The sequence below is a fragment of the Streptomyces tanashiensis genome, assembly GCF_014648895.1.
In the GTDB taxonomy this organism is placed as follows: Bacteria; Actinomycetota; Actinomycetes; order Streptomycetales; family Streptomycetaceae; genus Streptomyces; species Streptomyces tanashiensis.
Map to the genome: position 1 here is coordinate 226,843 of NZ_BMRZ01000011.1, position 49,190 is coordinate 276,032.

A 49,190-nucleotide genomic window follows, 5' to 3' on the forward strand; every position below is an offset into this window, starting at 1 on the left:
CATGGCGTAGCGCAGGGAGATGGGGCCGTAGCTGGCGTCCTCGTCATTGCTCTGACGCCACTCGTCCCCCTTCTCGTCCTCCCAGACCGTCCCGTCGTAGCGGCGGATCGTCAGGTCGTCCTTGCCGTTGTAGAGGCTCTTGTCCGGGTCCAGGATCGTGCGCTCCGACGCGTCCTGGACCGGACCGCCGTCCTTGTCCCGGACACCGTCCCTCATCGCGGCGGCGAGCACGAAGGGCTTGAACGTCGAACCGACCTGGGCACCGGTGCTGTCGGCGTTGCTCCGGAAGTGCTTGGTGGCGTCGACGCCACCGTAGAGAGCGACGATCTTCCCGGTCGCCGTGTCGACGGAAGCGCCACCGAACTGGACGTGCGTGTCCTCCTTCGGGCGCTTCTCCGGGTCGATCTTCTCCTTGATCAGGTTCTTGATGACGGATTCCATCTTGTCCACCTTCGGCTTCTCGAAGGTGGTGTAGATCTCGTAGCCGCCGCGCTCCAGCTCCTGCTCGGTGATGTCGAACTGGTTCTGCATGTTCACGTTGGCGGTGGAGACCAGGTAGCCGATCTGACCGCTGAGGTTCGCGCCCTTCTTGGGCTTCTCCACCTTGGGGAAGGTGGTGTACTTCGCCCGCTCCGCGGCCGAGAGACGCCCGTCCTTCTGCATCTCGTCGAGAATCCACTTCCACCGCTTGGTGGCCCGCTCGGTGTTCGCCTCGCGCGTGGCCCGGGGGTCGATCTCGGGGTAGCCGGCGGGGTCGTAGTACGTCGCGCCCTTCAGCACCGAGGCCAGCAGCGCCGACTGGCTGGGGTCGAGCTTCTCGGCGTCCTTGTTGAAGTAGGCACGAGCCGCCGCCTGAATGCCGTACGCACCACGTCCGTAGTACGAGGTGTTCAGGTAGCCGGCCATGATGTCGTCCTTCTCGACCTCGTTGCCGACCTTCATGGAGATGAAGAGTTCCTTCACCTTCCGGGTGACGGTCTGCGACTGGTCGTCGAGACGGTTGTTCTTCACGTACTGCTGGGTGATGGTCGAACCACCCTGGGTCTCGCCGCCCTTGGCCATGTTCCACACGGCGCGGGCGATACCCATCGGGTCGATGCCGGAGTCGTCCTTGAAGGTCTTGTTCTCCGCCGAGATGACCGCGTTCTGCATGGACAGCGGGATCCGCTCGATCCCCACGATCTGGCGGTTGGTGCCACTGCCCGTCGCGACCATCCGGGTCCCGTCGGCCCAGTAGTAGATGTTGTTCTGCGAGGTCGCCGTCTTGGCCGGGTCGGGGATCTCCACCTGCGCGTACCCGATGTAGGCAGCGCCCATCAGACTCGCCGCGAAGAACAGGAACGTGCCCGACACGAGCTTCCAGGACGGCATCCAGCGACGCCAGCCGTACTTGTTGTGGCGCGGGTAGTCGATCAGCCGCTTCTTGCCCGGCTGACCACCGCCGGAGCCCCGCCCCGGACCACTGCCGCGACCGCCGCCACCGCCGCCGCGTCGTCCCCCACCGGGACCGCCGGGGCCACCGGGGCCGGAGTCGGCCCCCTTGCGGCGACTGCCGCGCTGTGCGGCCCGTCGGGCCTCCGCGCGGCCGCCGTAGGGACGCGACTCCTCTCCATGGGAGGAGGGAGGCCCGTAGGAGGCCGAAGGGGCCCCCGTACCGACGTCATGGGCCGGGGCCGACCTGCGGCCCACCGGCTGCTGGGCAGCGCGCCGTGCCGCCGCGCGACCGCCCGTCGGCGGCTGCTGCGGCGGCATTTTGCGACGATGCTCGCTCATCGAACGACTACTCCTCGGGCAGGCGCGTACGCCTGGAAGCGGCAGTTGAGTTCCGGTCCCCCCGAAATGCGCACGGCTGGGACCCATCGGAAGTCCCTCCGTACCGCAGCCGATCACCCGGAGCACTGACGCCCCAGGGCATCGCTCGGTTCCCGGTGGTCTGCATGCCGCACAGACTACGCACGGCCAAAACCCACCTAGGGCCGGACTTCACCCCAAATCAGGCAAGTCGATCGCTGTGAATTGACGATGTGACGCCGGTCACGGTGGTCCCGCTTGTCGAGACAGAGCGGCCGTTCTATCGTGCTGATGTATCGAGTCGATACATCAGCACGGCATAAGGGTCCCGAAGGCGGAGGAGGAGGCGACGGATGAGCAGACGCTCCGGCATCCTCGAGTTCGCCGTTCTCGGCCTGCTGCGCGAGGCCCCCATGCACGGGTACGAGCTGCGGAAACGCCTCAACACCTCGCTGGGCGTCTTCCGGGCCTTCAGCTACGGGACGCTGTATCCCTGCCTCAAGACGCTGGTCGCCAACGGCTGGTTGATCGAGGAACCGGGCAGCGCCCCCGAGGAAGCGCTCGCCGCTTCACTCGCAGGACGCCGGGCCAAGATCGTCTACCGGTTGACCCCGGCAGGTAAGGAGCACTTCGAGGAGCTCCTCTCCCACACCGGCCCGGACGCCTGGGAGGACGAGCACTTCGCGGCGCGCTTCGCCTTCTTCGGACAGACCGAGCGCGAGGTGCGGATGCGCGTGCTGGAGGGTCGCCGCAGCCGGCTGGAGGAGCGCCTGGAGAAGATGCGCGCCTCCCTGGCCCGGACCCGCGAGCGCCTCGACGACTACACGCTTGAGCTGCAGCGCCACGGTATGGAGTCCGTGGAGCGCGAAGTGCGCTGGCTGAACGAGCTCATCGAGAGCGAGCGGGCAGGGCGGGATCAGCGATCCGGCCCCGACGCCCCCGCTCTGCACGACAACGATTCTGGAGAGACGGGCGGCCTGCCCCGGCACGGGGGCAGTACCCGGCCGGATCCGTCCGACGACACCGCCAAGTGAAACCCTGCGCACAGCAGGGCTTCCACGATCACACAGGGAGCAACCGGAATGGGTTCGGTTCGCGTAGCCATCGTCGGCGTGGGCAACTGCGCCGCCTCGCTGGTGCAGGGCGTCGAGTACTACAAGGACGCCGACCCGGCGGCCAAGGTGCCCGGCCTGATGCACGTCCAGTTCGGCGACTACCACGTCGGTGACGTCGAGTTCGTCGCCGCCTTCGACGTCGACGCGAAGAAGGTCGGCCTCGACCTCTCCGACGCCATCGGCGCCAGCGAGAACAACACCATCAAGATCTGCGACGTCCCGAACGCGGGCGTCACGGTCCAGCGCGGTCACACGCTCGACGGTCTCGGCAAGTACTACCGCCAGACCATCGAGGAGTCCGCCGAGGAGCCGGTGGACGTCGTCCAGGTCCTCAAGGACCGCCAGGTCGACGTTCTCGTCTGCTACCTGCCCGTCGGTTCCGAGGCCGCCGCGAAGTTCTACGCACAGTGCGCCATCGACGCCAAGGTCGCGTTCGTCAACGCTCTCCCGGTCTTCATCGCCGGCACCAAGGAGTGGGCGGACAAGTTCACCGAGGCGGGCGTCCCGATCGTCGGCGACGACATCAAGTCCCAGGTCGGCGCGACCATCACGCACCGCGTGATGGCGAAGCTGTTCGAGGACCGCGGTGTCCGTCTTGAGCGCACCATGCAGCTCAACGTCGGCGGCAACATGGACTTCAAGAACATGCTCGAGCGCGAGCGCCTGGAGTCCAAGAAGATCTCGAAGACGCAGGCCGTCACCTCGCAGATCCCCGACCGTGAGCTGGGCGAGAAGAACGTCCACATCGGCCCGTCGGACTACGTGGCCTGGCTGGACGACCGCAAGTGGGCGTACGTGCGCCTCGAGGGCCGCGCCTTCGGCGACGTCCCGCTGAACCTCGAGTACAAGCTCGAGGTGTGGGACTCCCCGAACTCGGCGGGTGTCATCATCGACGCCCTGCGCGCCGCGAAGATCGCCAAGGACCGGGGCATCGGCGGCCCGATCCTCTCCGCGTCCTCGTACTTCATGAAGTCCCCGCCGGTGCAGTACTTCGACGACGAGGCCCTGGCCAACGTCGAGAAGTTCATCAAGGGTGAGGTCGAGCGCTAAAGCGCCGCACGCTTGTCGATCGAGGGTCCCCGAGGCACTGCCCGGGGGCCCTCTTCGTATGTGAGTCTTGCTGCCATGTCCGTCGTACGTGATCTGCGCGTACTCCTGCGCCTGACGAACTTCCGCCGCCTGCTCGCCGTCCGGCTGCTCTCCCAGTGCGCCGACGGCGTCTACCAGGTGGCCCTGGCCACGTACGTCGTCTTCTCCCCCGAGAAACAGACCTCGCCCGCCGCGATCGCCTCCGCGATGGCGGTGCTCCTGCTCCCGTACTCGCTCGTCGGACCCTTCGCCGGAGTGCTCCTCGACCGCTGGCAGCGCCGCCAGGTCTTCCTGTACGGGAACCTCCTGCGCGCCCTCCTCGCCTGCGGGACCGCCCTTCTCGTCCTCGCCTCCGTACCGGACTGGCTCTTCTACGCCTCCGCCCTCTCCGTCACCGCCGTCAACCGGTTCGTCCTGGCGGGGCTCTCGGCCTCCCTCCCCCGTGTCGTCGACGAGGAGCGGCTCGTCATGGCGAACTCGCTCTCGCCCACCGCGGGCACCCTCGCCGCGACCCTCGGCGGCGGTCTCGCCTTCGGCGTCAGGCTCCTCGCCGACGACTCCGACGCGGCCGTCGTGGCCTTCGGTGCCGCCCTCTACCTCTGTGCCGCTCTCGCCTCCCTGCGGATGCCCCGGGAGCTCCTCGGGCCCGATCCCGACCTCACGCCGCGGTCCCTCGCCTCGGCGCTGAAGTCGACGGCCCACGGGCTGGCCGCCGGCCTGCGGCACCTCTCCGAGCGACGCCCCGCCGCCCGGGCGCTCATCGCGGTCGCCCTCATGCGCTTCTGCTACGGGGCCCTGCTCGTCACCGTACTCATGCTCTCCCGGTACTCCTGGAGCTCCACGGAGTCCGATGGGCTCGGCATCCTGGGACTCGCCGTCGCCGCGTCGGGCGCCGGCTTCTTCGCCGCCGCGGTGCTCTCCCCCTGGGCGGTGGGACGGTTCGGGCCCTTCGGCTGGATGACCGTGTGCACGGGCGCGGCCGCCGTCCTCGAACCGGCGCTCGCCCTGACCTTCGCCCCGGCCCCGTTCCTCGTCGCCGCCTTCCTCCTCGGGCTCATCACCCAGGGAGCCAAGATCGCGACGGACACCGTGGTCCAGACGACCGTGGACGACTCCTATCGAGGCCGGGTCTTCTCGCTCTACGACGTGCTGTTCAACGTCGCCTTCGTGAGCGCGGCCGGTATCGCCGCGCTGATGCTGCCGCCCGACGGCCGGTCGCCCCTCCTGGTCGTGCTGGTGGCCGTGATCTACGCGGCACTCGCCGTGGCGCTGCACCGGGAACGCCGGAAGGGGTGACGTTTCACGTGAAACATCACCCCTTCCGAACGTCGATCGGGTCGGTGTTTCACGTGAAACATCGACCCGATCGGGCGCTGACTCGACTCAGTCGCGCGCTGCCCACCACTCCTTGAGGGCGGCGACGGCCTGGTCGTGCTCCATCGGCCCGTTCTCCAGTCGGAGCTCCAGTAGGAACTTGTACGCCTGACCGATGGCCGGCCCGGGCCCGATGCCCAGGATCGCCTGGATCTCGTTGCCGTCCAGGTCGGGGCGGATGGCGTCCAGCTCCTCCTGCTCCTGGAGCTGGGCGATGCGGTCCTCAAGGCCGTCGTAGGCGCGGGAGAGCGCACCCGCCTTCCGCTTGTTCCGCGTGGTGCAGTCCGAGCGGGTCAGCTTGTGCAGCCGCGAGAGCAGCGGTCCGGCGTCACGCACGTAGCGCCGCACGGCCGAGTCGGTCCACTCGCCGGTCCCGTAGCCGTGGAAGCGGAGGTGCAGCTCCACCAGGCGTGAGACGTCCTTGATCATCTCGTTGGAGTACTTGAGCGCGGTCATGCGCTTCTTGGTCATCTTCGCGCCGACCACCTCGTGGTGGTGGAAGGAGACGCGGCCGTCCTTCTCGAAGCGGCGGGTGCGGGGCTTGCCGATGTCGTGGAGCAGGGCAGCCAGCCGCAGCACCAGGTCGGGCCCTTCCTCCTCCAGGTCGATCGCCTGGTCGAGCACGGTCAGCGAGTGCTCGTAGACGTCCTTGTGCCGGTGGTGCTCATCGCTCTCCAGGCGCAGCGACGGCAGCTCGGGCAGCACATGCTCGGCGAGGCCCGTGTCCACGAGGAGACCGAGGCCCTTCCGGGGGTGCGCCGAGAGCAGCAGCTTGTTGAGTTCCTCACGGACGCGCTCGGCGGAGACGATCTCGATCCGGCCGGACATCTCCTTCATGGCCGTGACGACCTCGGGGGCGACCTCGAAGTCCAGCTGTGCGGCGAACCGCGCGGCCCGCATCATGCGCAGGGGGTCGTCGGAGAAGGACTCCTCCGGCGTACCCGGCGTGTGCAGGACCCGGGCGGAGAGGTCCTCGAGACCGCCGTACGGGTCGATGAACTCCTTCTCGGGGAGCGCCACGGCCATGGCGTTGACGGTGAAGTCACGCCGGACGAGGTCCTCGTCGATGGAGTCGCCGTAGGAGACCTCGGGCTTCCGGGAGGTCCGGTCGTACGCCTCCGAGCGGTACGTGGTGACCTCGATCTGGTAGCCGTCCTTCTGGGAACCGACGGTCCCGAAGGCGATGCCGACCTCCCACACGGCGTCGGCCCACGGACGGACGATCTTCAGTACGTCCTCGGGGCGGGCGTCGGTGGTGAAGTCCAGGTCGTTGCCGAGCCGGCCGAGCAACGCGTCCCGCACCGAACCGCCGACCAGCGCGAGGCTGAACCCGGCCTCCTGGAATCGGCGGGCGAGGTCGTCGGCGACAGGGGACACACGCAGCAGTTCACTGACCGCGCGGCGTTGCACCTGGCTCAGTGCAGTCGGGGTGTCTTCGTTGGCGTTCGGCACAACAGAAAAGGGTACGTGCCCCGGCTCGCCGTGACGTCCCCGTTTTCACCGGGCGGGGGCGCCCGGCGGCGCCGGCCCAGGCCTGGCCGAAGATCGCCTGGAGCAGTCCCCGGCACTTGCCCCCAGCGTGCCTCGTTACCATGCCTGGACACAGCAACCGGGAACCACCGAAACCACTGGCACCACAGACAACGACGAGGACGGGCGAACGCGTGGCCGAGGCGGCAGACATCCAGGGAACCGGTCCCTCACCTGCCCGCCGATGGCTGCGGCGCACGATCACCCTCGCCGTCGGGGCGCCGCTCCTGGCCGGCCTGCTCCAGGCACCTCTCGTCGCCTCCCCGGCGGCCGCCGCCGAGGACGGCACCGGGTCGAGGACCGTCGATGTGTCGCTCGACACGCTGGCCCCGAGCACACCCGTCGAGGGGGACACCGTCACCGTCACGGGCACGGTGACCAACAAGGGCAAGAAGGCCGTCACCGACGCGACCGTGAACCTGCGCGTCGGACCGAGGATGACGAGCCGCAGCGAGATCGAGCAGGTCACGGGACGCACCGGTTTCCGGGACGACAGCGACCCCGCTCCCCTCGCGGACGCCCCCACCGTCAAGATCCCCCGCCTCGGCGCCGGTCTCAGCACCGACTTCTCCCTGTCCGTCCCCGTCTCCGAGCTCGGGCTCGACGAGGAGGGCGTCTACCAGCTGGGCGTCTCCCTCACCGGGCAGACCTCGGACCGCCAGTACGACCGGGTGCTCGGCATCGAGCGGACCTTCCTGCCGTACCAGCCCGAGGCCACCGAGAAGAAGACCCAGGTCACCTACCTCTGGCCGCTGATCGCCTCGGCGCACGTCTCGGCGCAGACGGCGACGGACGACCAGCAGACCCCGGTCTTCGAGGACGACGCCCTGGCGGCCGAGCTGCGCCCGGGCGGGCGCCTGGACCAGATGGTCTCGCTGGGCAAGGACCTGCCGGTCACCTGGGTCGTCGACCCGGACCTGCTGGCCTCCGTCGACGCCATGGCGAACGGCTACCGCGTCAAGGACGGGGACCGGGACGTCCCCGGCAGGAACCAGGCCGTCGCCGAGCGGTGGCTGGACGCGCTGGAGAAGGCGGTCCAGGGACACAAGGTCGTCGCCCTCCCCTTCGCCGACCCCGACCTGGCCTCCCTGGCACATCGGGGCAAGGACGTTCCCGGCTCCCTCGGACACCTCCAGTCCGCGACCGCCCTGGCGGGCATGACGGTCGAGACCGTCCTCCACGTACCGGCGTCCACCGACTTCTCCTGGCCCGCCGACGGAGCCGTGGACCCGTCCATCGTGGCGGTCGCGACCTCGGCCGGCGCCGACAAGGTCATCGCCCGCAGCGACAGCGTCCGCGACGACCTCCCGTACACGGCCACGGCCGCCCGCCCGCTCGGCAACGGCAGCACCACGGCCGTCGTGAGCGACGCGCTCCTGTCCACCGCCTTCGAGGGGGACATGGTCCGCGCGGAGAACTCCACGCTCGCGGTCCAGGAGTTCCTCGCCCAGTCCCTGGCGATCACCCTGGAGCAGCCGGAGGACCAGCGCAGCATCGTGGTCGCCCCGCAGCGGATGCCGAGCGTGGCCCAGGCGCAGTCCATGGCGACCGCCCTGGAGGGCCTCTCCGGCCGCCGCTGGACCCAGCCCAGCGACCTCCTCGCGGCCGCCGCGGCCAAGCCGGACCCGGACGCCTCCACGGCGGTGCCGAGCAGCTCCCGCTACCCGAAGAAGCTGCGCGACCGGGAGCTTCCGGTCCAGGCCTTCCGTGACATGAAGACCACGCGGGACGAGCTGGACGACTTCAAGGTCATCCTGACCCAGCCGGAACGCGTCGTGACGCCGTTCGGCAACGCGATCAACCGCGAGATGTCGACCTCCTGGCGCGGTGAGGCCCGGGCCGCCGCGATCTACCGGAACAACGTCCTGGACTATCTGCAGACCCTCACCAAGGGCGTCCAGCTGGTCGACAAGTCGGACCTCACGCTCTCCGGCCGCAGCGCGACGATCCCCGTGACCGTCCAGAACAAGCTGCTCCAGGGCGTGGAACACCTGAAGCTGCGCCTCACCTCCGGCAACAAGAACCGGCTGGAGCTGAACGGCGAGCGGTACGCCGAGCTCCCGGTGAAGGTCGGCGGCGGACACAGCCAGTCGGTGAAGTTCAACGCGTCGGCCAACGTCAACGGCCAGGTTCCGATGACGGCCCAGCTCTACACCGAGGACGGCACCCCGTACGGGCAGCCGATGAACTTCACCGTGCGGGTCTCCGAGATCACTCCCACGGTGATGCTCGTGATCGCCGGCGGAGTCCTCCTCCTCGTCCTCGCCGGTGTGCGCATGTACAGCCAGCGCAAGCGGGTGGCCGCGCGGAACGCCGAGGCCGAGGCGGCGGAGGCCGCCGAGGACGGCACGGCCGAGGACGAGGCCGCACGGGAGTCCGGCGAGAACGGGCCCCGCGAGGACGCACCCGGCGAGGAGGAGTCCGCCGGGGACGAACCCGTGCAGCCGAGTGACCCGACACCGGACACCGGGCCCGAAAGCGGCGACCCGTCGGGCCCGGGTGAGAAAGTGGACCGTTGAGCGATGTCGTGGCCGGTCGGCCGGGGACGATGAGGTGGGGTAACCATGAACGCGCCGTACGACGGTGACCGCGGCCAGGGCCCGGGCGGCCCGGCGCCGTCCGGTGGGACGCCCGCGGTGCCTCCCGGTGCCGGCCACCCGCAGGTGACGCCCCCGCAGCAGGGCACCCCTGGCCAGCAGGGACAGGACCCCTACGCGCAGAACCCCTACGCCCAGGACCCCTACGTCCAGGACGCCTTCACCCATGACCCGTACCGGTCCCAGGACCTGTCGGCGCAGGACCCGGTGACCGAGGCGCTCTACGACCGCGCCGCGCACCCGCCGCCCCCGCCCGGCACCTACCAGGACCCCCACGCGCTCTACCAGCAGCCGGCCGCGCCTCAGCACGCCCCCGACCCCCGGGTGTGGGCGCAGACCCCGGCGCCCGAGCCGGACGGTCCCTCGCGCCACCTGCCGTACGGCGACGACGCGCGCACGGTCCAGTTCACCGGGGTCGACGACCTGGTGACGCGGGCCAGTGAGGAGAACCCCGAGCCGGACGCGTTCGCGCACCTCTACCGGGACCAGCAGGCTCCCGGCCAGGTGCCCCCGCCCGCCCCGGAGCCGGACCCCCTGCCCGCACCCGCCCCGAAGAAGTCCGGCCGTGCCTCCGGGCTGCTGAAGTCGAGCGCCGTGATGGCGGCCGGGACCCTGGTCTCCCGGCTGACCGGCTTCGTCCGCAGCCTGGTGATCACCGGTGCGCTGGGCGCGGCCCTGCTCGGTGACACCTTCACCATCGCCTACACCCTGCCGACGATGATCTACATCCTCACCGTCGGCGGTGGCCTCAACTCGGTCTTCGTCCCCCAGCTCGTCCGCTCGATGAAGAACGACGAGGACGGCGGCGAGGCCTACGCCAACCGCCTGCTCACCCTGGTCATGGTGGCGCTCGGCCTCATCGTGGCACTCGCCGTCTTCGCCGCGCCGCTGCTGATCCGGCTGATGTCGAACACCATCGCCGACGACGCCGCCGCCAACAGCGTGGCCGTGACCTTCGCCCGCTACTGCCTGCCCACGATCTTCTTCATGGGTGTGCACGTGGTGATGGGTCAGATCCTCAACGCCCGCGGCAAGTTCGGCGCGATGATGTGGACCCCGGTCCTCAACAACATCGTCATGATCGTCACCTTCGGCCTGTTCATCTGGGTCTACGGCACCTCCGCCGAGTCCCACATGGGTGTGCAGACCATTCCGGACGAGGGCATCCGCCTGCTCGGCATCGGCACCCTGCTCGGCCTCGTCGTCCAGGCCCTGGCGATGATCCCGTACCTGCGCGAGACGGGCTTCCGCTTCCGGCCGCGCTTCGACTGGAAGGGCCACGGGCTCGGCAAGACCGTCAAGCTGGCCAAGTGGACCGTTCTCTTCGTCCTCGCCAACCAGGCGGGCGTCCTGGTCGTCACCCAGCTCGCCACCGCCGCCGGTGAGGAGTCCGGGAAGAACGGTGCCGGCTTCCTCGCCTACTCCAACGCCCAGCTGATCTGGGGCATGCCGCAGGCCATCATCACGGTCTCCGTGATGGCCGCCCTGCTGCCGCGGATCTCCCGTGCCGCCCACGACGACGACCCCGGCGCGGTCCGGGACGACATCTCGCAGGGCCTGCGGAACTCGGCCGTCGCGATCGTCCCGGTCTCCTTCGCCTTCCTGGCGCTCGGCGTCCCGATGTGCACCCTGCTCTACGCCTCCAGCGGCATCGAGGCCGCCCAGGGCATGGGCTTCATCCTGATGGCCTTCGGCCTCGGCCTGATCCCGTACTCCGTGCAGTACGTCGTCCTCCGCGGCTTCTACGCCTACGAGGACACCCGGACGCCCTTCTACAACACGGTGATCGTCGCCGCCGTCAACGCGGCCGCCTCGGCGGTCTGTTACGTCGTCCTGCCCGCCCAGTGGGCCGTCGTGGGCATGGCCGCCTCGTACGGGCTCGCCTACGCCGTCGGCGTCGGCATCGCCTGGCGCCGGCTCAGCAAGCGCCTGGGCGGCGACCTGGACGGCACCCACGTGATGCGGACCTACGCCCGCCTCTGCATGGCCTCCGTGCCCGCCGCGATCGTCGCCGGTGGCGTCGGTTTCGGGCTGCTGAAACTGCTCGGTGAGGGCGCCCTGGGCTCGCTCGTCGCCCTCGTGATCGGCGGAGCCGTGCTCCTCGGAATCTTCTTCGTCGCCGCGAAGCGCATGCGGATCGCGGAGCTGAACACCCTGGTGGGGATGGTCCGCGGGCGCCTGGGACGCTGAACCGAGCAGTCCCGCACAACCATCGGCGGGAACCGCGTGTCGTGCATAGCGTCCGACTGTGGGCACAATTGGCTTGGCTGTTGGATGTGGCGCAACGGATGGGGAGGCAGGAACGACGGTGGCGGAACGTAGCACGGCTGCCGTCGACGTGGCCGACAACAGCGGTGACGACCCGCTGACCGCCAAGGCGGACACGGCCGCGACCGACGGGGTGGCGGAAGAGCAGAAGACGGCGGAGAAGACCGCCCAGGCCACGGAGAACAAGGCGGTCGAACGACAGAGCGGCGAACAGCCCTCGATCACGGCACCCGAACTGCACAGCGGCCACAAACTGGCCAGACGCTACCGGCTGGAGGAGTGCGTCACTCGTCTGGACGGCTTCAGCAGCTGGCGTGCCGTCGACGAGAAGCTGCGTCGCGCGGTCGGGGTCCACCTGCTGCCGGCCGACCATCCCAGAGCCCGGTCGGTCCTGGCCGCGGCCCGCTCCTCGGCGCTGCTCGGCGACCCCCGGTTCGTCCAGGTCCTCGACGCCGTCGAGGAGAACGACCTCGTGTACGTCGTGCACGAGTGGCTGCCGGACTCCACCGAGCTGACCGCGCTGCTCGCGGCCGGCCCGCTGGAGCCCCACGACGCCTACCAGCTCGTCAGCCAGGTCTCCCAGGCCATGGCGGCCGCCCACCGCGAGGGCCTCGCCCATCTCCGGCTCACCCCGAGCGCCGTCCTGCGCAGCTCCACCGGCCAGTACCGGATCCGCGGCCTCGCCGTGAACGCCGCCCTGCGCGGCATCACCGCCGAGCGTCCGCAGCGCAGCGACACCGAGGCCATCGGTGCCCTGCTGTACGCCGCGCTCACCCAGCGCTGGCCGTACGACAGCGACGCCTACGGCCTCTCCGGGCTTCCCAAGGGTGTCGGGCTGCTGCCGCCGGACCAGGTCCGCGCCGGCGTCCACCGGGGCCTCTCCGAGCTCGCCATGCGCGCCCTCGCCAACGACGGGGCCACCGCCTCGCGCCAGGAGCCGCCCTGCACCACTCCGGACGAACTGGCCAGGGCCGTGGCGGCGATGCCCCGCGTCAAGCCGCCGGAGCCGGTGTTCACCGCGCCGCCCGAGTACCAGCACACGACGTACCAGCAGGGCACCTACGGACGTCCCCAGCCGCGTCCCGTGGCCGCCCAGCAGATCGTCGTCCCGCCGCCCCCGCTCCAGAGCCGCACGGGCAAGGCCCTGAAGTGGGCCGTCTCGGCCCTCCTCATCGCCGCCCTGGGCCTCGGCAGCTGGCAGATCGCGGACCGGCTGCTCGCGCCGGAGCCCAAGGACGAGACCCCGATAGTCCACCCTTCGACCGACGAGAAGCCCGCGCCCTCGAAGCCGGTCGCCATCTCGTCCGCCCAGGACTTCGACCCGCCCCCCGGGGGCAACGGCGAGGAGTACCCGGAGACCGTGGCGAACGCGTTCGACGGTGATCCGAGCACCTTCTGGCACACCAAGAACTACACCACCGCGAACTTCGGCAACCTGAAGAGCGGCGTCGGCATAGTGCTGGACCTGGGCTCGGCCCAGAAGGTCGGTTCGGTCGACCTGTCGTTCGTCGGGGACACCAAGGTGGAGGTCCGCACGGCCCCCGACGGAGCCTCCTCGGCACCGTCCACGGCCGAAGGATTCACCACCCAGGCGGACGGAGCCGGCAGCGAGGTGAAGCTGAAGCTCAAGAAGCCGGTCACGACCCGCTACGTTCTGGTCTGGCTGACGGAGCTGCCGCTCACCGACGGCGAGTTCCGCGGCCAGCTGACCGAAGTCAAGGTCATGAGCTGACGACCAGAGGGGAGGGGGCTCACCGTTGGACCGACCGATAGACGACGCCACGGACGACAGGGAACTCCTGGAACGTCATGTCGCCGGAGACCCGGACGCCTTCGGTGAGCTCGTGCGGCGCCACCGCGACCGGCTGTGGGCGGTGGCCCTGCGGACCCTGGGGGACCGCGAGGAGGCCGCTGACGCCGTCCAGGACGCCCTGATCTCCGCCTTCCGGGCCGCCCACACCTTCCGCGGCCAGTCGGCCGTCACAACCTGGCTCCACCGCATCACGGTGAACGCCTGCCTCGACCGTGCCCGCAAGACCGCCTCCCGCAGGACCTCGCCCGTCGACGACACCGACCGCTTCGAGCAGCTCCTCGACCCCCACGAGTCCGCCGAGGCACCGGTGGAGCGCCTGGACCTCCACCGCGAGCTCCTCGCCGCGCTCGCCGCGATCCCCGAGGACCAGCGGGCCGCGCTCGTCCTGGTCGACATGCAGGGATACCCCGTCGCCGAGGCGGCCCGTATCCTCGGCGTCCCCAGCGGGACCGTGAAGAGCCGCTGCGCGCGCGGGCGGGCACGCCTCCTTCCGATGGTCACTCATCTGCGCGCCGACACCGTGGGTAACGAGGCCGCCGAAGGGGGAAGGAACCGGACGCCGGGGACATCCGTCCCACCGGTGCCGGGGCCGACGGATACCGGACCGACAGATCCAGCTGCTGTGAAGGGCGGAGGTGGGCGCACGTGACTTCCACGGCCGGCAGGGCCGACACCACACAGCACCCGGACGTCTCGGAGATCTCCGATCTGACGGAGGGGCTGCTCTCGCCGACGCGTTCGGCAGCCGTACGACGGCACGTGGACGGCTGTGTCCTCTGTGCGGACGTGCGGTCCTCCCTGGAGGAGATCAGGGGCCTGCTCGGCACTCTGCCCGGGCCTCCGCGGATGCCCGCCGAGATCGCCGGGCGGATCGACGCCGCCTTGGCCGCCGAAGCCCTCCTCAGCGCCACCTCTCCGGAGAGCGACACCCCCGTTTCACGTGAAACGTCGCGCCCCTCCGCCGAGACCGCGTCTCCCCGTCCGTCCTCCCCTGCCGCGGACCGGCCTGCCGGGCGCCCGCGAGCGGGCACCGGCCCCGGCCGCCCCGACAGGCCCCGCCGGCGCCGGATCGCGCTGCTCTCCACGATCGGCGCCGCCTTCGCAGCCGTGGCGCTCGGCACAAGCCTCTACCTCAGCCAGGCGGGCAACCTGACCGCCGGCAGTTCGGCCGACACCAAGAAGGCCGACACCCTCGCGAGCGCGCCCGTCAGCCCCTTCTCCGGTGCACCCGTCGAGGACCGCGTCCACAGCCTCCTCAACGAGAACCGCGCGCCCAAGACTCCCCAGGGGGTCGGACCCGAATCCATGTCCGCCGAGGCCAGTGCCGACACCTCCCGGCGCAACGGGGAGAGCGCCGTCCCCGGCTGCGTTCTGGCCGGCACCGGCCGCACCGACGGGGTGCTGGGCTACGAGCGCGGCGAGTACCGGGGAGCACCCGCCTATCTGCTCGTCCTGACGGATCCGGCGGACAGCGCACGCGTCCAGGCCTATGTGCTCGACGCCTCCTGCGCCGAGCGGCCCACGGAGAGCGGAAGCCCGCCCGCCGAGCTCCTGCTCAGCCAGACGTACCCTCGCTCCTGACCTCTCTCTCCGCCCGGCTACGGAGCCGCGCGGCGGTCTCGGGAATGCACGCCCCTTAGGATCCGTTGGGTGGGGTGAGAGCGACCGAGACAACCGCCCCCGTAGGCAGTGGCAGTCTGCAGAGACGAGGAAGACACCCGTGAGCGACGTCCGTAACGTGATCATCATCGGCTCCGGGCCCGCGGGTTACACCGCTGCGCTCTACACGGCCCGAGCGTCGCTGAAGCCTCTGGTCTTCGAAGGCGCCGTCACCGCTGGTGGCGCCCTGATGAACACCACCGAGGTCGAGAACTTCCCCGGATTCCGTGACGGGATCATGGGCCCGGACCTGATGGACAACATGCGGGCCCAGGCCGAGCGCTTCGGCGCCGAGCTGGTTCCGGACGATGTCATCGCCGTGGACCTGACCGGTGACATCAAGACCGTCACCGACACCGCCGGCACCGTGCACCGCGCCAAGGCCGTGATCGTCACCACCGGCTCCCAGCACCGCAAGCTCGGCCTCCCCAACGAGGACGCGCTCTCCGGCCGCGGTGTCTCCTGGTGCGCCACCTGCGACGGGTTCTTCTTCAAGGACCAGGACATCGCCGTCGTCGGCGGCGGCGACACCGCGATCGAGGAGGCCACCTTCCTCTCGCGCTTCGCCAAGTCCGTCACGATCGTCCACCGCCGCGACACCCTGCGTGCCTCCAAGGCCATGCAGGAGCGCGCCTTCGCCGACCCGAAGATCTCGTTCGCCTGGGACAGCGAGGTCACCGAGATCCACGGCGGGCAGAAGCTCAGCGGTCTGACCCTGCGCGACACGAAGACCGGTGCGACCCGCGAGCTCCCCGTCACCGGCCTCTTCATCGCCGTCGGCCACGACCCGCGGACCGAGCTCTTCAAGGGCCAGCTGGACCTGGACGAGGAGGGCTACCTCAAGGTCGCCGCCCCGTCGACGCGGACGAACCTCACGGGTGTCTTCGGCGCCGGTGACGTCGTCGACCACACCTACCGTCAGGCCATCACGGCCGCCGGCACCGGCTGCTCCGCGGCGCTGGACGCCGAGCGCTTCCTGGCCGCCCTCGCCGACAGCGAGAAGCTGGCCGAGACCCCCGCGGTCTGACCCCGTCTCTCCCCACCCCACACCCCGCGAGATCAAGGAGGCCGTTGTGGCCCTGAAGACTGTGACCGACGCTTCCTTCGACGAGGACGTCCTCAAGAGCGACAAGCCCGTCCTCGTGGACTTCTGGGCTGCGTGGTGCGGCCCGTGCCGCCAGATCGCCCCGTCGCTGGAGGCCATCGCCGCCGAGCACGGCGAGATCGAGGTCGTGAAGCTCAACATCGACGAGAACCCGGCCACGGCTGCCAAGTACGGCGTCATGTCCATCCCGACGCTCAACGTCTACCAGGGCGGCGAGGTCGTGAAGACCATCGTCGGCGCCAAGCCGAAGGCGGCCATCCTGCGCGACCTGGCGGACTTCGTCCAGGCCTGATGCTCCTCGTGTTTCACGTGAAACGCCCCCAGGGGTGTTTCACGTGAAACAGAAGCGGCCCGTCCCCTGCCGGGGGCGGGCCGCTCGCATGATCCGGGGCTAGAGAGGCCGCAGGGCGGGCTCCTTCTTCACGGCACCCAGCAGACGGTCCAGGGCCATCTCGACGTCCTCCTTCCAGGAGAGCGTCGTCCTGAGCTCCAGCCTCAGCCGGGGAAAGGCATGGTGCGGACGGACCGTCTTGAAGCCCACCGCGAGCAGATGATCGGCCGGCAGCACACAGGCCGGCTCCTTCCACCGGGCGTCCCCGAACGCCTCGATCGCCTTGAAACCGCGCCTCATCACGTCCTTGGCCACGGTCTGCACCACCACACGGCCCAGCCCCTGCCCCTGATAGGCCGGCATGATCCACGCCGTCATCAGCTGCACGGCGTCCGCCGCCACGGGGCTCGTCGGGAAGGCCGTCGAGCGCGGCACATAGGCCGGGGGAGCGTAGAGGACGTAACCGACCGGCACCTCGTCGACGTAGACCACCCGGCCGCAGGAACCCCATTCCAGGAGAACGGCCGAGATCCACGCCTCCTTCTCCAGCTCCGGGCGCCCCGCCTTGACCGCCGCCTCACCGCTGACCGGGTCGAGCTCCCAGAAGACACATGAGCGACAGCGCTTGGGGAGATCCGGAAGGTTGTCCAGCGTGAGCGGTACGAGCCGACGCCCCACGGCTGCTCCTCGTTTCCCTCGCCATCGAGCACGGATACGCCTTTTGGAATCGTATCGATCGGACGATCGGGGGGATACCGCTCACAGGCAAAGGGCGGGCCGCGTTCCGGTGAAGACCGGAGCACGACCCGCCCTGAGCGGACTCGGCGAGCAGGGTGGGAGGGATCAGCCCTCGGCGCCCTGTTCGGCGTTCCTGTGGTCCATGACCCGCCCCTCGCCGGGAGCCAGGGTCGAGAGGATCCGGTCCAGATCGTCCATCGAGGCGAACTCGACGACGATCTTTCCCTTCTTCTGCCCCAGGTCGACCTTCACCCGGGTCTCGAAGCGGTCCGAGAGCCGGGTGGCGAGGTCCGTGAGCGCGGGCGAGACCCGGGCGCCGGCACGCGGGCCCTTCGGCTTCACCGCGGACGTGGGCTCCTCGGAGCCCATGAGGCTCACGATCTCCTCGACACTGCGGACCGAGAGGCCTTCGGAGACGATCCGGTACGCCAGCTTGTCCTGGGCCTCCGGGTCCTCCACGCCGAGCAGGGCCCGCGCGTGGCCGGCGGAGAGCACTCCGGCGGCGACCCGGCGCTGCACCGGCAGCGAGAGCCGCAGCAGACGCAGCGTGTTGGAGATCTGCGGACGGGAACGCCCGATCCGCTCCGCGAGCTGGTCATGGGTGCAGCCGAAGTCCTTGAGCAGCTGCTCGTAGGCGTGGGCCTCTTCGATCGCGTTCAGCTGGGCCCGGTGGAGGTTCTCCAGGAGGGCGTCCAGCAGCATCTTCTCGTCGTCGGTGTCCCGGACGATCGCCGGAATCCGCTCAAGCCCCGCCGCCGTCGACGCGCGCAGACGACGCTCTCCCATGACGAGCTCGTAGCGATCGGCCTCGACCTTGCGCACGACCACGGGCTGGAGCAGGCCGACCTCCTTGATGGAGGTGACGAGCTCTGCCAGCGCGTCCTCGTCGAAGACCTCACGCGGCTGGTGCCGGTTGGGAACGATGGCATCGATCGGAAGCTCGGTGAAGTAGGCCCCGGCCGGAGGCTCCGGCAGAGCCACCGGCTCGGGCTCGTTCCACGTCGGCGTCGACTCGGGGGCCTGCGGGCTCTGCGGCAGCGTCGCCAGCTTCGCGGCGGCCACCCCACGCTCCACCTGCCGTTCCTGGGGAGCAGCGGGGATCAGCGCACCGAGCCCACGCCCCAATCCCCTACGTCGCTCACTCACTGGATCCCCTCCGACATGCTGCGCTGGTTGTTCTGGTGCCCGACATGGGCGTGCTGCGGGTCGTACTGCACGGCGACCCCCCGCAGAGCGATCTCACGGGCCGCTTCGAGGTACGAGAGGGCGCCGCTGGAGCCCGGGTCGTAGGTGAGGACCGTCTGCCCGTAGCTCGGCGCCTCGGAGATACGGACGGACCTCGGAATGCTGGTCCGCAGCACCTCCTCGGCGAAGTGGCTGCGCACCTCGTCGGCGACCTGGGAGGCGAGCCTCGTCCGGCCGTCGTACATGGTGAGCAGAATCGTCGAGACGTGGAGCGCCGGGTTGAGGTGCCCCCGGACCAGGTCGACGTTCCGCAGGAGCTGACCGAGGCCCTCCAGCGCGTAGTACTCGCACTGGATCGGGATCAGCACCTCCGCGCCCGCCACCATGGCGTTGACCGTGAGGAGGCCGAGCGAGGGCGGGCAGTCGATCAGGATGTAGTCCAGCGGCTGCTCGTAGGCCTGGATCGCCCGCTGGAGACGGCTCTCGCGCGCCACCAGCGACACCAGCTCGATCTCCGCGCCGGCGAGGTCGATGGTGGCGGGGGCGCAGAAGAGTCCCTCGACGTCCATGACCGGCTGCACCACATCGGAGAGCGGCTTGCTGTCCACCAGGACGTCGTAGATCGAGGGGACCTCGGCGTGGTGGTCGATGCCGAGCGCCGTCGAGGCATTGCCCTGCGGGTCCAGGTCGATGACCAGGACCCGGGCGCCGTGCAGCGCCAGGGACGCGGCAAGGTTGACCGTCGTGGTCGTCTTGCCCACGCCGCCCTTCTGATTGGCGACGACCATCACGCGCGTCTGTGCCGGGCGGGGAAGTCCCTCACCGGCACGACCCAGCGCCTCTACTGCCAGTTGGGCAGCACGACCGATGGGGGTGTCGTCCATCGGGGGCGGTGTTTCACGTGAAACATCCTCCCCCACCGATTCGGTTCGGGGACCGGGGACCGGATCGGTCATCGGTCCCGCGATGTTGGCGTCGGACCGCAAGGATTCACTCTCCTCGGCTTCAGGCTCGCGATGAGCAGAGCCTGCCATGCTTTCGGGGTCGTGAACCAGCGAGGCCGGTGGTTCTGTGGGTGAATCCACCTCTGTGGACAACTCCGTAACCCGCGCGGGTGGCTTCACACGGGGTCCACGGTCCCGGGGCGTGGCAGCCGCGCGGCCGCGGCTGATGATCCCCTGCAGCAGTGAGCGACGTTTCACGTGAAACACCATGCCCCTGCGGCTCCGCCGGGACCGTTCGACACTCCGAAATGGTACGTATGCGACGCTCAGCGGCGTCGTCGGGTCTTGCTCGTACGGGCGGCCTTGGCCCGCTTGGCCGCGAATCGCACACCGCCGGGGCTCTCGCCGACCTCCACACGGACGACAGTCGACAGCGGATCGACGATGCCCTCGCCCACCTGAAGCACCTCGGTCGCCACCACACCGAGCCGGGAGAGCGCGGCGCGGGCACCGTCGATCTCCTCCTGAGCGGTGTCGCCCTTGAGCGCCAGCATCTCTCCGTACGGACGCAGCAGAGGAACACCCCAGCCGGCCAGCCGGTCGAGCGGGGCCACCGCGCGGGCGGTCACCACGTGCACGGGCGTGATCTTGCCGAGCATCTCCTCCGCACGCCCACGGACCACGGTCACGTGGTCGAGGCCGAGCAGCTCGACGACTTCCTGGAGGAAGTTCGTCCTGCGCAGGAGCGGCTCCAGGAGCGTGATCTTCAGGTCGGGCCGGACCAGAGCCAGCGGAATACCGGGCAGGCCGGCACCCGAGCCCACGTCGCAGACGGTGACGCCCTCGGGAACGACCTCCGAGAGGACCGCACAGTTCAGCAGGTGGCGTTCCCAGAGACGCGGAACCTCACGCGGGCCGATCAGACCGCGCTTCACACCCGCGTCCGCGAGGAGCTCCGCGTACCGCACGGCCTCCGGGAAGTACTCGCCGAAGACTGTCCGCGCCTGCTCCGGCGCCTCGGGGAGCTCCGCTGCCTCCGTCACGGGAACCGTCCTTCCGTACCGCACGTCTGGCGTGCGCGTGGTGGCTGACTATCAAGGCTGACAAAGATCGGCCCCGCCTGCGAACAGACGGGGCCGACACTACGTGAGGGGTCAGGCCGGGAGCACAACGACGAAGCGCTCCGGCTCCTCGCCCTCGGACTCGCTGCGCAGACCGGCGGCGGCGATCGCGTCGTGCACGACCTTGCGCTCGAACGGCGTCATCGGGTCCAGCTTGACCGGCTGACCGCTGGACTTCACCTCGGCCGCGGCCTTGGCGCCCAGCTCGGCGAGCTCGGCGCGCTTCTTGGCCCGGAAGCCGGCGATGTCGAGCATCAGGCGGCTGCGGTCACCGGTCTCGCGGTGCACGGCCAGCCGGGTCAGCTCCTGGAGCGCCTCCAGGACCTCGCCGTCGCGGCCCACGAGCTTCTGCAGGTCGCGGCTGCTGGAGTCGCTGATGATCGAGACCGCGGCCCGGTCCGCCTCGACGTCCATGTCGATGTCGCCGTCGAGGTCGGCGATGTCGAGCAGGCCCTCGAGGTAGTCGGCCGCGATCTCACCCTCCTGCTCCAGGCGGGTCAGGGTGTCGCCACCCTCGGCGGCGGCGGAGGTGGTGCCTTCCGTCACGGATGGACTCCTTCTTGCTTCTGGGAGGGCTTACTTCTTGGAGGACGGGTGCTTGGGCCGCTGCTGGCCCTTGCGCTGCCCCTGACCGGACTTGCCCTGACGGGAGCCTCCGGAGTTGGCACGGCTCGGACGCTGCGGCTTGTCGGCCTGCGCCTCGCCCTTGGCCTCGGTCGTGGCCGGACCCTGAGGCTTCTTCTCGAGCGAGGTGGTCGCCTCTTCGGCGGCCGGCTCGGCGTCTTCCTCGGTGTCCTTCGCCACGGCCGGCTGGGCCGCGGAGGCCTGGCGCTGGGCCTTGCTCTGGCGCTTGGGCTGCTGACGCTTGGCGGTGGCACCGCCCTCGGCCTCGGCCACGAGGGTGTCGCCCTTGATCACGGTGCCGTCGGCCTGGGCGGCGAAGCCGGCCTTGGAGAGACCCGCGAAGAAGCGGCGCTCGTTGTCGTTGCGGTCGCTGCCCTTGGCGACGATCACCTTGACGACGCTCTTGCGGCGACGGCCGCGGACCTCACCGTGCTCCGTGATGCTCTTCAGCAGTCGCTGGAGGTAGGAGTCCTGGGCCTTGCTGCCCGGGGTCGGGTTCTGGTTGATCACGTACATCTGCTGGCCCATGGTCCACACGTTGGTGGTCAGCCAGTAGACGAGGACACCGACGGGGAAGTTGATACCCATGACGGCGAAGATCACCGGGAAGATGTACATGAGCATCTTCTGCTGCTGCATGTACGGGGTCTTCACCGAGAGGTCGACGTTCTTCATCATCAGCTGGCGCTGGGTGAAGAACTGCGAGGCCGACATCATGATGATCATGACCGCGGTGACGATGCGGACCGAGGTCAGCGAGGCGTCGAGAGCGGCGACCTCAGCCGCGGAGTCCGTGAACTTCGAGGCCAGCGGAGCACCGAAGATGTGTGCCTGACGGGCGCTGGCGAGCAGCGGGCCGTCGATGACACCGATCTCCTTGCCGGAGGCGATCGCGGAGAGCACGTGGTACAGGGCGAAGAAGAACGGCGACTGCGCCAGGATGGGAAGGCACGAGGAGAGCGGGTTGGTACCCGTCTCCTTGTACAGCTTCATCATCTCTTCGGACTGACGCTGCTTGTCGCTCTTGTAGCGCTCCTGGATCGCCTTCATCTTCGGCTGGAGCGCCTGCATGTTCCGCGTCGACTTGATCTGCTTGACGAACAGCGGGATCAGACAGATACGGATCAGCACCACGAGGGACACGATGGACAGGCCCCAGGCCCAGCCCGTGTCGGGGCCGAAGATCGCCCCGTACACCTTGTGGAACTGGACGATGACCCAGGAAACGGGCCAGGTGATGAAGCTGAACAGACTGGCAATCGTGTCCACTAATCAGGCTCCTTGAGCATTGGGCGAGGTCTCGGTGGCCGGGCTCGTCTCGGCGGTGGACCCGCCCTTGTCGCCACGCAGCGCGTTCCGCAGCATTTCGTGCCAGCGGGGGCGCTTGCGCGCGGGGACGTGATCCACACCGCCGGGCGACCACGGGTTGCACCGCAGGATGCGCCAGGCGGTCAGGGCCGTGCCCTTGATCGCGCCATGCCGGTCGATGGCCGTGAATCCGTAGTGGGAACACGACGGGTAGTACCGGCAGACGGGCCCCAGAAGAGGGCTGATCGTCCACTGGTACAGCTTGATGAGAGCCAGCAGCGGGTACTTCATCGCGCGCCCCCTCCCAGCAGCCGCTGGAGAGCGGCGTCCAGGTCTCGGGCCAGCTGTGCGTGTTCGGCGTCGCCGGCTCCGGGCAACGCCCGTACGACCACCAGGCTACCGGGGGGCAGCTCGGCGAGGCGGTCGCGGACGAGATGGCGCAGGCGTCGCTTCACCTGGTTGCGTACGACCGCACCGCCCACGGCCTTGCTCACGACGAAACCCGCACGCGTCGGGGGAGCGCTCTCCCCAGGCGCGTGCGGGTTCGATGCACCGCTGCGTAGGTGGACGACGAGGAGCGGGCGACCAGCCCGGCGACCTCGGCGTACCGCGGTTGCGAAGTCCTCGCGCCGCCTCAGCCGATTCTCGGTAGGCAGCACGTCATGACCTGTTTAAGCGGATCAGGCGGACAGCGCCGAGCGACCCTTGGAACGGCGGTTCGCAAGGATGGCGCGACCGGCACGCGTACGCATGCGCAGGCGGAAGCCGTGGGTCTTGGCGCGACGACGGTTGTTCGGCTGGAAGGTGCGCTTGCTCACTCGGGGGCTCCAGAAATGATTCGTAGATGGCGGGACATCGCCTGGCTGTCACCGTGCGCCCACGAGTAGCTCGCAATACGCCCGAGTGCACCGCTACACGATCACTGACCGTGATCTTTGCCCATCGGAGGCAGGCGGCAGCAGCCATCGACAACTCGACCTGGTTACGGTACGCGCGGCTACGCCATCCGGTCAAACCGACCTGTCGCCACCCCCCATTGTGCACAGGCTGTGGACAACAACTTGAACCACGTCATCCGGCCCGACTACCGTGGACGGTCTCCACAATCTTTTGCCGTTCTGTCCTCACCTGTCCTCAACGGACCCGTCCTCACGGACTTCGACCCACTGTCCCCGAGAACCACACCATCGTGGGACCTGCGAGAAAGCGTGCCCTGTGGCTGACGTACCTGCCGATCTTGCCGCAGTGTGGCCACGCGTCCTCGAGCAGCTCCTCGCGGAGGGCCAGCAGGGAATCGAGCCCAAGGACAAGCAGTGGATCGAGCGCTGCCAGCCGCTCGCCCTGGTCGCGGACACGGCTCTGCTCGCCGTGCCCAACGAATGGGGCAAGCGGGTCCTGGAGGGCCGGCTCGCGCCGCTGATCAGCGAGACCCTCAGCCGTGAGTGCGGCCGGCCGATCCGGATCGCGATCACCGTCGACGACTCCGTCGGCGAGCCGACCCCGCCGGCGCCCCCGGTCCAGCAGCCGCAGCAGCCCCGCTACGACGAGCGCGCGCAGCCCGAGCCGTACGAGAAGTACGAGGGGTACGGCCACCGGCCGATGCCCGACGACGGACTGCCCACCGCGCGCCCGGCCTACCCGGACTACCCGCAGCAGCAGCGGCCCGACCCCGGCGCCTGGCCGCGCACCCAGGAGGACCTCTCCTGGCAGCAGCCGCGGCTCGGCGGCTACCAGGAGCGCGCCCCGTACACCGGTCCGGAGCAGTCCCGGCAGACCCGCTACGACGAGCCCTCCCGCGGTTACGAGCCGCAGCGGCCCGAGCGCGCCGAGCTGCCCGAGCCTCCGAACCACGGTCCCCGTCCCGGTCCCCGCCCCGGCGGTCCGGTCCCCGGGCCGGGCGGTGTGCCGGGCGGCGGGCACGGCTCCTCGTCCTCCGGGCAGGGCGCGGGCGCCCCGGGTGAGCAGCACGCGCGGCTGAACCCCAAGTACCTCTTCGACACCTTCGTCATCGGTTCCTCGAACCGGTTCGCGCACGCGGCCGCCGTCGCGGTGGCCGAGGCGCCGGCGAAGGCGTACAACCCGCTCTTCATCTACGGGGAGTCGGGCCTCGGCAAGACCCACCTGCTGCACGCGATCGGACACTACGCGCGGAGCCTCTACCCCGGCACGCGCGTGCGGTACGTGAGCTCCGAGGAGTTCACCAACGAGTTCATCAACTCGATCCGCGACGGCAAGGGCGACGCCTTCCGCAAGCGCTACCGCGATGTGGACATCCTCCTCGTCGACGACATCCAGTTCCTGGCGAGCAAGGAGTCGACGCAGGAGGAGTTCTTCCACACCTTCAACACCCTCCACAACGCGAACAAGCAGATCGTGCTGTCCTCGGACCGGCCGCCCAAGCAGCTGGTGACCCTGGAGGACCGGCTCCGCAACCGCTTCGAGTGGGGCCTCACCACCGATGTGCAGCCGCCCGAGCTGGAGACGCGTATCGCGATCCTCCGCAAGAAGGCGGTGCAGGAGCAGCTCAACGCCCCGCCGGAGGTGCTGGAGTTCATCGCGTCCCGGATCTCGCGGAACATCCGTGAGCTGGAGGGCGCGCTGATCCGGGTGACGGCCTTCGCGAGCCTCAACCGGCAGCCGGTGGACCTCGGACTCACCGAGATCGTCCTCAAGGACCTGATCCCGGGCGGCGAGGACTCGTCGCCGGAGATCACGGCGCCGGCCATCATGGCGGCCACCGCCGACTACTTCGGTCTGACGGTGGAGGACCTCTGTGGATCCTCGCGCAGCCGCGTCCTGGTGACGGCCCGGCAGATCGCCATGTATCTGTGCCGGGAGCTCACGGACCTGTCCCTGCCGAAGATCGGCGCGCAGTTCGGCGGTCGCGACCACACGACGGTGATGCACGCGGACCGGAAGATCCGTGCGCTGATGGCAGAGCGGCGCTCCATCTACAACCAGGTCACCGAACTCACCAACCGCATCAAGAACGGCTGACGCGAGCCTCCACAGCCTCGTCGGGACCGCTTCAGGGGCTCGCAAGGGCCTCGCAAGGGCCTCGCAAGGGCCTCGCCACAGCCTCCGACGGCCTCGCCACCGGCCTCGCCACGGCCTCACGACGGCCTCGCCAGGACCTCACGACGGCCTCCACGACGGCCTCATCAGAGCCACATCAGGGCGCTCCGGGACACCTCCCGGGGCGCCCTTCGGCGTTCCCGCGGCCCTCCGCCCGTCCCCGACCACCCCTGCCGTGTTCGATTACTCCGTTCCGGTGGCGGGTTCTCCACAGATTGGGGGATGATCTCCCGTCCACAGGGTGGGGACTGTCGAGTTATCCGGATTGTGTCCACAGGCCAGCCTGGTGACAGATCATCACCCCAGGTCAGACCCTTGTGGAATTGTTGGCAAACGATCTCCACAGGCTGTGGATGAATCTTTCGTCCACAGGCGGTCCCGAAGGTTGTCCACCGGCTGCCCACAGGCGGCGGTCGGTTGCCCACAGCTTCTCCACACCGCTGTCCACTGTTCGGCAACGAAACACTCCCGCTCACCGGGCCGAGTGAAAGCCGTCACACCAAGGGAGACGTTTGGGCTGTGGGGAACCTGGGGAAAGCTGGGGACAGCGCTGGGGAGAACTCCCCATGGCCTGTGTACCGGCTGTGCAGAACTTTCGGGTGTCCACAGATACCCCCGGTTGTCCACGGGCTTCACCCACAGGCTCGGTGGACAAGAAACCGGACCTGACCTGCGAAAACGACGTTATCCACGGTTTCCACAGGCCCTACTACTACTCCCACATAGAGTTAGCCCGGAATTCGCTTCGAAGTGGGACCTGTGCACAACTCGGCGCCGGAGCTCCGACGCGCTCTTGTCGCGACTTGACCCCGAGCAGCACCAGGTGTCGGTGGCGTACGTCAGACTGGTTCCCGCAGTCGACGAAGAGCCAGCAACAAGCAGGAGGCGGTTCCGGTGAAGATCCGGGTGGAGCGCGACGTACTTGCCGAGGCGGTGGCCTGGGTGGCCCGCAGCCTCCCGGCCCGTCCGCCGGCTCCCGTGCTCGCGGGCCTTCTCCTGAAGGCCGAGGACGGCGCGCTGAGCTTCTCGAGCTTCGACTACGAGGTCTCGGCCCGTGTCTCCGTCGAGGCCGAGGTCGAGGAGGACGGCACCGTCCTCGTCTCCGGCCGGCTGCTCGCCGACATCTGCCGCGCCCTCCCCAACCGTCCCGTGGAGATCTCCACAGACGGTGTACGGGCGACCGTGGTCTGCGGCTCCTCCCGCTTCACCCTCCACACCCTGCCTGTGGAGGAGTACCCGGCGCTGCCGGAGATGCCCACCGCGACGGGCACCGTCCCCGGTGAGGTCTTCGCCTCCGCCGCCGCGCAGGTGGCCATCGCCGCCGGCCGTGACGACACGCTGCCCGTCCTCACCGGTGTGCGCATCGAGATCGAGGGCGACACGGTCACCCTGGCCTCCACCGACCGCTACCGCTTCGCGGTCCGCGAGTTCCTGTGGAAGCCGGAGTCCCCGGACGCCTCCGCGGTCGCCCTGGTGCCCGCGAAGACCCTCCTGGACACCGCGAAGGCGCTCACCAGCGGTGACACGGTCACCCTGGCGCTCTCCGGCTCCGGCAAGGGCGAGGGCCTCATCGGCTTCGAGGGCGCGGGCCGCCGCACCACCACCCGCCTCCTGGAGGGCGACCTCCCGAAGTACCGGACGCTCTTCCCCACCGAGTTCAACTCGATCGCGGTGATCGAGACGGCCCCCTTCGTCGAGGCCGTGAAGCGTGTGGCCCTGGTGGCCGAGCGCAACACCCCGGTCCGGCTGAGCTTCGAGCAGGGCGTGCTGATCCTGGAGGCCGGTTCCAGCGACGACGCACAGGCTGTGGAGCGGGTCGACGCGCAGCTGGACGGCGACGACATCTCGATCGCCTTCAACCCGACCTTCCTGCTGGACGGTCTGAGCGCGATCGACTCCCCGGTCGCCCAGCTCTCCTTCACGACCTCCACCAAGCCGGCGCTGCTGAGCGGCAAGCCCGCGCTCGACGCCGAGGCGGACGAGGCCTACAAGTACCTGATCATGCCGGTGCGGCTGTCGGGCTGACGGCCGTCGTGAGGGGGCGTCGCCTGAGCGGCTGACCCCACAGGTGTGCACCGGGGTCCGGGCGTAGGCTCGGACCCGGGTACACCGCACACGACGCTTAAGGAATCTCTGATGGAGCTCGGTCTCGTCGGTCTCGGCAAGATGGGCGGCAACATGCGTGAGCGCATCCGCCGCGCAGGCCACACCGTCATCGGATACGACCGCAACCCGGACCTCGCCGATGTCCACAGCCTCGAAGAGCTTGTGGGCAAGCTCAAGGGTCCGCGCGTCGTGTGGGTCATGGTCCCGGCGGGTGCCGCGACCCAGTCCACCATCGACGAGCTGGCCGACCTGCTCTCCCCCGGCGACATCGTCGTGGACGGCGGGAACTCGCGCTGGACGGACGACGAGAAGCACGCCGAGGAGCTCGCCGCCAAGGGCATCGGCTTCGTCGACTGCGGCGTCTCCGGCGGTGTGTGGGGCCTGGAGAACGGCTACGCGCTGATGTACGGCGGTTCTGCCGAGGACGTGGCGAAGGTCCAGCCGATCTTCGACGCGCTCAAGCCCGAGGGCGAGTTCGGCTCGGTCCACGCGGGCAAGGTCGGCGCCGGCCACTTCGCGAAGATGGTCCACAACGGCATCGAGTACGCGATGATGCAGGCCTACGCCGAGGGCTGGGAGCTCCTGGAGAAGGTCGACTCCGTCACCGACGTGCGCGAGGTCTTCCGCTCCTGGCAGGAGGGCACGGTCATCCGTTCCTGGCTGCTCGACCTCGCGGTGAACGCGCTGGACGAGGACGAGCACCTGGACAAGCTGCGGGGCTACGCGTCGGACTCCGGCGAGGGCCGGTGGACGGTCGAGGCCGCCATCGACAACGCCGTCCCGCTGCCGGCGATCACCGCGTCGCTGTTCGCGCGGTTCGCGTCCCGTCAGGACGACTCCCCGCAGATGAAGATGATCGCCGCGCTGCGCAACCAGTTCGGTGGCCACGCGGTCGAGACGAAGAAGTAATCCACAGGCTGTGCACCCCGCGGTGCACAGCCGCCGGGGGAAGAAGGTCGGCGCCCACCATGCACGTCACGCATCTCTCGCTGGCCGACTTCCGTTCCTACGCCCGGGTCGAGGTCCCGCTCGACCCGGGCGTCACCGCTTTCGTGGGCGCGAACGGCCAGGGCAAGACCAATCTGGTCGAGGCCGTCGGCTATCTCGCGACCCTCGGCAGCCACCGCGTCGCCTCCGACGCACCGCTCGTCAGGATGGGCGCGGAGCGCGCGGTCATCCGCGCCGCCGTCACCCAGGGCGAGCGCTCCCAACTGGTCGAGCTGGAGCTCAACCCGGGCCGGGCCAACCGTGCCCGTATCAACAGGTCCTCGCAGGTCAGACCGCGTGACGTGCTGGGAATCGTACGGACCGTGCTGTTCGCCCCCGAGGACCTCGCCCTGGTGAAGGGCGACCCCGGCGAGCGCCGGCGCTTCCTCGACGACCTGATCACGGCGCGCACGCCGCGCATGGCGGGCGTGCGCTCCGACTACGAGCGCGTGCTCAAGCAGCGCAACACCCTCCTGAAGTCGGCGGCGACGGCCCGGCGGCACGGCGGCCGGGGCATGGACCTGTCGACCCTGGACGTGTGGGACCAGCACCTGGCCCACGCGGGCGCCGAGCTGCTCGCCCAGCGGATCGACCTCATCGGCGTACTGCAGCCGCTCGCCGACAAGGCGTACGAGCAGCTCGCGCCCGGCGGCGGGCCGATCCTGCTGGAGTACCGGCCCTCCGCACCTGGCACCGGACACACCCGCGAGGAGCTGTACGAGCAGCTGCTCGCCGCCCTCGCCGAGGTCCGCAAGCAGGAGATCGAGCGGGGCGTCACGCTCGTCGGACCCCACCGGGACGAGCTCCTGCTGAAGCTCGGCGACCTCCCCGCGAAGGGGTACGCGAGCCACGGCGAGTCCTGGTCGTACGCGCTCGCGCTGCGGCTGGCCTCGTACGACCTGCTGCGGTCCGAGGGGAACGAGCCGGTCCTCGTCCTCGACGACGTCTTCGCCGAACTGGACGCGCGGCGGCGCGAGCGGCTCGCGGAGCTGGTGGCGCCGGGCGAGCAGGTGCTGGTCACGGCGGCGGTGGACGACGACGTGCCGGGCGTCCTCGCGGGCACGCGGTACGCCGTTTCCGGCGGGGCCGTGGAACGGGTGTGAGCGGCATGAGTGAAAAGCCTGTGGACAAGTCGGCCGGACCCGCGGTGCCCGAAGCCTCGGGCGTCGATCTCGCGCGGGTCGCGCTGCGCGCCGCCAAGGAGCAGGCGAAGGCGCGGGGCGCGGCGGCGGCGCAGAAGAAGCAGGCCCGGCGCGGCGGCGGGCTGCGCTCCGGGGCGCGCGCCGACGGACGCGACCCGATGGCGCTCGGCGCCGCGATCAACCGGCTGATCACCGAGCGCGGCTGGGAGACCCCGGCGGCGGTCGGCGGGGTCATGGGCCGCTGGCCGCAGATCGTCGGCGAGGACCTGGCGAAGCACTGCGTACCGCTGAAGTTCGACGACGAGCCGGATGCGCGGGTGCTGACCGTGCAGTGCGACTCGACGGCGTGGGCGACACAGCTGCGGCTGCTCGCTCCGACGCTGGTCGCCCGGCTCAACGAGGACCTCGGGCACGGGACCGTGCGGATGATCAAGGTGCTGGGGCCGGGCGGTCCCCGCCGGGGGTACGGGCCGCTGCGTGCGCCGGGGTCTGTGGGGCCCGGGGACACGTACGGGTAGTACGGGGCGGTCCTCGGGGTGCGGGTCCAAGCAGGTCGGGCGCCGTGCGCGGGGGCGTTGTGCCCACCCGTTCCGCCCTGCGGAACGTATGCCCACAACGCGGTGCCGAAGTACGCCCACGACGCCTGCGGCCGACGTGCCCACTGGCCGTCACAGCCCGAAGCGCTGGGTGGCCGTCAGGGGGCTCTGGAGCCCCTATCCGAATATGGGGAGTCGTCTCGCTCCCGCTCAGGGCGGCACATGCGGACTCAGGTACCGGCAAACCCCCATGACTGTCAGCGCTACCGGTAGACTGGGAGACAATCCCGCCACCCTGCGGAACATGTCGAACGACGCAGCCGCTCCCGTATGCCCGGAGAACGGCCTGTGCTGTGCCAGAAAGGGCGCTTCGTGGCCGATTCCGGCGACCCCAACGAGAACAACCAGTACACCGCCAGCAACATCCAGGTACTCGAGGGCCTGGATGCCGTGCGCAAGCGCCCTGGCATGTACATCGGCTCGACCGGTGAGCGCGGCCTGCACCACATGGTGCAGGAGGTCGTCGACAACTCGGTCGACGAAGCCCTGGCCGGCCACGCCGACACCATCGACGTGACGATCCTGGCCGACGGCGCCGTGCGCGTCGTCGACAACGGCCGTGGCATCCCGGTGGGCATCGTGGCCTCCGAGGGCAAGCCGGCCGTCGAGGTCGTGCTGACCGTGCTGCACGCCGGCGGCAAGTTCGGCGGTGGCGGTTACGCCGTCTCCGGCGGTCTGCACGGTGTCGGTGTGTCCGTCGTGAACGCCCTGTCCACCAAGGTCTCCGTCGAGATCAAGACGGACGGCCACCGCTGGACGCAGGACTACAAGATGGGCGCCCCGACCGCGCCCCTCGCGCAGCACGAGGCGACCGACGAGACCGGCACCTCGGTCACGTTCTGGGCCGACCCGGACATCTTCGAGACGACCGAGTACTCCTTCGAGACGCTCTCGCGGCGCTTCCAGGAGATGGCCTTCCTCAACAAGGGCCTGACGATCACGCTCACCGACGAGCGCGAGTCCGCGAAGGCGACCGTCGGCGCCGACGACCCGGACGCCGAGGCGGCCGCCACGCAGGCCGCGCGCACGGTCAGGTACCACTACGAGGGCGGCATCGTCGACTTCGTGAAGTACCTCAACTCGCGCAAGGGCGAGCTGATCCACCCCACGGTGATCGACCTCGAGGCCGAGGACAAGGACAAGGCCCTCTCCCTCGAAGTCGCGATGCAGTGGAACAGCGGCTACAGCGAGGGCGTGTACTCCTTCGCCAACATCATCCACACCCACGAGGGCGGCACGCACGAGGAGGGCTTCCGTGCGGCGCTGACCTCGCTGATCAACAAGTACGCGCGCGACAAGAAGCTGCTCCGCGAGAAGGACGACAACCTCACGGGCGACGACATCCGCGAGGGTCTGACGGCGATCATCTCGGTCAAGCTGAGCGAGCCGCAGTTCGAGGGCCAGACCAAGACCAAGCTGGGCAACACGGAGGTCAAGACCTTCGTCCAGAGGGCGGTCTACGAGCACCTCAACGACTGGCTGGACCGCAACCCGATCGAGGCCGCGGACATCATCCGCAAGTCGATCCAGGCCGCCACCGCGCGCGTGGCCGCGCGCAAGGCGCGCGACCTGACCCGTCGCAAGGGCCTTCTGGAGTCGGCGTCGCTGCCGGGCAAGCTGTCCGACTGCCAGTCGAACGACCCGTCCAAGTGCGAGATCTTCATCGTCGAGGGTGACTCCGCCGGCGGCTCGGCCAAGTCCGGCCGCAACCCGATGTACCAGGCCATCCTGCCGATCCGCGGCAAGATCCTGAACGTCGAGAAGGCCCGGATCGACAAGATCCTGCAGAACACCGAGGTCCAGGCGCTGATCTCCGCCTTCGGCACCGGTGTGCACGAGGACTTCGACATCGAGAAGCTCCGCTATCACAAGATCATCCTGATGGCGGACGCCGACGTCGACGGCCAGCACATCAACACCCTGCTGCTGACCTTCCTCTTCCGCTTCATGCGGCCCCTGGTCGAGGCCGGTCACGTCTACCTCTCCCGCCCGCCGCTCTACAAGATCAAGTGGGGCCGGGACGACTTCGAGTACGCGTACTCGGACCGGGAGCGGGACGCGCTCGTCGAGCTGGGCAAGCAGAACGGCAAGCGGATCAAGGAAGACTCGATCCAGCGCTTCAAGGGTCTCGGCGAGATGAACGCCGAGGAGCTGCGCGTCACCACCATGGACGTCGAGCACCGCGTGCTCGGCCAGGTCACCCTGGACGACGCCGCGCAGGCCGACGACCTGTTCTCGGTGCTGATGGGCGAGGACGTCGAGGCACGCCGCTCGTTCATCCAGCGCAACGCCAAGGACGTTCGCTTCCTCGACATCTGAGTCGGTCTCAGCTGACCGTACGAAAGGACTGACGACCAGCAATGGCCGACGAAAACACTCCCGGCACCACCGAAGAGCAGGAGCCTGTGCTGCGGATCGAGCCCGTCGGGCTCGAGACCGAGATGCAGCGCTCGTACCTCGACTACGCGATGTCCGTCATCGTGTCCCGCGCGCTGCCCGACGTACGGGACGGTCTCAAGCCCGTGCACCGGCGTGTGCTGTACGCGATGTACGACGGCGGCTACCGGCCCGAGAAGGGCTTCTACAAGTGCGCCCGCGTCGTCGGTGACGTCATGGGTACGTACCACCCCCACGGCGACTCCTCGATCTACGACGCGCTCGTCCGCCTCGCCCAGCCCTGGTCGATGCGCATGCCGCTGGTCGACTCCAACGGCAACTTCGGCTCCCCGGGCAACGACCCGGCCGCCGCCATGCGCTACACCGAGTGCAAGATGGCGCCGCTGTCGATGGAGATGCTCCGCGACATCGACGAGGAGACCGTCGACTTCACGGACAACTACGACGGCCGCAACCAGGAGCCGACGGTCCTCCCGGCCCGGTTCCCGAACCTGCTGGTCAACGGCTCGGCCGGTATCGCCGTCGGTATGGCCACCAACATCCCGCCGCACAACCTGCGCGAGGTCGCGGCCGGCGCCCAGTGGGCGCTGGAGCACCCCGAGGCCACCCACGAGGAGCTCCTCGACGCGCTGATCGAGCGGATCAAGGGCCCGGACTTCCCGACCGGCGCGCTCGTCGTCGGCCGCAAGGGCATCGAGGAGGCGTACCGCACCGGCCGTGGCTCGATCACGATGCGCGCGGTCGTCGAGGTCGAGGAGATCCAGAACCGCCAGTGCCTGGTGGTCACGGAGCTGCCCTACCAGACCAACCCGGACAACCTCGCGCAGAAGATCGCCGACCTGGTGAAGGACGGCAAGATCGGCGGCATCGCCGACGTCCGCGACGAGACCTCGTCCCGGACCGGTCAGCGCCTGGTCATCGTGCTCAAGCGCGACGCCGTCGCCAAGGTCGTCCTCAACAACCTGTACAAGCACACCGACCTGCAGACGAACTTCGGCGCGAACATGCTGGCGCTCGTCGACGGCGTGCCGCGCACCCTCTCGCTCGACGCGTTCATCCGTCACTGGGTGACGCACCAGATCGAGGTCATCGTCCGCCGGACGAAGTTCCGGCTGCGCAAGGCCGAGGAGCGCGCCCACATCCTGCGCGGTCTGCTCAAGGCCCTCGACGCGATCGACGAGGTCATCGCGCTCATCCGCCGCAGCGACACCGTCGAGGTCGCGCGCACGGGCCTGATGGGCCTGCTGCAGATCGACGAGATCCAGGCCAACGCGATCCTGGAGATGCAGCTCCGCCGGCTCGCCGCCCTGGAGCGCCAGAAGATCGTCGCCGAGCACGACGAGCTCCAGGCGAAGATCAACGAGTACAACGCGATCCTGGCCTCCCCGGAGCGTCAGCGGGCGATCGTCAGCGAGGAACTGGCCGCGCTCGTCGAGCGGTTCGGCGACGACCGCCGTTCCAAGCTCGTGCCCTTCGACGGTGACATGTCCATCGAGGACCTGATCGCCGAGGAGGACATCGTCGTCACCATCTCGCGTGGCGGCTACGTGAAGCGGACGAAGACCGAGGACTACCGCTCGCAGAAGCGCGGCGGCAAGGGTGTGCGCGGCACGAAGCTGAAGCAGGACGACATCGTCGACCACTTCTTCGTCTCCACCACCCACCACTGGCTGCTCTTCTTCACGAACAAGGGCCGGGTCTACCGGGCCAAGGCGTACGAGCTGCCGGACGCCGGCCGGGACGCCCGCGGCCAGCACGTGGCCAACCTGCTGGCCTTCCAGCCGGACGAGCAGATCGCCCAGATCCTGGCGATCCGCGACTACGAGGCCGCGCCGTACCTGGTGCTCGGCACCAAGGCCGGTCTGGTGAAGAAGACCGCGCTGAAGGACTACGACTCGCCCCGCTCCGGCGGCGTCATCGCGATCAACCTGCGGGAGCGCGAGGACGGCAGCGACGACGAGCTGATCGGCGCCGAGCTGGTCTCCTCCGAGGACGATCTGCTGCTCATCTCGAAGAAGGCGCAGTCGATCCGCTTCACCGCCACGGACGACGCGCTGCGTCCGATGGGACGTGCCACCTCGGGCGTCAAGGGGATGAGTTTCCGCGAGGACGACGAGCTCCTCTCGATGAATGTCGTCCGGCCCGGTACGTTCGTCTTCACCGCGACCGACGGCGGGTACGCGAAGCGCACCCCCGTCGACGAGTACCGCGTCCAGGGTCGTGGCGGCCTCGGCATCAAGGCCGCCAAGATCGTGGAGGACCGCGGCTCGCTCGTGGGCGCGCTGGTGGTCGAGGAGACCGACGAGATCCTCGCCATCACGCTGTCCGGCGGTGTGATTCGTACGCGAGTCAACGAAGTCAGGGAGACCGGCCGTGACACCATGGGCGTCCAGCTGATCAACCTGGGCAAGCGCGATGCCGTCGTCGGCATCGCACGGAACGCCGAGGCGGGCAGCGAGGACGAGGACATCGACGACGCCGAGGGCGTGGTCGAGTCGGTCGAGGTCGAGGTCGAGTCCGAGGCTGTCGAGGGCACGGAGCCCTCGGCCGTTGAGCACGAGGAGTAAGAGCGTGAGTGGAGCCACGGGCGCCGGATCGGCGGCTGCCGGAGCTTCTGCTGGTGCTGGAGCGAACGGCGCCCGTGGCTCCGCCACGGACTCCCAGGGGGTTGCGGTGACGGACACTCGGGGGCAGCAGCCCTCGTACGAGACGTACAACGGGCCGCTGCCCGGCGAGCGCGCGGGCGCGCAGCAGCCGGGCGGGCCCTACCACCCGCCGCAGGCGTACGGCGCCCCGGCGGGCGGCACGGCGGGCGGGCAGAGCGGGGCCGTGCGCCGGCCGCGTACCGGGGCGCGCACGACGCCCAGGACGCGCAAGGCGCGGCTGCGGGTGGCCAAGGCCGATCCGTGGTCGGTGATGAAGGTGAGCTTCCTGCTCTCCATCGCGCTGGGCATCTGCACGATCGTGGCCGCGGCGGTGCTGTGGATGGTCATGGACGCCATGGGCGTCTTCTCGACGGTCGGCGGCACGATCAGCGAGGCCACGGGCTCGAACGAGTCCAACGGCTTCGACCTGCAGTCGTTCCTGTCGCTGCCGCGGGTGCTGATGTTCACCTCGGTGATCGCCGTGATCGATGTGGTCCTGATGACCGCGCTCGCGACGCTGGGCGCCTTCATCTACAACCTGTCGGCCGGTTTCGTGGGCGGTGTCGAGCTGACGCTGGCCGAGGACGAGTGATGTGCGCGGGGGCCGGGCGGGTAACCGATTTTGGGACTGGCCCCCACGTGCGCTAATGTTCAGGAGTCAGCGCGCGGGACACACACCGCAAAGCGCGGCGGGGCTATAGCTCAGTTGGTTAGAGCGCATCCCTGATAAGGATGAGGCCACAGGTTCAAATCCTGTTAGCCCCACAGTTCAGATCGACCCGGACGGTTCCTCCGTCCGGGTCGATCTGTTTGTGTGAGGTTTGAAGCCCGCACAGGTCACCGATCGGTATCGGTCGATGTGTAGAGTGGGCGTCAGAAGTCTCCTACGTCAACGAAAGACGAGGTCGCGCGGTGAAGAAGCTTCTCCTGGTCGCACTGGCCGCCATCGGCGGGCTCCTCGTGTACCGCCAGATCCAGGCGGATCGCGCCGAGCAGGACCTGTGGACGGAGGCGACCGACTCCGTGCCCGCAGGTTCCGGTGTCTGAGAGACACACACACACTGTGGGTGAAGCCCCGGCAGCGCGTCAGCGCCGCCGGGGTTTCGCTGTTCCAGGACCGTGACACGGGCTCCCTTGAGTTCGCCAGCGCAAATCACTAGCTTGCTAAAGCAAAGTTGAGTGAGCGCGAACAAGGGGGGACAGCTGTGAGAGTTCGACTTCTTCGACTTCGACGGGGCATCGCGGGAGGGACGGTCGCCGGGCTCTGCGCCCTGCTGCTCGCACCCGCCCCTGCGGCGGTCGCCGAGACCGGGCGGGAGCCCGGCGGGGGCAGCCTCGTCATGGTGCTCGACTCCTCCGGATCCATGGCCGACCCGGTGGGCGGCGGCGAGGACCCCGGGCGTACGAGGATGGCGGCGGCCCGCGACGCGGTCGGGACCGTCGTCGACGGCCTCCCCGACGGCCACCCCACCGGACTGCGCGTCTACGGCGCCGACCGGACGAGCGGCTGCACCGACACCCGGCTCGTGCGCCCGGTCGCCCCGCTCGACCGGGCCGGCCTCAAGGCGGCCGTGGCCGCCCTCGCGCCCAAGGGGGACACCCCCATCGGGCTCTCGCTGCGCAAGGCCGCGGCAGACCTGCCCGCACCGCCTCCCGGAGCCATCACGACCCGCACGATCCTGCTGATCTCGGACGGCGAGGACACCTGCGGCACCCCGCAGCCCTGCGAGGTCGCCGCCGAGCTCGCCCGCCAGGGCATCGGGCTGCGCATCGACACCGTCGGCTTCCAGGTGAAGGGCAAGGCCCGGGAGCAGCTGGAGTGTGTCGCCGAGGCCGGCAACGGTCGCTACTACGACGCGCCCGACGCCGACGCGCTCGCCCGCCAGCTCCAGCGGGCCGCCCGCCTCTCCGCGGACGGCTACCGGCTGCGCGGCACCAGGATCGAGGGCACGTCCACCAGGGACGGCGCGCCCGCCCTGCCGCCCGGCCAGTACCTCGACACCATCGGGCCCGGCGAGAAGCGCTACTACGCGGTCGACATGGACGACGCCTCCACCGTGAACCTCGCCGCCACGGCCGTACCGCAGCCGGGGGCGGCGGTGGACACCGTCGACAAACTGGCGACGACCATCGTCTGGGTCTCGGGCATCGGCGACGAAGGGGGCTGCGCGACGCGGACCCAGATCTTCCACCAGGACGAGGGCGCCGTCCCGCTGACCTCGGCCGTCTCCCGTATCCCCACCGAGAAGCGGTACTCCACCTGCGACAACGCCGGACGGTACTGGCTGCGCGTCGTGAGGGAGAGCAAGCCGGGCTCGGACGCGGCCCGCTGGCCCCTGGAGATCGTCCACGGCGTCGAGAAGCCGCTGCCCGCCGGGACCGTCCCGGCACCCTCGCAGCCCGAGTACGGGGCCGGCGGCCCGGAGGCCGCCCTGCCCACCGGCGACCCGAAGGACGTCCGGGGCGGCACCGGCTTCAACGACGCGAAGGAACTCGGCACCGGCGTCTTCCGCGACCGGCTGCTGCCCTCCGAGACCGTCTGGTTCAAGGTGCCGGTCGGCTGGGGCCAGCAGCTGCGCTACGACGTCGAGTTCGCCGACGAGCCCACCGTCGACGGATCCGGCTCCACCGCCCGCTCGTACGGCGGCACCGAGGTCTACACCCCGTCCCGGCACCCCGTCGGCACCGGTACCGGCGTCTTCACCTCCCGGACCGCCTACACCGGGGAGCGGGCCGCGCTGAAGATGGGCACGGTCCCCGTCACCTGGTCCAACCGCTACGAGGCCGACCCGAACGTGGTCGCGACGAGCACGCCCGGCAGCCACTACATCGCCGTCACCCTCGGCGCCGACGCGGCCGGGATCGCCCGGAACCCCGAGATCGCCGTCGTCCTGCGGATCGCCGTTCTCGGCGACGAAAAGGCCGGACCCGAGCACCACGCGCGCGTGAAGGCCCCCGCGAAGCAGGACGAATCCACCGCGCGGGCGGACACCGGAGGTGCGGGCGGGGCAGGATGGACCGGCACCACGGCCGTCGCGGTGGGCGGCGGGGCGCTGGTGCTGCTCGCCGGGGTGCTCATCGCCCTCGGGCGGGCGCGGCGCAGGGCGGGAAGGGACGGGAGAGACGCGTGAGCACGCAGGCCGGCAGGCGGACCGGGATCGGCCGGAGGGCGGGTGCCCTGATCGCGGCGGCCGCGGCCGTGGGCGCGGTGACGGCACTGCCCGTCCAGGCCCGGGCGGCCGAAGGCACCGAAGGGGCGGCCGTACCGCCGTACGCCTTCGACGGCTCGGCCCAGCGGATCCAGGGCGCCGCCTCCAGCCTCGACGCGAAGGCCCTGAAGACCGGCCAGACGTACCGGGACACCCTCAAGAAGGACGGCAAGCTCCACTACCGGGTCGACCTCGACTCGAAGCGGAACACCTACGTCTCCGTCGTCGCCGTCCCCAAGCCGGGCGGCAAGGTCGAGTACGGCGACGGCTTCAAGGTCAGCATCCAGGACAACTCCGGAGCCGACTGCGGCTACCAGGACGTCGACTTCGGCTCCGGGCAGTACGCCAGGCCGCTCGCCGCCTACGCCCGACGGATCGTCGACCCGGACTCCTCCAGCTGCCAGAAGCAGGGCGCCTACTACGTGCTCGTCGAGCGCGAGTCGGCGGCCACCTCCACCCCGGACGACTGGGAACTGGAGCTCCGGTACGTCACCGAGCCCCTGCTCAAGCAGGCGGGCCCCAGCGCCCTGCCCGAGGCCTGGCCCTCGGCCACGCCCGCCCCGCCCGCAGGAGGCCCGCAGAAGCGGCAGGGCGGCGCCGGGTTCCACGAGGCCGTCTCGCTGCGCGAGGGCGAGTGGCGGGCCGACATCCGGCCCGGCCAGACGCTCTTCTACCGGGTGCCCGTGGACTGGGGACAGCAGCTCTTCGCCGGCGCGGAACTGGGCAGCGGCAAAGAGGGGGACTCCGTGAGCAACGCGCTCACCCTCTCGCTCGACAACCCGGCCTTCGGCTTCGTCGACATGAACACGGTGCGCTACGACGGGAAGCCGGCGGCGCTGGCACTCGACCCGCTGCGGCCGGTGGCACACGAGAACCGCACCTCGTACGAGGAGGCCACCAGCGGCATGCGGTTCGCCGGCTGGTACTACCTGTCGGCGACGCTGAGCCCCGACATGGCCGCCGAGTACGGCGACGGGCCGGTGCCGCTGACGCTCCGGGTGAACGTCGAGGGCAGCCCCGGGCGGGCTCCCGCGTACGACGGGGACCCCGGGATGTTCTCGGTGACGGCGGACGACCGGGAGGCCGCGGCGAACGGCGCCAGCGGCGCCTCGGTCACGGCGAACGGCACCATGAAGGTCCTCGCGGCGGCCGGCATCGGCATCGGGACCGTGCTGCTGCTCGGGCTCGGGACCTGGACCCTGCTGGCCCGGCGGCGGGCCTGAGTCAGATCTGCGTCAGGGCCCAGAAACCGACCGCGAGCGACACCAGCGCGAGCAGGAGCACCGGGACCGTCACCTTCGGGGGCGGTCCCGGTCGGCGTACGGGGGCGAGCCGCGTGGGCGCGGTGTGCGGGGCGGGAACCTGATCGGGTCGAGCGGTGTATGGATGAGTGGGGGCTTGTCCGTACGGCGCCGCGGAGGTGGGCGCCTGCTCGAAGGAGGGGGTCGGGTGCGTGACCGGCGGAGGCAGGTGGAAGCTGCCCGTCTCGGAGGGCCCGGGCAGCGGCGCGGGCGCCGGGACGGGGGTGTGGGCCGTGGGCTGGTACGCCTGGTAGGGCTGGTGCTGTGGCTGCGCGGGCTGGGTGGGCTGTGCGGGCAGTGGAGCGGGCTGGGCGGCCGCCATGGGCTGTACGGGCTGTTCCTGGGCCGGTACGGGCGTGGGGGCAGGGGCCGGCGCGGCGAGCTCCGCGGTGGCGGGGCTTGCGTGGCCGGCGGAGCTCGCGGGGCCTGTGGGGTTTGTGGGGCCTTCGGGGCCGAAGCCGGTCGGCAGCGGGCCGAGTTGGTCGAAGATCTCGACCGGCTCCTCGTCGGGGCCCGGCTCGGGCAGCATCTCGACGGCGGCGCTCAGCGCCTTGCGCGCTCCCGTGGCCGTCCGGAAGCGGGCCTGCGGATCGGGCTGGAGCAGACCGGCGAGCACCTGCCACAGGGGCTCGGGGATGCCCTCCGGCGCACCCGGCGTCCCGTGCGCGAGGAAGTGCTCGACCAGGGCCTGGGAGTCCGGCTTGCGGCCCTGGAGCAGATAGAGCGCGACCAGGCCGACGGCGAAGAGGTCGGCGGTGAAGTCCGGCTCGGCGCCGAGGAGCTGCTCGGGCGCGAAGTAACCGGGCGTCCCCACCACATAGTTGGTCTCGGTGAGGCGGGGTTCGCCCTTGCGCATGGAGATGCCGAAGTCGGACAGCCGCAGATGCGGCCGCCCGGTTCCGGTGACCTCCATGAGGATGTTCGCGGGCTTGATGTCGCGGTGCACGACCCCCTCGGCGTGCACCGTGGCCAGACCCGAGAGCAGCTGGTCGAGCAGCGCGCAGACGAAGCGGGGCGGCAGCGGACCGTAGTCCCCGATCACGTGCGCCAGCGAGCCGCCGGCCACCAGGTCCATGGTGAAGAGGACCTTGTCGTCGTCGGCGGCCCAGCTGGCCGGCGCGAGGACGTGCGGATGGTCGATCCGCAGCGCCTGCTCGCGCACGAAGCGGAGCAGTGTGTGCGCGTCGCTCTGCAGGAGCACCTTGGCCGCGACATAGCGGCGGCGCCGGTGGTCCCAGGCACGCCAGACCGCTCCCGCCCCGCCACGTCCGATCGGGTCGATCAGCTCGTACCGACCAGCGAAGACCTCACCCATCGCGCTGCGCCCGCTCCCCGTGTGCGTCGTCGTCTCTCGACGGTCCCGGCCGGCTGCCGGACCCGCGTCAGTTCTGGTGCGACTCGTAGTGGGCGACCGCGTCGGCGGTGCGCCCGGCGCCGTACACCCGGAGGAACTCTGCCAGTTCCGGGTGGGCCGGGGCGAGCGAGTCTGCGGCGTCGATGATGTCGCCGGCGGCCGCCACGGAGCGCAACAGCGACTGGATCTCGCGGACCACGCGGCGCACGGTCGGCGCACCGGAACCGGTGCTGGTCGGGCTCGTGCCGGTGAGGACGGAGCCGCCCTGCGACTTCTTGACCTCGTCCATCCGGTCGGTGGCCTCGGCGGCGCTGACGCTGCCGTCGGCGACCTGGACGGCGAGCTCCTGGAGGGCCTGGACGCGCTGGACGACGGCCGGGTTGCCGATCTTGGCCCGCTGGCCGCTCATCAGCTGGGACAGCATGGGCGCGGAGAGCCCGAGCACGGCCGCGAGCCTGGCCTGATTGAGCCCGAGATCGTCGATCAGGCGACGGAAGAGCGCCCCCAGCGGCTCTCCGTACCAACTGCGCTGAAGCTCTCTGGCTCTTGCCGTGGCTTCCTGCTGCGCTGCGTCCATTACTTCTCCCCATCCCTTAGGTTCGCCACTGCGAACCTCGGTCAGCATCTTACGGAGAGTGGTTGCCGACCGGGAGTCCCAATCCTTTTGCCGGACATGGGGGGTGACCCGGTACGCTGTTCTCGTTCCGGGGCCTTAGCTCAGTTGGTAGAGCGCTGTCTTTGCATGGCAGATGTCAGGGGTTCGACTCCCCTAGGCTCCACTCGGACAGACCCCCCTGACCTGCGGCAGCGCAGGGCAGGGGGGTCTTTCGCGTTCTCTGCGGGGCGCGCGGGCGGGGAGATGAGCCGGTTCCGGGCGCCGTGGCGCTGGGTGACCGGGGGCGGCGATGGTCCGTCCGAGTGGTGTTCATCGGAAGAACTGCGCGACGACGGCGTCGGTGCGTGGAAATCGGGGCCGCATCCACATCATGAGAAAAGTACGTAAAGCGCGCAACCCGAAATGAACCATCCGAGAACGTCACGAAAGTGAGGGGCCATGGCCACCGCCAAGGTCAAGCAGTTCTGGACCGCCTTCATCTCCGTCCTCTTCGCCCTCCTCGCCTCCGTCGGCCTGGCGAACACCGCCGCCGCGACCGGGCAGCCCGCCGTCCAGCAGCCCGAGGAGCCGGCCGCGCCCGCCGCCGCCCACGCCGCCACCGCCGGGGAGCGGAGCCTCGCCTCCGTACCGGCACAGCGGGCACATCGGTGGCCGCTCGCCGGGGACCGCTCCCTGCCGCCCACCATCAAGCAGCGCATCGCCGCCGAGGCCCACGGTTCCTCTCCCTCCGCGCGTCAGCGTTCGTCGGCGACCGCGGGTGTCGAGAGCGACCCGGTCGCGCTGACGGAGCAGGCGCTCGCCGCTGCGGCGTAGGGAGCGGGGAGGCCACGACGCGTGCTCCCCGCACCCACGGACGGGCTCCGACAGGCAGAGCCTCGGCAATCTCGGCGACAGCGGGATCCAGCAGGACCCGCCGGCGATACCCCAGCAGGACCCAGCAGGACCCAAGCAGGACTAGCGGAACCTCAGCAGGACTCAGCGGAACCCCAGCAGGACCCCAGTAGGCCCCAGCAAGACCCGGTAGGACCTAGCAGGACCCCAGCGGAACCCCAGCAGGACCCCAGCAGGACCCGGTGGAACCCCACTAAGACCTCAGTAAGACCCCAGCAGGACCCAGTACGACCCGGTAGGTAGGACCTCGGTAGGAGTGGCGGTCGGTCAGCGGCGTTCGTCGCGTTCGGCGGCCTCCGCGGCGGCTGCGGCATCGGCATCGGCCTCGGTCTCCACCTCCGCATCGAGGGGAGCCCCACTCTCGTCGACGGACGACAGCGAGGAGCCCTCGCCCATCTCGGTGGGAGCGGGAGGTTCGACCAGCCAGTCGGGATTGGCCTGCTTGTCCCACCACTTCCAGGCGACGAACGCGCCGCCGATCAGTAGGCCGAGGACGACGAGTCCCTTGGCGAGGTGTCCGGCCTTGGCCCGACGCTCGTGCTTCTTCACGATCTTCTGGATGTCCTTCGGCGTCACCTGACCGCGCAGCGCGGCCCAGGCGGCGGTGGAACGCGATCCGGCCTCCTCGAGGACGGGACCGGTTGCGGCGACCGCGCTCTCGACGCGCGGAACGGTGTAGTCGGCCGCCTGACGGGCGGCCTGGCGGGTCTTGACCGCCGCAGTGTGTGCGGCTGCGTCGACCCGCGGCGGTACATGCGGTGCGACATACGAGTCGTACTGCACGCGAGCCTGCGCCCGGGCCTGTTGAGCGGCCTTCGAGACCTTCGGCGCGGCCCATGACCGCGCCTCGTGCGCGTAGTACGTGGCCTGGTCCTTGGCCGTTTCGGCGTACGGCGCCACCACTTCCGCGGCGTGCAGGACGCTCTCCTTCGCCGAACCTGTGGCGGCGCGCACGCTGTCCATGCGGGTCACGGGATTCCTCCTCCTCGGTGGCGATGTCGGTTTTTCACCTTTCCATCCTTTTCGGAATCATGCCCGCCGGAGCGAGGTCCGGCATGTGGGGCTGGCATCCGGGGCATGCGAGGATCGGACACGCCAGAGACAGACGTGACATGACGCGACACGACGTGGACGGAAGGCGACCGTGGCCGAGCAGCTGTACGCGATCCTCAAGACGAGCCTGGGCGACATCGAGGTGCGGCTGATGCCGTTCCACGCCCCGAAGACGGTCCGGAACTTCGTCGAGCTCGCCTCCGGCGAGCGTGAGTGGACGCACCCCGCCACCGGCACGGTCTCCTCGGACCCGCTCTACGACGGAACGGTCTTCCACCGGGTCATCAAGGGCTTCATGATCCAGGGCGGCGACCCGCTGGGGAACGGCACGGGCGGACCCGGATACGAGTTCGCCGACGAGTTCCACCCGGAGCTCTTCTTCGACCGCCCCTACCTGCTGGCCATGGCCAACGCCGGCCCGGGCACCAACGGCTCGCAGTTCTTCGTCACCGTCGGCCCCGCGACCTGGCTGAACCGCAAGCACACCATCTTCGGCGAGGTCGTGGACAAGGAGAGCCGGAAGGTCGTGGACGCGATCGCGACCACCGCGACCGATCCCCACACCGAGCGTCCGCTCCAGGACGTGGTCGTCGAGTCCGTGGTGATCGAGAAGCGCTGAGGCGGAAGGGACGGAACCCGCCATGGACACGCAGCCCGGTCTGCTGCGCTGCTACCGCCACCCGGAGGCCGAGACCGGCATCCGCTGCGCCCGCTGCGAGCGGCCCATCTGCACCGAGTGCATGATCTCCGCCTCCGTCGGATTCCAGTGCCCGGAGTGCGTCCGGGGCGGCTCGGGGACCGGTCACGCGCCCGACGCCAACCAGCCCCGGACGCTCGCGGGCGGCCGGGTGGCGGCGGACGGGCGCCTGGTCACCAAGATCCTCATGGCGATCAACCTGGCGCTGTTCATCGCCGTCCAGGTGATGGGCGACCGGCTCGTCGACGACCTCGCGCTCATCGGCGGCGCGTACCTTCCGAGCGGCGAACCGGTCGGCGTCGCGGACGGCGAGTGGTACCGCCTGCTGACCTCCGCCTTCCTCCATCAGGAGATCCCGCACTTCCTCTTCAACATGCTGGGCCTGTGGATGATCGGCGGGATCGTCGAACCCGAGCTGGGGCGGATCCGGTACACGGCCCTCTGCCTGCTCTCCGGGCTCTCCGGCTCCGCGCTCGCCTATCTGCTCGCGCCGCAGAACCAGTTCTCGCTCGGTGCCTCCGGCATCGTCTACGGCCTGATCGGCGCCTGGATCGTGCTGGCCCGGCGCAGGCGGCAGGACATGCGTCCGGCGATCCTTTTCGTGGCGCTGAATCTGCTCATCACGTTCACCCGTCCGGGGATCTCCTGGGAGGCGCACATCGGCGGCCTGGTCGCCGGCGTCCTGGTGACGTACGCGATGCTGCACGCGCCGCGGGCGCGGCGGGACCTCGTCCAGTACGGGGCCTGTGCGCTGGTGCTCCTGATCGACCTGGGGATCGTGCTCGTCCGTTCAGCCGCGCTCACCTGAGCGCGGGGGCCTGTGGAAGAGCTCTTCAGTGAGCTTTCCCCAGAGTTATCCACAGTGTGTGGCGAATCTTTCCCCTGCTCTGGGGAAAGACCACGCCCCTCGCCTCTGACCTGGTGTTTCTCCAGGGAGGCGAGGGGCGTGGCACGTTCTGCCGGGGGTGATTCCGGTCATACCGGCGTCAACCTCGTGCGAGTTATCCACAGATCTTCGTAAGTTATCCAGTGCTGTGCACAACGCTGTGGATAAGCTCGGGGGAGAGCTTGACGAGGGCCCGGTGCGACCGCTACATCGACCGGTTCGCGGTCACTTCCACTGCGTGGAGACACCGAAGCCGGCCGCGATGAAGCCGAAGCCCACCACGATGTTCCAGTTCCGGATCGACTCGACCGGCATGGAGCCGTCGGTGACGTAGAAGACCACGATCCACACCAGACCGATGGCGAACAGCGCCAGCATCACCGGCGCCACCCAGCTGCGGTTGGTCAGCTTGATGTTGGTCGCCTGCTTGGCGGGCGGAGGCGTGAAGTCGGCCTTCTTGCGGATCCGTGACTTCGGCACGAGGGACTCTCCTGTCGATGCGCTGCGTGACCGCGCAGGGAACTGTGGCTGGCGCCGGGATGTGACGAAGGAGGACGACTGAGTCCCCCAGGCGTCCGTTAGCGTAGTGGTTCCGCGGCACCGAAGGGGATCAGGGTACGTTGAGCAATTCCGCCGACACTCCCGAAGGGCCGGGCCGCACCACGAGGTGGCGCCCCGTCCGGGTGCTCACGCTTGCCGTTTTCGCCCTCGCCGGACTGATCTTCGTCACGAGTTTCAACACCGCCAAGGGCACCAACATCCGCACGGACGCCTCGCTCCTCAGGCTCTCCGACCTGATCGAGGAACGCAGCCACAAGAACGCCGGCCTCGACGAGTCCACCGCCGCCCTCCGCGCCCACGTCGACTCCCTCGCCGCCCGCGACGACGGCTCCACGCGCGCGGAGGACGAGAAGCTCGACGCGCTCGAGGCGAAGGCGGGCACCACCGAGGTCTCCGGCCCCGGCCTCACCGTCACCCTCGACGACGCCCCGCCGAACGCCCAGGCCGCCCCCGGATACCCCGAACCGCAGGCCAACGACCTGGTCATCCACCAGCAGGACCTCCAGGCCGTCGTCAACGCCCTCTGGCAGGGCGGCGCCGAAGGCATCCGGGTCATGGACCAGCGGCTCATCTCCACCAGCGCCGTGCGCTGCGTCGGCAACACCCTGATCCTCCAGGGCCGCGTCTACTCACCCCCGTACAAGATCACCGCAGTCGGCGACCAGGGGAAGCTGGCCAAGGCGCTGGCCGGCTCCCCCGCGCTCCAGAACTACCAGCTGTACGTCAAGGCGTACGGGCTCGGCTGGAAAGTCGACGAGCACAAGGCGGTGACTCTTCCCGGGTACTCGGGCACAGTGGACCTCCACTACGCGAAGCCGGTGAGCTGACAGCGGGAGGGCCGCTTGCGTCTCCTCGTCAGGACCTTCAGCGAGCTGTGCATCACCGCGGGCGCCCTGGTCGTCCTCTTCGTCGCCTACCTCCTGTACTGGACCGGCGTCCAGGCCGACAGCGCCAGCGCCGCCCAGATCGACACCCTCCAGCGCGCGTGGACCGACACGCCCGTCGCCGCCGCACCCGCACCCGCGCGCGTACGGACGCCGTACGTCACCGGCAAGGGCATCGCCGTGATGTACGTCCCCCGGCTCGGCCGGGACTGGAAGTGGCCCGTCCTCGAAGGCACCGGGCCCGACGTCCTGAAGCAGGGCCTCGGCCACTACACCCGCACCGCCGGGCTCGGCGACACCGGGAACTTCGCCGTCGCCGGCCACCGCCGCACCCACGGCGACCCCTTCAAGGACTTCCCCCGGCTGCGGCGCGGCGACGCGATCGTCCTCACCGACGGCACGACCTGGTTCACGTACCGGATCGACCGCGGCCCGTACCGGACCGTCCCCGGCGACACCGCCGTCGTCGACCCCGTCCCGAGGAAGTCCGGCTTCGACGGGCCCGGCCGCTACCTCACCCTCACCACCTGCGACCCCGAATGGGGCAGCAGCCACCGGCTCATCGTCTGGGCGCACCTCGACGCCACCCGTCCGGTGACCGACGGCCGTCCACAGGCTTTGGACAGCTGACCCCCCACGCCCTCCTCGCCCCGTACTCTGGTCCCCGTAACGAACGGAAGGGGCGGTCGACGTCATGTACGGCTGGATCTGGCGGCATCTGCCGGGCAACGCGTGGGTACGGGCGCTGCTCTCGATCGTGCTGGTCCTCGCGGTCGTCTATGTCCTCTTCCAGTACGTGTTCCCCTGGGCGGAGCCTCTGCTTCCGTTCAACGATGTGACGGTGGACGGCCAGTGAGCGCGCGAATTCTCGTCGTCGACAACTACGACAGCTTCGTCTTCAACCTCGTTCAGTACCTCTACCAGCTCGGCGCCGAGTGCGAAGTGCTCCGCAACGACGAGGTCGAGCTGAGCCACGCCCAGGACGGCTTCGACGGCGTCCTGCTGTCCCCCGGGCCCGGCGCGCCCGAACAGGCCGGGGTCTGCATCGACATGGTCCGGCACTGCGCCGACACCGGCGTTCCCGTCTTCGGCGTCTGCCTCGGCATGCAGTCGATGGCCGTGGCGTACGGCGGCGTCGTCGACCGCGCGCCCGAGCTGCTCCACGGCAAGACCTCGCTCGTCACGCACGAGGGCCGGGGCGTCTTCGCCGGCCTGCCCTCGCCGTTCACCGCGACCCGCTACCACTCGCTGGCCGCGGAGCCCGCCACCGTGCCGGCCGAGCTCGAGGTCACGGCACGGACCGAGGACGGGATCATCATGGGGCTGCGCCACCGTGAACTCCCCGTCGAAGGCGTGCAGTTCCACCCCGAGTCGGTCCTCACCGAGCACGGGCACCTGATGCTGGCCAACTGGCTGGAGCAGTGCGGCGACAAGGGGGCGATCGGCCGGTCGGCAGGGCTCGCTCCGGTGGTGGGCAAGGCCGTCGCGTGACGACGGGCTCGCCGTGGTTCCGTGCCACGAACGGGCCGGGGCCCGAGCCGATACCCGCGGACCCGTACGCGCCTCCCGCCGAGCCGTACGCACCCGCCGAGCCGTACGTCCCGGCCGAGCCGTACCCGGCCGCCGAGCCGTACGCCGCCACGGGTCCGTACGCTCCCGCCGAGCCGTACGCGGGTGCCGACCCGTACACGCCTCCAGCTGACGCGTACGCACCTCCAGCTGACGCGTACGCACCTCCAGCTGACGCGTACGCACCTCCCGCCGACCCGTACACGCCTCCAGCTGACGCGTACGCACCTCCCGCCGACCCGTACACGCCTCCGGCCGAGTCGTACACGCCTCCGGCCGACCCGTACGTGCCCGCCGACTCCTACGCCCCCGCCGAGCCGTACGCGTACGAGGAGCCCGCGTCCCACGGGCCCGGCGCCCAAGAGGGGCCCTACGAGCCCTCGTACGGGCCGTACGAGGCTGAGGAGCCCCGGCGGGCCCGCCCGGACGAGACGATGCCCCTGCAGGCCCTGGAAGAGCCCTCCGAGCCTGCTCCCGACGCGGCCTCGGAGCCGGCCGCGGGGCCGGGGCGGGCCGAGCGCCGTCGCGCGGCCAAGGGCGGCCGCGGCAGGAACCGGGGCAGCGCACCGACGAGCCCCACGGCTCCGGCCGGCCGGCCTCTCTCCCGCGTCGAGGCCCGGCGGGCCGCC

43 protein-coding genes, 2 tRNA genes and 1 pseudogene (1 of these 46 running past the window's edge) are annotated in these 49,190 nt (G+C 69.9%); 31 read left to right on the plus strand and 15 right to left on the minus strand.

Annotated elements, in window-relative coordinates:
- On the minus strand, positions 1 to 1,773 hold the 5' portion of the coding sequence (locus tag IE237_RS28285) for a transglycosylase domain-containing protein (protein ID WP_189804942.1). It extends 981 nt beyond the left edge of the window; the window shows 1,773 of its 2,754 coding nt (coding positions 1-1,773); the start codon lies at positions 1,771 to 1,773; the stop codon falls past the left edge of the window.
- A 371-nt stretch (positions 1,774 to 2,144) separates the two neighbouring features.
- Here IE237_RS28285 and IE237_RS28290 point away from each other — a divergent pair, with 371 nt between their 5' ends.
- The 3 genes from IE237_RS28290 (at position 2,145) to IE237_RS28300 (ending at position 5,291) form a co-directional block, all read left to right on the plus strand.
- A complete protein-coding gene (locus IE237_RS28290; RefSeq protein WP_189804943.1) occupies positions 2,145 to 2,825 on the plus strand; it encodes a PadR family transcriptional regulator in 681 nt (226 codons plus the stop codon).
- A gap of 48 nt (positions 2,826 to 2,873) precedes the next feature.
- Positions 2,874 to 3,956, plus strand: a complete 1,083-nt coding sequence (locus IE237_RS28295) for an inositol-3-phosphate synthase (protein WP_189804944.1) — start codon at positions 2,874 to 2,876, stop codon at positions 3,954 to 3,956.
- Positions 3,957 to 4,031: 75 nt separating this feature from the next.
- A complete protein-coding gene (locus IE237_RS28300; RefSeq protein ID WP_189804945.1) occupies positions 4,032 to 5,291 on the plus strand; it encodes an MFS transporter in 1,260 nt (419 codons plus the stop codon).
- 87 nt (positions 5,292 to 5,378) lie between these two features.
- Here the strand turns inward: IE237_RS28300 and IE237_RS28305 are convergent, their stop codons facing one another.
- Positions 5,379 to 6,821 (minus strand): CCA tRNA nucleotidyltransferase, encoded by a 1,443-nt coding sequence (locus IE237_RS28305; RefSeq protein ID WP_189804946.1) that lies wholly within the window; start codon positions 6,819 to 6,821, stop codon positions 5,379 to 5,381.
- A 212-nt stretch (positions 6,822 to 7,033) separates the two neighbouring features.
- On the opposite strand from IE237_RS28305, the gene IE237_RS28310 reads away from it, so the two are divergent.
- From IE237_RS28310 to trxA, 7 genes are all read left to right on the plus strand, one after another.
- On the plus strand, positions 7,034 to 9,418 hold the full coding sequence (locus IE237_RS28310; protein ID WP_189804947.1) for a DUF6049 family protein: 2,385 nt from the start codon (positions 7,034 to 7,036) through the stop codon (positions 9,416 to 9,418).
- A gap of 45 nt (positions 9,419 to 9,463) precedes the next feature.
- A complete protein-coding gene (gene murJ / locus IE237_RS28315) occupies positions 9,464 to 11,686 on the plus strand; it encodes a murein biosynthesis integral membrane protein MurJ (protein ID WP_189804948.1) in 2,223 nt (740 codons plus the stop codon).
- 118 nt (positions 11,687 to 11,804) lie between these two features.
- Positions 11,805 to 13,496 (plus strand): protein kinase family protein, encoded by a 1,692-nt coding sequence (locus IE237_RS28320; RefSeq protein ID WP_189804949.1) that lies wholly within the window; start codon positions 11,805 to 11,807, stop codon positions 13,494 to 13,496.
- 25 nt (positions 13,497 to 13,521) lie between these two features.
- Positions 13,522 to 14,226, plus strand: a complete 705-nt coding sequence (gene sigM, locus IE237_RS28325) for an RNA polymerase sigma factor SigM (protein WP_370468297.1) — start codon at positions 13,522 to 13,524, stop codon at positions 14,224 to 14,226.
- Positions 14,223 to 15,158: an RsmA family anti-sigma factor gene (locus tag IE237_RS28330; RefSeq protein ID WP_189804950.1), complete on the plus strand. Its 936-nt coding sequence runs from the start codon at positions 14,223 to 14,225 to the stop codon at positions 15,156 to 15,158. The genes sigM and IE237_RS28330 overlap by 4 nt, the downstream gene beginning before the upstream one ends.
- Positions 15,159 to 15,297: 139 nt before the next feature.
- Positions 15,298 to 16,263 carry a thioredoxin-disulfide reductase gene (gene trxB / locus IE237_RS28335; RefSeq protein ID WP_189804951.1) on the plus strand — a complete coding sequence of 322 codons (966 nt, stop codon included), beginning with the start codon at positions 15,298 to 15,300 and terminating at the stop codon, positions 16,261 to 16,263.
- Between the two features lie 46 nt (positions 16,264 to 16,309).
- Positions 16,310 to 16,633 carry a thioredoxin gene (gene trxA / locus IE237_RS28340; protein WP_308433121.1) on the plus strand — a complete coding sequence of 108 codons (324 nt, stop codon included), beginning with the start codon at positions 16,310 to 16,312 and terminating at the stop codon, positions 16,631 to 16,633.
- A 99-nt stretch (positions 16,634 to 16,732) separates the two neighbouring features.
- On the opposite strand, the gene IE237_RS28345 is transcribed toward trxA, so the two are convergent.
- The 9 genes from IE237_RS28345 to rpmH all read right to left on the minus strand — a co-directional run bounded on the left by IE237_RS28345 (position 16,733) and on the right by rpmH (position 23,410).
- Positions 16,733 to 17,350: a GNAT family N-acetyltransferase gene (locus IE237_RS28345; protein ID WP_189804952.1), complete on the minus strand. Its 618-nt coding sequence runs from the start codon at positions 17,348 to 17,350 to the stop codon at positions 16,733 to 16,735.
- Positions 17,351 to 17,515: 165 nt separating this feature from the next.
- A complete protein-coding gene (locus IE237_RS28350; protein WP_189804953.1) occupies positions 17,516 to 18,556 on the minus strand; it encodes a ParB/RepB/Spo0J family partition protein in 1,041 nt (346 codons plus the stop codon).
- On the minus strand, positions 18,553 to 19,629 hold the full coding sequence (locus IE237_RS28355; RefSeq protein ID WP_189804954.1) for a ParA family protein: 1,077 nt from the start codon (positions 19,627 to 19,629) through the stop codon (positions 18,553 to 18,555). Before IE237_RS28355 ends, IE237_RS28350 begins: the two co-directional genes overlap by 4 nt.
- A 236-nt stretch (positions 19,630 to 19,865) precedes the next feature.
- Positions 19,866 to 20,582, minus strand: coding sequence for a 16S rRNA (guanine(527)-N(7))-methyltransferase RsmG (rsmG, locus tag IE237_RS28360; RefSeq protein WP_189804955.1), 717 nt, complete (start codon positions 20,580 to 20,582; stop codon positions 19,866 to 19,868).
- Positions 20,583 to 20,693: 111 nt separating this feature from the next.
- Positions 20,694 to 21,206 (minus strand): Jag family protein, encoded by a 513-nt coding sequence (locus IE237_RS28365; protein ID WP_189804956.1) that lies wholly within the window; start codon positions 21,204 to 21,206, stop codon positions 20,694 to 20,696.
- Positions 21,207 to 21,236: 30 nt separating this feature from the next.
- Entirely contained in the window at positions 21,237 to 22,553 is a 1,317-nt protein-coding gene (gene yidC, locus IE237_RS28370; RefSeq protein WP_189804957.1) for a membrane protein insertase YidC, read from the minus strand.
- A gap of 3 nt (positions 22,554 to 22,556) precedes the next feature.
- On the minus strand, positions 22,557 to 22,883 hold the full coding sequence (gene yidD / locus IE237_RS28375) for a membrane protein insertion efficiency factor YidD (RefSeq protein WP_189804958.1): 327 nt from the start codon (positions 22,881 to 22,883) through the stop codon (positions 22,557 to 22,559).
- Entirely contained in the window at positions 22,880 to 23,251 is a 372-nt protein-coding gene (rnpA, locus tag IE237_RS28380; protein WP_189804959.1) for a ribonuclease P protein component, read from the minus strand. Before rnpA ends, yidD begins: the two co-directional genes overlap by 4 nt.
- Before the next feature lie 21 nt (positions 23,252 to 23,272).
- Positions 23,273 to 23,410 carry a 50S ribosomal protein L34 gene (gene rpmH, locus IE237_RS28385; RefSeq protein ID WP_007265229.1) on the minus strand — a complete coding sequence of 46 codons (138 nt, stop codon included), beginning with the start codon at positions 23,408 to 23,410 and terminating at the stop codon, positions 23,273 to 23,275.
- Between the two features lie 397 nt (positions 23,411 to 23,807).
- Between rpmH and dnaA the strand changes: the two genes are divergently transcribed.
- From dnaA to IE237_RS28445, 12 genes are all read left to right on the plus strand, one after another.
- On the plus strand, positions 23,808 to 25,589 hold the full coding sequence (gene dnaA, locus IE237_RS28390) for a chromosomal replication initiator protein DnaA (protein WP_189804960.1): 1,782 nt from the start codon (positions 23,808 to 23,810) through the stop codon (positions 25,587 to 25,589).
- 972 nt (positions 25,590 to 26,561) lie between these two features.
- Positions 26,562 to 27,692, plus strand: a complete 1,131-nt coding sequence (gene dnaN / locus IE237_RS28395) for a DNA polymerase III subunit beta (RefSeq protein ID WP_189804961.1) — start codon at positions 26,562 to 26,564, stop codon at positions 27,690 to 27,692.
- 111 nt (positions 27,693 to 27,803) lie between these two features.
- On the plus strand, positions 27,804 to 28,682 hold the full coding sequence (gene gnd, locus IE237_RS28400; RefSeq protein ID WP_150268264.1) for a phosphogluconate dehydrogenase (NAD(+)-dependent, decarboxylating): 879 nt from the start codon (positions 27,804 to 27,806) through the stop codon (positions 28,680 to 28,682).
- A gap of 59 nt (positions 28,683 to 28,741) precedes the next feature.
- Positions 28,742 to 29,863, plus strand: a complete 1,122-nt coding sequence (gene recF / locus IE237_RS28405; RefSeq protein WP_189804962.1) for a DNA replication/repair protein RecF — start codon at positions 28,742 to 28,744, stop codon at positions 29,861 to 29,863.
- A 5-nt stretch (positions 29,864 to 29,868) separates the two neighbouring features.
- A complete protein-coding gene (locus tag IE237_RS28410) occupies positions 29,869 to 30,420 on the plus strand; it encodes a DciA family protein (protein WP_189804963.1) in 552 nt (183 codons plus the stop codon).
- A 366-nt stretch (positions 30,421 to 30,786) separates the two neighbouring features.
- Positions 30,787 to 32,817, plus strand: coding sequence for a DNA topoisomerase (ATP-hydrolyzing) subunit B (gene gyrB / locus IE237_RS28415; RefSeq protein WP_189804964.1), 2,031 nt, complete (start codon positions 30,787 to 30,789; stop codon positions 32,815 to 32,817).
- Positions 32,818 to 32,858: 41 nt separating this feature from the next.
- Complete coding sequence (gene gyrA, locus IE237_RS28420; protein WP_189804965.1) at positions 32,859 to 35,462, plus strand: DNA gyrase subunit A; 2,604 nt, start codon at positions 32,859 to 32,861, stop codon at positions 35,460 to 35,462.
- Between the two features lie 4 nt (positions 35,463 to 35,466).
- The gene (locus IE237_RS28425) at positions 35,467 to 36,132 is read left to right on the plus strand and encodes a DUF3566 domain-containing protein (protein ID WP_229842933.1); all 666 of its coding nucleotides are present in this window, start codon (positions 35,467 to 35,469) and stop codon (positions 36,130 to 36,132) included.
- A gap of 99 nt (positions 36,133 to 36,231) precedes the next feature.
- Positions 36,232 to 36,305: transfer RNA gene (locus IE237_RS28430), tRNA-Ile, on the plus strand.
- A 147-nt stretch (positions 36,306 to 36,452) separates the two neighbouring features.
- Positions 36,453 to 36,587: a DLW-39 family protein gene (locus tag IE237_RS28435; protein WP_003958712.1), complete on the plus strand. Its 135-nt coding sequence runs from the start codon at positions 36,453 to 36,455 to the stop codon at positions 36,585 to 36,587.
- A 158-nt stretch (positions 36,588 to 36,745) separates the two neighbouring features.
- Positions 36,746 to 38,671, plus strand: coding sequence for a vWA domain-containing protein (locus tag IE237_RS28440; RefSeq protein ID WP_370468299.1), 1,926 nt, complete (start codon positions 36,746 to 36,748; stop codon positions 38,669 to 38,671).
- Positions 38,668 to 39,972, plus strand: coding sequence for a hypothetical protein (locus IE237_RS28445; RefSeq protein ID WP_229842934.1), 1,305 nt, complete (start codon positions 38,668 to 38,670; stop codon positions 39,970 to 39,972). Before IE237_RS28440 ends, IE237_RS28445 begins: the two co-directional genes overlap by 4 nt.
- Position 39,973: 1 nt before the next feature.
- Here IE237_RS28445 and IE237_RS28450 read toward each other — a convergent pair whose 3' ends face one another.
- Both IE237_RS28450 and IE237_RS28455 read right to left on the minus strand, forming a co-directional pair.
- Complete coding sequence (locus tag IE237_RS28450) at positions 39,974 to 41,365, minus strand: serine/threonine-protein kinase (protein ID WP_189804967.1); 1,392 nt, start codon at positions 41,363 to 41,365, stop codon at positions 39,974 to 39,976.
- 67 nt (positions 41,366 to 41,432) lie between these two features.
- A complete protein-coding gene (locus tag IE237_RS28455; protein WP_189804968.1) occupies positions 41,433 to 41,981 on the minus strand; it encodes a helix-turn-helix domain-containing protein in 549 nt (182 codons plus the stop codon).
- Between the two features lie 129 nt (positions 41,982 to 42,110).
- Here IE237_RS28455 and IE237_RS28460 point away from each other — a divergent pair.
- Positions 42,111 to 42,183: transfer RNA gene (locus IE237_RS28460), tRNA-Ala, on the plus strand.
- A 275-nt stretch (positions 42,184 to 42,458) separates the two neighbouring features.
- On the plus strand, positions 42,459 to 42,833 hold the full coding sequence (locus tag IE237_RS28465; RefSeq protein ID WP_189804969.1) for a DUF6344 domain-containing protein: 375 nt from the start codon (positions 42,459 to 42,461) through the stop codon (positions 42,831 to 42,833).
- Positions 42,834 to 43,178: 345 nt separating this feature from the next.
- On the opposite strand, the gene IE237_RS28470 is transcribed toward IE237_RS28465, so the two are convergent.
- Complete coding sequence (locus tag IE237_RS28470) at positions 43,179 to 43,883, minus strand: DUF5324 family protein (protein ID WP_189804970.1); 705 nt, start codon at positions 43,881 to 43,883, stop codon at positions 43,179 to 43,181.
- A gap of 172 nt (positions 43,884 to 44,055) precedes the next feature.
- Here IE237_RS28470 and IE237_RS28475 point away from each other — a divergent pair, with 172 nt between their 5' ends.
- Together IE237_RS28475 and IE237_RS28480 are read left to right on the plus strand one after the other, a co-directional pair.
- The gene (locus IE237_RS28475; protein WP_189804971.1) at positions 44,056 to 44,583 is read left to right on the plus strand and encodes a peptidylprolyl isomerase; all 528 of its coding nucleotides are present in this window, start codon (positions 44,056 to 44,058) and stop codon (positions 44,581 to 44,583) included.
- A gap of 22 nt (positions 44,584 to 44,605) precedes the next feature.
- Positions 44,606 to 45,469, plus strand: coding sequence for a rhomboid family intramembrane serine protease (locus tag IE237_RS28480; protein ID WP_189804972.1), 864 nt, complete (start codon positions 44,606 to 44,608; stop codon positions 45,467 to 45,469).
- 303 nt (positions 45,470 to 45,772) lie between these two features.
- Here IE237_RS28480 and crgA read toward each other — a convergent pair whose 3' ends face one another.
- Positions 45,773 to 46,027, minus strand: coding sequence for a cell division protein CrgA (gene crgA, locus IE237_RS28485; protein ID WP_056565215.1), 255 nt, complete (start codon positions 46,025 to 46,027; stop codon positions 45,773 to 45,775).
- A gap of 140 nt (positions 46,028 to 46,167) precedes the next feature.
- On the opposite strand from crgA, the gene IE237_RS28490 reads away from it, so the two are divergent.
- From IE237_RS28490 to IE237_RS28510, 5 genes and pseudogenes are all read left to right on the plus strand, one after another.
- Positions 46,168 to 46,935, plus strand: a complete 768-nt coding sequence (locus tag IE237_RS28490) for a DUF881 domain-containing protein (RefSeq protein WP_189804973.1) — start codon at positions 46,168 to 46,170, stop codon at positions 46,933 to 46,935.
- Between the two features lie 15 nt (positions 46,936 to 46,950).
- Positions 46,951 to 47,622, plus strand: a complete 672-nt coding sequence (locus IE237_RS28495; protein ID WP_189804974.1) for a class E sortase — start codon at positions 46,951 to 46,953, stop codon at positions 47,620 to 47,622.
- 64 nt (positions 47,623 to 47,686) lie between these two features.
- Positions 47,687 to 47,848, plus strand: coding sequence for a hypothetical protein (locus tag IE237_RS28500; RefSeq protein WP_017240377.1), 162 nt, complete (start codon positions 47,687 to 47,689; stop codon positions 47,846 to 47,848).
- Positions 47,845 to 48,483 carry an aminodeoxychorismate/anthranilate synthase component II gene (locus tag IE237_RS28505; protein ID WP_189804975.1) on the plus strand — a complete coding sequence of 213 codons (639 nt, stop codon included), beginning with the start codon at positions 47,845 to 47,847 and terminating at the stop codon, positions 48,481 to 48,483. Before IE237_RS28500 ends, IE237_RS28505 begins: the two co-directional genes overlap by 4 nt.
- A pseudogene (locus IE237_RS28510) lies at positions 48,480 to 49,190 on the plus strand (hypothetical protein); the annotation flags it as partial. The gene IE237_RS28505 and the pseudogene IE237_RS28510, both read left to right, overlap by 4 nt.

What these genes read in the sequence shown, in the direction of transcription:
- IE237_RS28290 (WP_189804943.1), top strand. Translation starts at nt 2,145, where the DNA reads ATGAGCAGACGCTCCGGCATCCTCGAGTTCGCCGTTCTCGGCCTGCTG.
- IE237_RS28455 (WP_189804968.1), bottom strand. Translation starts at nt 41,981, where the DNA reads ATGGACGCAGCGCAGCAGGAAGCCACGGCAAGAGCCAGAGAGCTTCAG.
- yidD (WP_189804958.1), bottom strand. Translation starts at nt 22,883, where the DNA reads ATGAAGTACCCGCTGCTGGCTCTCATCAAGCTGTACCAGTGGACGATC.
- IE237_RS28300 (WP_189804945.1), top strand. Translation starts at nt 4,032, where the DNA reads ATGTCCGTCGTACGTGATCTGCGCGTACTCCTGCGCCTGACGAACTTC.
- gnd (WP_150268264.1), top strand. Translation starts at nt 27,804, where the DNA reads ATGGAGCTCGGTCTCGTCGGTCTCGGCAAGATGGGCGGCAACATGCGT.
- IE237_RS28500 (WP_017240377.1), top strand. Translation starts at nt 47,687, where the DNA reads ATGTACGGCTGGATCTGGCGGCATCTGCCGGGCAACGCGTGGGTACGG.
- IE237_RS28410 (WP_189804963.1), top strand. Translation starts at nt 29,869, where the DNA reads ATGAGTGAAAAGCCTGTGGACAAGTCGGCCGGACCCGCGGTGCCCGAA.
- IE237_RS28355 (WP_189804954.1), bottom strand. Translation starts at nt 19,629, where the DNA reads ATGGCAGGCTCTGCTCATCGCGAGCCTGAAGCCGAGGAGAGTGAATCC.
- IE237_RS28450 (WP_189804967.1), bottom strand. Translation starts at nt 41,365, where the DNA reads ATGGGTGAGGTCTTCGCTGGTCGGTACGAGCTGATCGACCCGATCGGA.
- IE237_RS28295 (WP_189804944.1), top strand. Translation starts at nt 2,874, where the DNA reads ATGGGTTCGGTTCGCGTAGCCATCGTCGGCGTGGGCAACTGCGCCGCC.
- IE237_RS28465 (WP_189804969.1), top strand. Translation starts at nt 42,459, where the DNA reads ATGGCCACCGCCAAGGTCAAGCAGTTCTGGACCGCCTTCATCTCCGTC.
- gyrA (WP_189804965.1), top strand. Translation starts at nt 32,859, where the DNA reads ATGGCCGACGAAAACACTCCCGGCACCACCGAAGAGCAGGAGCCTGTG.
- murJ (WP_189804948.1), top strand. Translation starts at nt 9,464, where the DNA reads ATGAACGCGCCGTACGACGGTGACCGCGGCCAGGGCCCGGGCGGCCCG.
- IE237_RS28480 (WP_189804972.1), top strand. Translation starts at nt 44,606, where the DNA reads ATGGACACGCAGCCCGGTCTGCTGCGCTGCTACCGCCACCCGGAGGCC.
- recF (WP_189804962.1), top strand. Translation starts at nt 28,742, where the DNA reads ATGCACGTCACGCATCTCTCGCTGGCCGACTTCCGTTCCTACGCCCGG.